Consider the following 57,671-nt stretch of genomic DNA (forward strand, 5'->3'; position numbering starts at 1 on the left):
TGTCGGCGATCTGGCGGAAGCGTGGGAAGTCGAGGGTCTTGGAGTAGGCCGAGAAGCCGGCGACGATCATCTTCGGCTTGCATTCGACGGCCAGGCGCTCGACTTCGTCGTAGTCGATCAGACCGGTTTTGGTGTCGATCCCGTACTGCACGGCGTTGTACAGCTTGCCCGAGGACGACACCTTGGCTCCGTGGGTCAGGTGACCGCCATGGGCCAGGCTCATGCCCAGAATGGTGTCGCCGGCTTGCAGCAGGGCCAGGTACACGGCGCTGTTGGCCGAGGAACCGGAGTGCGGCTGCACGTTGGCGTAATCGGCGCCGAACAACTGCTTGGCGCGTTCGATGGCCAGGGCTTCAACCTTGTCCACGTGCTCGCAGCCACCGTAGTAGCGCTTGCCCGGATAGCCTTCGGCGTATTTGTTGGTCAGGCCACTGCCTTGCGCTTCCATGACGCGTTTGCTGGTGTAGTTCTCTGACGCGATCAGCTCGATGTGATCTTCCTGGCGTTGCTCTTCGGCATTCATCGCCGCCAGCAGTGCATCGTCGTAACCCTGGATCTGGTCTTGCTTGCTGAACATCGCGTCTCTCCCAGCGGCGGCGGTGCGCCATTCGTCTCGGTGAGGCACGTACCTGTCGGCAGTGCCCTTTGATGCGATGGTATGACCGGCGCAGACAGGTCAAATGCCTACGGACGCCACGCAAAGGTGCGTTTACGACATGGGCTGCAAAGGATGGCCGGCAAAGGCTCTTGTGGCGAGGGAGCTTGCTTCCGCTCGGCTGCAAAGCAGTCGTAAAACCGACAAACTCGATCTAACTGCAGAATCGCATTTGCTGGGTGTCGGGCTGCCGCGCAGCCCAGCGGGAGCAAGCTCCCTCGCCACAGGGCTGGAGTCAGGACAGGAGTTGGCGCAAGGCCAGAAGAACGAGAAAATGTACGGGATAGAGCGCATACGCCCAACGCCGCATCGGCGGCGGTTTGAAATGCCTGGCCTGTCGCAACAAGAGCAGCCCTGGCAATGGCGCGATCAGGCAAGTGGCGATGCCGAGGATGGCTGCACCATTTCCAAACCTGGCGGAGTGATACAGCACCTCCCATTGGTTGGCGGCCAGGCAGACCAGTCCGGGTAACAGGCTGAAGTACCAGGGCCGCTTGATCACCAGCAACATGGCCAGCGGCAGCAGAACGCCGAAGAAACCGAACATCAGTCGCTCCGAGAACAGTGCTGCCACGGTCAGAGCACCCACCGCGAGCAGTCGCGAGTGCAGCGTTTCGTGCCGCCAGCCGCGCGCGACCAGCAGCCCAAGCGCCAGCGTAGGCAACACGTTCAAGGTGTCCGGATCAGGAATGTACATCCGGTAGGGAATTTCACTGATGGCGCTGAACAGCAGCAACCAACCCAGATAACGCCACTGGCCGTCGGTCGTCGCTGCACCGGCGCGCGACAGATTGGCCGCTATCGCTAAACAAAACCAAGGAAACGCTAGCCTCCCCGGTACATACAGAATATCGACGGAATAACCGACATATCGCAGGTGATCGAGCACCATGCTCAATAGCGCCAGCCACTTGAGCAGATCGAGTGCCCCGTCGCGTTGAGTCATGTGCATAATTGCCCGGTGTCCTTGTAATGTTCTGACAGTGACATCCCGTGTGCTCCCCGGACGATCTTCGGTAAAGTGCGCACCATCATTGACCACGAAGCTCTTCACCATAGGAGCCTCGACCACGGAAGCCGGCCATGACCGACAAGAGCCAACAATTCGCCAGCGACAACTATTCCGGTATCTGCCCTGAAGCCTGGGCCGCCATGGAACAGGCCAACCACGGCCACCAACGCGCCTATGGCGACGATGAGTGGACCGCTCGCGCGTCCGATCAATTCCGCAAACTGTTCGAAACCGACTGCGAAGTGTTCTTCGCCTTCAACGGCACCGCCGCCAACTCCCTGGCCCTGTCGTCGCTGTGCCAGAGTTACCACAGCGTGATCTGCTCGGAAACCGCCCACGTCGAAACCGACGAATGCGGCGCGCCGGAATTCTTTTCCAACGGCTCCAAGCTGCTGGTCGCCCGCACCGAAAACGGCAAGCTGACCCCGGAATCGATCCGCGAAGTGGCCCTCAAGCGCCAGGACATCCACTACCCGAAACCGCGCGTCGTGACCCTGACCCAGGCCACCGAAGTCGGCAGCATCTACACCCCGGAAGAAATCCGCGCCATCAGCGCCACCTGCAAAGAGCTGGGCCTGAACCTGCACATGGACGGCGCGCGCTTCTCCAATGCTTGTGCATTCCTTGGCTGCTCGCCAGCGGACCTGACCTGGAAGGCCGGGGTCGATGTCTTGTGCTTCGGCGGCACGAAAAACGGCATGGCCGTGGGTGAAGCGATTCTGTTCTTCAACCACAAACTGGCCGAAGACTTCGACTACCGCTGCAAACAGGCAGGTCAGCTGGCATCCAAGATGCGTTTCCTCTCGGCGCCGTGGGTCGGGATTCTGGAAAACGACGCCTGGCTCAAATACGCCCGCCACGCCAACCACTGCGCGCAGTTGCTGGCCGAACTGGTCAGCGACATTCAGGGCGTTGAGTTGATGTTCCCGGTGCAGGCCAACGGCGTGTTCCTGCAACTCTCGGAACCGGCCATTGCCGCGCTGACCGCCAAGGGCTGGCGCTTCTACACCTTCATCGGCAACGGCGGCGCACGCTTCATGTGCTCGTGGGACACCGAAGAAGAACGCGTTCGTGAACTGGCGGCGGACATCCGGGAAGTCATGTCCCGCTAACCAGCACCCCGATCCCCCCTGTGGCGAGGGAGCTTGCTCCCGCCCGGCGGCGAAGCCGTCGCAAAAACCGCCATCGCGGTCTGCCTGACAGACCGCATCCTCCATATTTGGGGCTGCTGCGCAGCCCAGCGGGAGCAAGCGCCCTCGTCACAAAAGCTCACTCGCCACTCACCACAGCCTCTTGGTCTACATTGTCCTGCGAGCCACTCGATTCGCTCAGACAATAACAATCAGGAGCGCACGCATGTCCTTACAAGGCAAAACCCTGTTCATTACCGGCGCCAGTCGCGGGATTGGTCGTGAGATCGCACTGCGGGCGGCGCGGGACGGGGCCAACATTGTGATTGCGGCCAAAAGTGCCGAGCCTCACCCCAAACTGCCGGGTACGATTTTCAGTGTGGCGAAGGAAGTCGAGGACGCAGGCGGCAAGGCGCTGGCCTTGCAGGTGGATGTGCGTGATGAAGTCGCGGTGCGTGAAGCACTGGCCCAGGCCAACGAACATTTCGGCGGCATTGATGCGCTGATCAACAACGCCGGCGCAATCAAGCTGACGGGCGTTCAGCACATCGAACTCAAGCGCTTTGACCTGATGCACCAGATCAACACCCGCGCGGTGTTGCTGTGCAGTCAGGCTGCCCTGCCCTATCTGAAAAAAAGCAGCGGGCATATCCTCAACCTGTCACCACCGCTCAACCTGGCCACCAAATGGTTCGCCCAATACAGCCCGTACACCGTGACCAAATACGGCATGAGCATGCTCACGGTGGGCATGAGCGAGGAATTCAGGAACTACGGCATCAGCGTCAATTCGCTGTGGCCGCAGACCATGATCGCCACCGCCGCCATCGAGTTTCAGCTGGGGTCACGGGAGTCGTTCAAGCATGCGCGTACGCCGGCGATCATGGCCGATGCGGCCCATGTGATCCTGGACAGCAGCGGTCGCCGCATTACCGGGCGGTTGCTGATTGATGAGGAGATTTTGCGAGAGAATGGCGCGACCGAATTTGATCACTACCGCTTTGAGCCCGGCACCAACGACAAGCTGATGACCGACTTGTTTGTGGACTGAAGCACCAATCCTTGTGGGAGCGAGCCTGCTCGCGATGAGGCCGTCATATCCAACAGAGATGTTGACTGACAGACCGCTATCGCGAGCAGGCTCGCTCCCACAGGTTTAAAACTCGATGCGCACGTCGCCCTTCGGCACGCTGCAGCACGACAAAATATACCCTTCGGCTTCGTCTTCCTCGGTGATCCCGCCGTTGTGGTCCATCTCGACTTCGCCTCCCAGCTTCATCACCTTGCACGTGCCGCAGATCCCCATCCCGCAGGCCTTCGGAATCAATAGCCCCAGCTTGGCAGCAGCGGCGTGGACCGTTTCTCCCGGCGCAACGCGAATGCTCTTGCCGGACGCGGTGAATTCCACTTGATGCAGATCCGCCACATCGATGTCCGGTGCTTCGGCTGCAATTTCGGCTTGCTCCACCGCATCGGCGCGGGCTTCCGGTGGCGTGGCACCGAAGGACTCCTCGTGATACCGCTTCATGTCGAAACCAGCGGCCTCGAGCATGCGTTTCACAGCGTTCATGTACGGCGTCGGCCCGCAGCAGAACACTTCGCGCTCAAGGAAGTCCGGTGCCATCAGTTCCAGCATCTTGTGATTCAGGTAACCGCGATAACCGGCCCACGGTTCACCCAGACCATGCTTCTCGCAGATCAGGTGCAGGCTGAAGTTGTCGATCCGCGACGCCATGTGTTCCAGCTCGCGGTGGTAAATGATGTCCTTGGGCGAACGGGCGCTGTGGATAAACACCATGTCGACGTTGCCGTTGGTGTCGTAGAACCAGCGCGCCATCGACATCACCGGCGTGATGCCGACACCGCCGCTGAGGTAGAGCACTTTCGGCGCGGTGAAATCCATGGCGTTGAACAGCCCGACCGGCCCGTGTACCGCCAGTTCCTGACCTTCGTGCAAGGTGTCGTGCAACCAGTTCGATACCTTGCCGCCCGGTACGCGCTTGATGGTCACCGAAAAGCTGTATGGCACCGATGGCGAGCTGGAAATGGTGTAGGAGCGCATGATCGGCACGCCTTCGATTTCCAGCTCCAGGGTGACAAACTGGCCCGGCTTGAAGAAGAACAGGATCGGCTGGTCGGCCATAAAGCAGAAGGTGCGCACATCCCAGGTTTCCTGGATGACTTTGACGCAACGGACAATGTGTCGGCCATTGGCCCAGGTCTGGGTAGTTACCGGATTCAGGAAGCTGTTGGACATGCTGTTCTCCACCGCCGATGGTCGGCCTTATGTTGGCGATTCTGCGTATAGCGGGAACCACCCATTTACCTATCTGCGACATTCACATACTTATCGCGACCAGCCCCCAACTACCGAGGGTTGCGCGTCGGGAACAGATTGGGCCATGTCGCCCATGGATAAGGTTCTGGGTAGCGCCGGCCCCACACTCGCCCCATACCAAGACACACTCTTTACACCCTTGCGTAGCAAACCTGATTAGCCACTTTCGCCGGCCACACAGAATGGCCTTGAGGATTAAATGATGGACGTCACCACTACCCTGAGCCTGGGCGATCCACTGGAACCCGCACGCAAGGCCACTGCGCAGATGCTGCAAGAGCGCGAGCGTACTTTCTCGCTGCCGCAGCCGTTTTACTCTGACGAGCGGCTGTTTGATATCGACATGCAGGAAATCTTCCAGAAAGAGTGGTTGATTGCCGGCATGACCTGCGAAATCCCGACCAAGGGCAACTACCTGACCCTGCAGGTCGGCAAGAACCCGATCATCGTGATTCGCGGCGCCGAAGGCGTGGTGCATGCGTTCCACAACGTCTGCCGTCACCGCGGTTCGCGGCTGTGCACCAGTGAAAAGGGCAAGGTCGCCAAGCTGGTCTGCCACTACCACCAGTGGACGTACGAGCTGGACGGCCGCCTGCTGTTCGCCGGCACCGAAATGGGCGCCGATTTCGACATGAAGCAGTACGGCCTCAAACCGGTGAACGTGAAGACCGCCGGCGGCTACATTTTCATCAGCCTGTCGGAGAACCCGCCGGCCATCGATGACTTCCTGTCGACGCTGAACCATTACATGGAACCGTACGACATGGAGAACACCAAGGTGGCGGTGCAAACCACCTTGATGGAAAAGGCCAACTGGAAACTGGTCCTGGAAAACAACCGCGAGTGCTACCACTGCAACGCGTCGCACCCGGAACTGCTGAAAACCCTGCTGGAATGGGACGACGTCACCGACCCGCGCGCCGACCAGGCGTTCAAGGACCACGTCGCTGCCTCCGCCGCTGCCTGGGAAGCCGAGAAGATTCCTTACGCCCACGCCAGCTTCGGCCTGCGTAACCGCATCGTGCGCATGCCGCTGCTCAAGGGCACCGTGTCGATGACCATGGATGGCAAACAGGGCTGTGCCAAACTCATGGGCCGCATCAAGAACCCGGACCTGGGCTCGATGCGCATCCTGCACCTGCCGCACTCGTGGAACCACTGCATGGGCGACCACATCATTGTCTTCACGGTGTGGCCGATCAGCGCGCAGGAAACCATGGTCACCACCAAGTGGATCGTCCACAAGGATGCCGTTGAAGGCGTGGACTACGACGTGGAGCGCATGCGCCAGGTCTGGGATGCGACCAACGACCAGGACCGTCGCCTGGCTGAAGAGAACCAGCGCGGGATCAACTCCACCGCGTACCAGCCTGGGCCTTACTCGAAGACTTATGAGTTTGGCGTGGTGAACTTTGTGGACTGGTACAGCGAGCGGTTGCTGAACAACCTGGGCGCGGAACCTGCGCCTTACCTCAAAGGGGTTCCGGTTCAGGGCTGACCGATCCCCGGGACAAAAAAACCGCGAACATGTTTCGCGGTTTTTTATTGTTCAAATTTCGACCAATTGCTTTAGAGCTGCTGCGGATAGGGGGCTGTAGCGGTTAGCCAACAAGTTATCCACACGTCCACCCACAGCAAATGGGGACAACTCGGTTTATCGCCCCCATATTCGTCACGGAAACTGAAGAAAATCCGTGACTTATCCAGAAGCAGGGTTTTCAGCAACGATTGGTTGTTTTTTGATCTGATTCTTGCAGGCCACGGTTTTAAAGGCTCACAGAGGATGGCGAACACCTTATCCACAGAAGCGCCAACAGACTTTGGGGGCAACTTTGGCGAGTCTGTGGAAAACCTTCGAAAGCCGCGATAAATCGGGGTTTGCGAAAGGTTTATCCGCGTAAATCGGCTATTCGGTTGTTTTTTAATCAGACGCCTGACAGGCCCGTTTTATATGGCCTGTAGCGGACAGCGAACATCTTATCCACAGAAGCGCCAACAGAGATTGGGGGCAAGTATTGCCGCCCGCATAAACTTATCCTCGGGAAAAAGCCCGAAAAAACCGAAAGTTAGACTGGTTGTTTTTTGTACGAAGGCTTGCAGGGCTTTGTTTTCATGGCGTGCAGCGATGGGCGAACATGTTATCCACAGAACCGCTAACAGGGATTGTGGGTAACGTCATCTCAACCTGTTGAAACAGGACAGGATCGCCAGCGTCGCTTGGCGGTCCAGTCCCACTAGGGCCACTGCATGAGGTAGGCCTCACCGGTCACCCGAATCATCGGGTGAGGGGTGATCTGGCAGGTATCGACGATTCGAAAGCCATGGCGCTCGTAGAACCGACGGGCGCCGGTGTTGACGGCGTAGTCGATCAGGCTCAACCCCTTGAGGCCCAACTGGCGGGCGCGCTCGTGAGCATGGGCGAGAAACTGCTTGCCCAGCCCCTGATTGCGCCAGCCTTCGTGCAGCGCCAGGCTGGAGATGTAGAGCGTATCGGGGATTTCCATGTCGGCATACGGCGCCAGCACCGGGTCGGTGGTGGGTTCGGCCAGGGGATCGTGGCGCATCGTGTAGCTGTGCATCATGCCGATGACCTGCCCGTCCGCTTCGGCAATGAGGCAGTTCTGATAAGAAAAATCGACATCGTCGCGGGCATAACGACTGGCGCCCACGTCCAATAGATCCTGGTCGGGCTCTGCCAGCTGGCTCCAGATGTAATCCGCAGCACCCTCTGACGAAATCTGGAACAGACGAGCAATCTCTCGCGCATCAGTGCGCTGAGCCGAGCGGAATTCAACGGTCATTGTTGTTCCTTGTGGGAGCGGGCTTGCTCGCTCCCACATTTGATGTGTGGTGGTTGTGAGTCAGCGAACCACGCCTTCTTCGATCAATAACTTGAGAATCGCCTCGGCACCCGCTTGCGCAGTCACGCCTTTAAGCACTTGTCCGCCGCCGCCACTGGCCTTGGCCGTCGCGGCTTTCATCCGGTCTGCGCCGCTTTTGGCCTTGATCACTTTCAAGCGTTTAGGCCGCGGTTTGGCAGGTTGCAACGTGGCGACCGCCAGCAGGTCATCGTCGATCACTTCGACTTCATCCGCCTGCAACACCCCGCGCCGAGCCGGGCCGTAGGCGCTCTGCCGAGGCTTCGGCGCGGCGTTATCCACTGTCGCGAGAAACGGCAGACGGACCTTCAAACGACGACGCTGACCACGGGGCAAGGCTTGCAGCACCAGCGCCGTACTGCCATCGATGGATTCCACCTGAGCCAGCCCGACCACCAGCGGCCAGCCGAGGCTCTCCGCCAGCAGGAACGGCAGCATGCCCGAGCCTTCACCGGTTTCTGCCTGGCTGCCGGTCAGCACGACTTGCGCACCGGCATCGCGCAGATAGGCGGTCAACGCCGGCAATGCATCGGCGCCCTGAGGTTGTTCCAGTACATGCAACTGCTCCAGGCCCATGCCCAGATAAGCGCGCAACGCCGGTTCCGCGACGTCGCCGGCATGCAGCACTTGCAGGTTATCCCCAGCCAGTTGCAGACCCAGTTCCACGGCCCGCGCATCCTGCTCCGCGCGACGTGGCCGGCCGGAAGTCGGGTGGGCGCCGATGGACACCAGGCTGATGATTTTCGTGCTCATAACCCTTTCCTTCCCTTAAGCCGCATCGCGCTTGGCTTCGTTGCGGTAAGCCTCTACCGCCGCGATCAAGGCTTGAAGAATCTCGGCGCTTTCGCCGATCACCGACAGGTCGGCCCGTTTGATCATGTCGCAGCCAGGGTCGAGATTGATCGCCACCACCTTGTCGCAGGCACCGATGCCTTGCAGGTGCTGGATCGCCCCGGAGATCCCTACCGCCACGTACACCCGAGCCGTGACCCAGGTGCCCGACGCCCCGACCTGCCGGTCACGGGCCATAAAGCCGTCGTCCACTGCCACCCGGGACGCGCCTTCGGTGGCGCCGAGCGCTTCGGCGGTCCTGTGGAAAAGTCCCCAGTCCTTGACGCCGTTGCCGCCGGAGAAGATGAACTCGGCTTCGGCCATCGGAATCGCCGCCGGGTCCACTGCCACTGCGCCCAGATCCTCGATCCGCGACAGACTGCGCGCCACGGTTGTGGATAACTCCACCGGCAAGGCTTCGTGTCGGGTTTCGCTCACGGGTTCGGCACATTCGACGGCAGCTAGAATCAAGCGTGCAATCGGACGTGCAAGGTCTTGCAGACCCGCACCGGCGCGACCGATGCATTCCTGATCCTTGACCTGCCAGACCCTTGTGGCCGGGCGTTCGCCCAATGCAGCGGCAAAGCGCCGACCCAGTTCGCCGCCACCGCTGCGGCTGTCCGGCAGCAGCCAGTGACGCGGGCTGAACTGGTTATCCACAGCCCGCAGGCCCTGGATTCGTTGTTCCGGTGCATAACCGCTGAATTCGTCGCCTTCGAGAACCAGCAGGCGATCGACGCCGGCAGTGGTGAAAGCGCTTTCCTTGTGTTCGCCGAAGACCACGGCCAATACCGCGCCGTCCTTGCCGGCCAATTGATGGGCCAGACCGAGCAAGTCGCGGTCGTGGCTGCTCAAGCGGCCGCCGACCATGTCCGGCACCACGCTGATGTAGAACGCCGGGGCAGGGACCTGATGCAGCGGCAATTGCACTTCAACGGCGGCCGAGCGTTTGGTCGCCCCGCCCTGCTGAGCGCCGCTGCGGTCGATCCGTTTAATGCCGTTCGGGCCGATGAAACCCATGCCATGGGGATTTTTGCGGATGACGCCATTCGGCCCCATCCAGCTGTGTTGCGCCGGTTGCATGGCCGCGTGCAGCGGGTGCAGGCGGTTACGGGCAATCCATTCGGCGCGGGGGTCACGGCGGATAATGTCGCTCATCAGTGGGCCTCCGCAGGTTCACGTTGGGCCGGTGTGGACGGTTTGCTTGGGGCTGCGTCTTCGAGCAGCGCGTCCGCCACCAGTTCGGCGATGTCCTTGATCAACGGACGCGGTTCGACCACGCCCTCGAGCATCGCGGTGCACTGTGGACAACCCACGGCCACCAGTTCGGCGCCGGTTTCGCGGATGTCTTCCATGCGCATGTCGGGGATCCGTTGCTTGCCCGGAATGTCGGTGATCGGCGCGCCGCCACCACCGCCACAGCAGCGCGAGCGGAAACCGGAGCGTTGCATCTCTTTGACTTCGATCCCGAGGGCGCGCAGCACTTCACGCGGCGCCTCGTATTCGCCGTTGTAGCGACCGAGGTAGCACGGGTCGTGATAGGTCACGCTGCTGCCTTTGTGCTGGCCAAGACTCAGGGCGCCAGCGCCGATGATCTCGGCCATGTAGGTGCTGTGATGCTGAACGAGGTAGTTGCCGTCGAAAGCGCCGTATTCGTTTTTCAGCACATGGAAGCTGTGCGGGTCGCAGGTGACGATGCGGTTGAAGCTGTACTTGGCCAGGGTCTGGATGTTGCGCTTGGCCAACAACTGGAAGGTTGCTTCGTCGCCCAGTCGGCGGGCCACGTCACCGCTGTCGCGCTCTTCAAGACCGAGCACGGCGAAGTCGACTTTGGCCGCTTTCAGCACTTTGACAAAAGCGCGCAGAGTGCGCTGGTTGCGCATGTCGAAAGCGCCGTCGCCGACCCAGAACAGCACGTCGACGAATTTCTTCTCGCTCATCAGAGTGAGGTTCAGGTCCGCTGCCCAGTTCATCCGCCCGCCCGGTGCGAAACCGCCGGGGTTGTCGGTGGCGATCAGGTTTTCCAGGACTTCGGCGCCCTTGTTCGGGGTCGCGCCTTTTTCCAGTGTCAGATGGCGGCGCATGTCGACGATGGCATCGACGTGCTCGATCATCATCGGGCATTCCTCGACGCAGGCACGGCAGGTGGTGCAGGACCACAGGGTTTCGGCGTCCACCAGACCGTTGACGATCGGTTGATGCGGATTGCCGGCGTGCTCACCAATCGCCTTGCCCGGATAAGGGCTGCCGGCGAACTTGGCATCGGTGCCACCGGCGAGGCCGACTACCATATCTTGAATCAGCTTTTTCGGGTTCAACGGCTGGCCGGCGGCGAACGCCGGGCAGGCGGCTTCGCACTTGCCGCATTGCACGCAGGCGTCGAAACCGAGCAGTTGGTTCCAGGTGAAATCCTTGGGTTTTTCCACACCCAGCGGTGCACTTGGATCGCTGAGGTCCAGCGGCTTCAGACCGGTGGAACGACCACCGCCAAAACGTTCGGCGCGACGGTGCCAGGCCAGGTGCAAAGCACCGGCGAAGGCGTGCTTCATCGGCCCGCCCCAGGTCATGCCGAAGAACAATTCCGAGACACCCCAGAGCACGCCGATCCCGAGGATCACGGCCAGGATCCAGCCACCAAAGTTTTCCGGCAGGATGCCTGCCACCGGCAGGGTCACCAGAAAGAACGACGCCGAAAACGCCAGCAAGCTTTTCGGCAAACGCATCCACGGGCCTTTTGACAGGCGGGCCGGTGGGTTGCGCCGACGCAGGTACACAAAGATCGCGCCGACGAACATCACCGCCGTCATCAGCAACAGCGCATAACCGAGGAAGCGGTTATGCAGGCCGAAACCGTGCACCAGAATCGCGAGTACAGCGGACGCCACCGCACCGCCGGCCGTAGCGACATGGGTGTTGGCGATGTATTTGTCCCGCGCGACGACGTGGTGCAAGTCGACCATGTAGCGCTTGGGCATGGCGAACAGGCCGCCGATCAGGTCGACTTTCGAAGCCCGGCCCCGGCGCCACATAGCCACCCGCCGCAACGCGCCCAGAACCGCAAGGCCCAGGGCAGCGAACAACAGGATTGGAAGAAGGGTGTTCAACATGGTGGAGCTCCCAAAGACCGCAGGGTCGTGTGCGTGCCGGTAAGAGCGACGCACTACTTGTGGCGAGGGAGCTTGCTCCCGCTGGAGCGCGAAGCGCTCCCAAAACAGCCGCAGGTATCCATCTGATACACCTCGACTGCCGGTTTTGGGGCCGCTTCGCAGCCCAGCGGGAGCAAGCTCCCTCGCCACAGGTGATGGTGGTTATCCGTTAGAAATCCTTGCACAACCGCAGCGCGTCGTAGATCGCCGCGTGGGTGTTGCGCTGCGCCACGCAGTCACCGATGCGGAACAGCAAGTAGCCGTCGCCCGCCTGGCTCAGCGAAGGTTGCGGCTTGATCGCGAACAGGGCTTCGATGTCCATCTGGCCTTTGTTGCGCGAGCCTTCCTTCATGGCGTAGTAGATTTCTTCGTCCGGACGCACGCCGTTTTCGACGACCACCTGGTCCACCACCCGCTCCTCTTTGGCGCCGGTGTATTCGTTTTCCAGCACCGCCACCAGCTTGTCGCCTTCGCGGTAGACCTTCTCCAGCATCATGTCCCCGGTCATGATCACTTCTTTCGGGTACATGCTGCGGTAGTACGTCGGGAACGAGGTACCGCCAATCGCTACGCCCGGCTTGATGTCGTCGGTGACGATCTCGACCTGGCAGCCCTTGTCGGCGAGGAAGTCGGCGGTCGACATCCCGGTGAACTCGCAAATGGTGTCGTAGACCAGCACGTTCTTGCCCGGCGCCACTTTGCCGTCAAGGATGTCCCAACTGCTGACCACCAGGCCTTCGGCCGCGCCCCAGTGTTCGTTCTGCTCCAGGAATGGATGACCGCCAACGGCGAGCACCACTACATCCGGGCGCAGGTCGAGAATGGTTGCCGCATCGGCGGCCACGCCCAGGCGCAGGTCGACTTTCAGACGCGCCAGCTCCAGTTGGAACCAGCGCGTGATACCGGCGATCTGGTCCCGTTGCGGGGCTTTCGAGGCGGTGGTGATCTGCCCGCCGATAAATTCTTTCTTCTCGAACAGGGTCACGTCGTGGCCACGTTCGGCAGACACGCGAGCCGCTTCCATCCCGGCAGGGCCGGCACCGACCACCACGACTTTGCGCTTCACACCGGTCGATTTCTCGATGATGTGTGGCACGCCCATGTATTCACGGGAGGTCGCGGCGTTCTGGATGCACAACACGTCCAGGCCCTGGTACTGACGGTCGATGCAGTAGTTGGCGCCGACGCATTGCTTGATCTGGTCAACCTGGCCCATCTTGATCTTGGCGATCAGGTGCGGGTCGGCGATGTGGGCGCGGGTCATGCCGACCATGTCCACGTAGCCGCCTTCCAGAATACGGGTCGCCTGGTTCGGGTCCTTGATGTTCTGCGCATGCAGAACCGGGGCCTTCACCACTTCCTTGATACCGGCGGCCAGGTGCAGGAATGGCTCCGGTGGATAACTCATGTTCGGAATAACGTTGGCCAGGGTGTTGTGGGTGTCACAACCCGAACCCACCACGCCGATGAAGTCGATCATGCCGGTGTCGTCGTAGTACTTGGCGATCTGCTTCATGTCCTCGTGGGACAAGCCGTCCGGGTGGAATTCATCACCGCACAGACGGATGCCGACACAGAAATCCGGGCCGACTTCAGCCCGCACAGCCTTGATCACTTCCAGGCCGAAACGCATGCGGTTCTCGAAGCTGCCGCCCCATTCGTCGGTGCGTTTGTTGACCCGCGGGCTCCAGAACTGGTCGATCATGTGCTGGTGCACGGCGGACAGCTCGACGCCATCCAGGCCACCGGCCTTGGCCCGCGCGGCGGCGCTGGCATAGTTGCCGATCACCCGCCAGATTTCTTCCGGCTCGATGGTTTTGCAGGTCGCGCGGTGCACCGGTTCACGGATACCCGACGGCGACAGCAGGGTTGGCCAGTGCTCGCCGTCCCAGCGCGAGCGACGGCCCATGTGGGTAATCTGGATCATGATCTTGGCGCCATGCTTGTGCATGGCATCGGCCAGGTTCTGGAAGTGCGGGATGATCCGGTCGTCGGCCAGGTTGACCGACTTCCACCAGCCTTGCGGGCTGTCGATGGCCACGCTGGAGGAACCGCCGCAAATCGCCAGGCCGATCCCGCCCTTGGCTTTCTCTTCGTAATACTTGACGTACCGGTCGGTGGTCATGCCGCCGTCGGTCGCGTAGACCTCGGCGTGCGCAGTGCTGAGCACGCGGTTGCGGATGGTCAGTTTGCCGATCTGGATCGGCTGGAACATTGCTTCGAAAGCCATGGCGGGGTCCTCGACTTACAACGGCTTGACGGTGAACAAACCGTCGTCGTGGCCTTCTTCGGAGCCACCGTAGACTTGCTCGGCAACCGTACGAATCTTGCTGCCGCGGGCCTGCAGAATCTGGTCCATGGCACCGGCAAACCAGCCGGTGAACATGTAGTCGACCTTGCGCCCGACCTTGCCGTACACGTAGACGAATGCCGAGTGTTCAAGCTTGACGCTGGCGGTGCCTTTGTCGAGGTCGATGTCCTGGATCTTGAACAGGCCCCAGCCGCGTTGCGACAGACGCTTCATGTAGTGCTCGAACACCGCGACGCCTTCCAGGCCGTGGCATTCAGCTTCTTTTTCACACCAGTGCCAGGCGGATTTGTAGCCGGCCTTGTACAGAATCTCGGCATAGGCTTCGGCGCCCAGCACTTCCTCGATGCCCATGTGGTTATTCACGAAGAAGTGACGCGGTACGTACAGCATTGGCAGGGCGTCGGAAGTCCAGACACCGGTTTCGCTGTCGACTTCGATTGGCAATTGCGGGGCGATCTTGGCCATGGAAACTTAACTCCAGAAAAATTTGGGTGTTGCCCCCGGCACGGGCGGCCGGGGGAAAGGATTCAGAGGTGCTGTGGCTTACTCGCCCCAGACGTCCTTGAGGACGTTGACCCAGTTCTCGCCCATGATCTTGCGGACCACGCGCTCGGAGTGGCCGCGCTTGAGCAGGGTTTCGGTCAGGTTCGGGAACTCGCCCACGGTGCGGATGCCCAGCGGGTTGATGATCTTGCCGAAGCTGGTCAGACGGCGGGCGTAGCCCTTGTCATGGGTCAGGTATTCGAAGAAGTCCTGGCCATGGCCCTGGGTAAAGTCGGTGCCGATACCGATGGCGTCTTCGCCAACGATGTTCATGGTGTATTCGATGGCTTCGGCATAATCGTCGATGGTCGAATCGATGCCCTTGGCCAGGAACGGCGCGAACATGGTCACACCGACGAAACCGCCGTGATCGGCGATGAACTTCAGCTCTTCATCGGATTTGTTGCGCGGGTGAATTTTCAGGCCCGACGGCAGGCAATGGGAGTAGCAGACCGGCTTCTTGGATTCGAGGATCACTTCTTCGGAAGTCTTCGAACCGACGTGGGACAGGTCGCACATGACGCCAACGCGGTTCATCTCGGCAACGATTTCACGACCGAAGCCCGACAGGCCGCCATCGCGCTCGTAGCAACCGGTGCCGACCAGGTTCTGGGTGTTGTAGCACATCTGCACGATACCGACGCCCAGCTGCTTGAACACCTCGACGTAGCCGATCTGGTCTTCAAACGCGTGAGCATTCTGGAAACCGAACAGGATGCCGGTCTTGCCCTGCTCCTTGGCCTTGCGGATGTCGGCGGTGGTGCGCACCGGAATCACCAGGTCGCTGTTCTCGCGGATCAGCTTCTGACTGGCGGCGATGTTGTTGACGGTGGCCTGAAAGCCCTCCCACACCGACACGGTGCAGTTGGCCGCGGTCAGACCGCCCTTGCGCATGTCTTCAAACAGCTCGCGGTTCCACTTGGCAATAATCAGCCCGTCGATAACGATGCTGTCGGCGTGCAATTCGGCTGGGCTCATCAGGCTGTCCCCTATTAGCGATTCGTGCGCCGAATCGTGTGCCGGCGCTTTGGGGCCAGCATATGCCTGAGGACCGGTGCAGCCGGGTGCAAAAACGACAGGGGGTTTGCCGAAAGCGTCAATCTGCGACAAAGGGTCGATATCGGCGCTTATCACCTGGCTGTTCAATGCCGTCCGCTTGGGCCAGAATTCGGCGTATTACTGGATGCTTACTGGATTTAGGGCGACGCAATGAAATCGATCTTCCTGGCTTTGGCACTGATAGCGACCGGCGTACAGGCGGCTGAAGAGTCCGACACCAACCCCTGCGATGCAGTCGAAAACGACGTCCAGACCCTGGAATGCTCGGTCTACAGCCGAACCACCGCCGAAGACCTGCTCAAGGACAACTACCAAAGCCTGACCGAGCGCATGCAAACGCTCTATGGCAAGAGCCCGACGCAACTGGCCGACATCACCGCCAAAATCAAGGCTGCCCAGCAACAATGGCTGAAGACCCGGGACGCGGATTGCGCGGTTGAAGCGTTTCCGGCGACCAGTGGCAGCAAGGCGTTTACGATTGCGCAGAATGACTGCGTGGCGCGGATGAGTGATGAGCGGTCGGAGTTTTTGGAGTCGATTGGGCAGGAGTGATGCAAACTCCGGCCAACCAGAGCGGTAAAGCTGCTTACTTCAGCCAGTAAAGGGATCGAAATGAACATCTGCGGCATCGAAATCAAAGGCAGCGAAGCAATCATCGCCGTGGCCTCTCTCGACGATCAGGTGCTAAGCCACGTCGCGCTCAACACCAAGAAAATCGCCCTCGACGATGACGACGAGGCCGCCAACGTCAAGGTCTTTGCCGCTCAAGTGGCGTCGTTTGTTCGCGAGAACGCCATTGACCGGATCGCGATCAAGAAGCGCAGCAAGAAAGGTGAATTCGCCGGTGGGCCGACCACGTTCAAGATCGAGGGCATTTTTCAGTTGCTGGAGAACTGCGAGGTGACGCTCTTGTCACCGCAGACGATCAATGCGCAGAACAAGAAGTTTGATTTTGAGCTGCCGGGGACGTTGAACAAGTATCAGCATGAGGCTTATAAGGCGGCGTGTTCGGCGCTGCTGAAGAAGTAAGCGTTTTTTCTGGCCACACAAATCACCTGTGGGAGCCAGCCTGCTGGCGATGAGGGAGTAGCAGTCAACAACATTGTTGCCTGACACACCGCCATCGTTAGCAGGCTGGCTCCCACATTGGTTCTGTGTACCTGCATCAGGCGTTGGCAGTACGCCGGTCTTCCCGGGGGCAACGCGCAAACCGCGCCCGATAACTGCGGGTGAAATACGACGGTGATTCAAACCCGCACGCGATACTCACCTCCAGCACGCTCATGTCCGTCTGCCGCAACAACTGCCGCGCCTTCTCCAGTCGCAACCGCAGGTAGAAATTGCTCGGTGTGTCGTTCAGGTGCAGTCGAAACAACCGCTCCAGCTGCCGCCGCGTCACTTTGATAGATTCCGCAAGCTCCAGCGTGGTCAGCGGCGGCTCACTGTGCTGTTCCATCTCGCCAATAACGTGAACGAGCTTCTTGTTGCTGATGCCATACCGCGTGGCGACTTCCATGCGTTGGTGGTCTTTGCGCGGGCGGATACGGCCGAGTACGAATTGTTCGCTGACCTGGATCGCCAGTTCCGGGCCGTGGGCCTGGGCGATGAGGTCGAGCATCAGGTCGATGGACGCGGTGCCACCGGCGGAGGTGATGCGCCGACGGTCAATCTCGAACAGCTCCTGGGTGACGCTGAGCTGTGGATAAGACTCCTTGAAGGCGTCGATGGCTTCCCAGTGCAGGGTCAGGCGATGACCGTCGAGCAGGCCGGCTTCGGCAAGGACGAAACTGCCGGTGTCGATGGCGCCGAGGGTCACGCCTTCGTTGTCCAGTCGGCGCAGCCAGTGCTCCAGTGCCGGGGTGGCGAATTTCAGCGGTTCGAAGCCGGCGACCACCAACAGCGTCGCACCTTTCTTCAGCGGCTCTAGTGCCGCATCGGCGTTGACCGACATGCCGTTACTGGCCAGCACCGCCCCGCCGTCTGCGCTCAGCACATGCCAGCGATACAGCTCGCCGCGAAAGCGATTGGCGACCCGCAGCGGCTCGATGGCCGAGATAAAGCCGATGGCCGAGAAACCCGGCATCAACAAGAAGTAGAAATCCTGGGACATGGAGCGCACTCGGTTGGCGGCTGGCGTGTGATGTTGATACGCCACTTGCGCGCGGCATTCAAGAGCACAGGTCGCCGCAGTGCAAGAGCTGGTCGCCGCAGTGCGCTTTGACGGGCCTCAAGCTGCGTAACTTGGCATCACCGGCGCACAAAGACGACCGGACCCACAATAACGAACTGCCGAGGAAACCTGAGATGAAACGACTGATCAGCAGCTGTGTTCTTGCACTCAGCGGTACCGCTTTCCTGAGCGCCAGCGTCATGGCCGCCGAACCCGCTTCTTGCCAGAACGTCCGCATGGGCGTGGTGAACTGGACCGACGTGATCGCCACCAGTGCCATGACTCAGGTCCTGCTCGATGGCCTCGGCTACAACACCAAACAAACCAGCGCGTCCCAGCAAATCATTTTCGCCGGGATCCGCGACCAGCGCTTGGACCTGTTCCTGGGCTACTGGAACCCGCTGATGACCCAGACCATCACGCCGTTCGTCGACGCCAATCAGGTCAAGGTGCTTGAAGCGCCAAGCCTGAAAGACGCCCGCGCCACTCTCGCCGTACCGACTTATCTCGCCGACAAGGGCCTGAAGACTTTTGCCGACATCGCCAAGTTCGTAAAAGAACTGGGCGGCAAAATCTACGGCATCGAGCCCGGTTCGGGCGCCAACACCCAGATCAAGGCGATGATCGCCAAGAACCAGTTTGGCCTCGGCAAGTTCCAGTTGGTCGAGTCCAGCGAGGCCGGCATGCTCGCCGCGGTGGACCGCGCCGTACGCCGCAAAGAAGCCGTGGTGTTCTTCGGCTGGGCGCCGCACCCGATGAACGTCAACGTGCAGATGACTTACCTCACCGGCAGCGACGACGCGCTGGGCCCGAACGAGGGCATGGCCACGGTCTGGACCGTCACCTCGCCGAACTACGCGCAGCAGTGCCCGAACATCGGCAAGTTGCTCAGCAACCTGACCTACACCGCCGAAGACGAGAGCCGGATGATGCAGCCGCTGCTGGATCACAAGGACGCCTTCGAATCAGCGAAGCAATGGCTGAAAGATCACCCGCAAGACAAACAACGCTGGCTGGAAGGTGTGACCACCTTCGATGGCAAACCGGCGGCTGACAATTTGAAACTGACCAGCAAATAAACCCCGATTGAACCACCGACTCGCAGCCCTACGGGGCTGCGAACGGAATCATCACGCCTGCAAGGAATCCGCCTCATGAACCACGACGTCATCATCACCTGCGCACTCACCGGTGCTGGCGACACGACCAGCAAAAGCCCACACGTGCCGGTCACCCCGAAACAAATCGCCGCCGCCGCCGTAGAAGCAGCAAAAGCGGGCGCCACGGTCGTCCACTGCCACGTGCGCAACCCGGAAACCGGCAAGTTCAGCCGTGACGTGGCGCTGTACCGCGAAGTGATGGAGCGCATCCGCGAGGCCGACGTCGACATCATCGTCAACCTCACCGCCGGCATGGGCGGCGACCTGGAAATCGGCGCCGGCGAGAACCCGATGGAGTTCGGTCCGAACACCGACCTGGTCGGCCCGCTGACCCGTCTGGCCCACGTCGAAGAACTGCTGCCGGAAATCTGCACCCTCGATTGCGGCACCCTGAACTTCGGCGACGGCGACACCATTTACGTGTCCACCCCGGCGCAGCTGCGTGCTGGCGCCAAACGCATTCAAGAGCTGGGCGTGAAGGCCGAGCTGGAAATTTTCGACACCGGTCACCTGTGGTTCGCCAAACAGTTGATCAAGGAAGGCCTGCTCGACGACCCGCTGTTCCAGCTCTGCCTGGGCATCCCGTGGGGCGCGCCGGCGGATACCACCACCATGAAAGCCATGGTCGACAACCTGCCGGCAAATGCCGTGTGGGCCGGTTTCGGCATCGGTCGCATGCAGATGCCGATGGCGGCGCAAGCGGTGCTGCTGGGCGGCAACGTGCGGGTCGGTCTGGAAGACAACATCTGGCTGGACAAGGGTGTGCTGGCAACCAACGGCCAACTGGTCGAACGCGCCTCGGAAATCCTCAGTCGCCTCGGCGCCCGGGTTCTGACGCCGGCGGAAGGCCGGGCAAAAATGGGCCTGACCAAGCGCGGTTGATCCCGACACCTTTCCCCCTGTGTGAGCGAACCTGCTCGCGATGACGTCGGTAAAACCGAAACATCATCTGCGACAGGAATACCGCCATCGCGAGCAGGCTCGCTCACACAGTTTTTTCCGAGCCAAATTCAGGTAATCGCCATGACTTTTATCACCGAAATCAAAACCTTCGCCGCCCTGGGCAGCGGTGTCATCGGCAGCGGCTGGGTCTCCCGCGCTCTCGCCCACGGCCTCGACGTGGTGGCCTGGGACCCGGCGCCCGGTGCCGAAGCCGCCCTGCGCAAACGCGTCGCCAATGCCTGGGGCGCGCTGGAGAAACAAGGCCTGGCACCCGGTGCTTCGCAAGATCGCCTGCGCTTTGTCGCGACCATCGAAGAGTGTGTTCGCGATGCCGATTTCATTCAGGAAAGCGCCCCGGAACGCCTCGATCTGAAACTGGAACTGCACAGCAAAATCAGCGCGGCGGCCAAGCCCGATGCCTTGATCGGCTCCAGCACTTCGGGCCTGTTGCCGAGCGAGTTCTACGAGAGCTCGACCCACCCCGAACGCTGCGTGGTCGGCCACCCGTTCAACCCGGTTTATCTGTTGCCCCTGGTGGAAGTGGTCGGCGGCAGGAACACTGCCCCGGAAGCCGTTCAAGCCGCCATGAAAGTCTACGAATCCTTGGGCATGCGTCCGCTCCATGTGCGCAAGGAAGTGCCAGGATTCATCGCCGACCGTTTGCTCGAAGCACTGTGGCGCGAGGCGCTGCACCTGGTCAACGACGGTGTGGCGACCACCGGTGAAATCGACGACGCGATCCGTTTTGGCGCGGGTCTGCGCTGGTCGTTCATGGGCACCTTTTTGACTTACACCCTGGCCGGAGGCGATGCCGGCATGCGGCACTTCATGGCGCAGTTCGGGCCGGCGTTGCAATTGCCGTGGACGTACCTGCCAGCACCGGAACTGACCGACAAGTTGATCGACGATGTGGTGGACGGCACCAGTGATCAGTTGGGCAAGCACAGCATTTCCGCGCTGGAGCGCTATCGTGATGATTGCTTGCTGGCGGTGCTGGAAGCAGTGAAAACCACCAAAGAGAAGCATGGGATGGCCTTCGCCGACTAACCACCGCTCTCTGTAGGAGCCGGCTTGCTGGCTCCTACAGGTTCTTATTACTTCAGGACCTGATCCCATGCCCGCGCTTACGACTTACAGCACCACAATCATCCCCGACTGGGTCGACTACAACGGCCACCTGCGCGACGCCTTCTACCTGCTGATTTTCAGCTACGCCACCGACGCACTGATGGACCGTCTGGGCATGGACAGCGACAACCGCGAAGCCAGCGGCAGCTCGCTGTTTACCCTCGAACTGCACCTCAACTACCTGCACGAAGTGAAGCTCGGCGCCAACGTTGAAGTGCACACCCAGATCATTGCTCACGACAGCAAACGCCTGCACCTCTATCACAGCCTGCATCTGGTCGGCGATGACAAGGAACTGGCGGGCAACGAACAAATGCTGCTGCACGTCGACCTCGCAGGACCGCGTTCCGCGCCGTTCAGCGAAGCAACGCTGGACAAGCTGCAAGCCATCGTTGCCGAACAAACCGACCTGCCTGCCCCTGCCTGCATTGGCCGAGTGATCGCTCTACCTACAAAAAAATAACAAGGAGATCACCATGAACACCGCCGCTGCGTTTGCCGACTTTCGTACTTATCCGTTGATCAGCGCGCTGAGTGGCGTGCAGGCCTTGGCGGATCGCATTCTTGTGACATGGGCGGATACCCGTGTCAGCCCCTTTCATCATCAATGGCTGCGGGACAACTGCCCGTGTCCGCAATGCGTCTACACCGTGACCCGCGAGCAGGTACTGGAAATCGTCGATGTGGCTGAAGACCTGACGGCGGCAAATGCGCGTGTCGATGCTGAAGGTTGCCTGCGTGTCGATTGGCAGGACGGCCACCAGAGTCGCTTTGATCCAGGCTGGTTGCGGGCCCACGCCTATGACGACGAATCCCGCGCCGAACGCCGGGCCGGCAAGCCGAAATCCAGGCTGTGGAAAAGCGACTTTCAACTGCCAGTGTTCGACTACCAGGCGTTGATGAACGATAACGATGCGCTGTTGCAGTGGCTTTTAGCGGTGCGCGATACCGGACTGACTCAAGTGCGCGGCGTGCCCACCGAACCGGGCTCGCTGAAGCTGATTGCCCAGCGGATTTCCTTCATCCGGGAGAGCAATTTCGGCGTGCTGTTCAACGTGCAATCCAAGGCCGATGCCGACAGCAATGCCTACACCGCTTTCAATCTGCCGTTGCACAGCGACCTGCCGACCCGGGAGTTGCAACCGGGCCTGCAATTCCTGCATTGCCTGGTCAATGACGCGGACGGGGGCGAGAGTATTTTTGTCGACGGTTTTGCAATTGCCCACGCGTTGCGCGAGGAAGATCCCGAGTCGTTCAAGGCCTTGTGTGAAATCCCTGTGGAGTTTCGCAACAAGGACCGTCATAGCGACTACCGCTGCCTCGCGCCGATCATCGCGCTGGATGCGTTGGGGCAGGTGTCGGAAATCCGTATGGCGAACTTTTTGCGTGGGCCGTTTGATGCATCGGTGGATGAGATGCCCAGGTTGTATCGCGCTTACCGGCGCTTCATTGCGATGACTCGCGAGGCGCGATTCCGGGTGATGACACGGCTTAATCCGGGGGAGATGTGGTGCTTTGATAACCGCCGCACCCTTCACGCACGCAACGCCTTCGACCCCGCCAGCGGCGCCCGGCATTTTCAGGGGTGCTATGTCGATCGGGATGAGTTGCTCTCGCGAATCCTCGTGTTACAGCGTTAAACCGCGTCATCGTTCATCGCGGGCACGCCACGCTCCCAGAGGTTGCGCGGCGTTCGCCAAACCGGTGGTGCCCCCCCGATTCTGTGGGAGCGTGGCTTGCCCGCGATGGCGTCCGCCCATACAACACAAAAACCCCGTATTCACAGACAAAAAAAACCCCGATCAAGCCGTGACAGGATCGGGGTAGAAGGTACTGTTGAGGAGCCGTTGCGCGAGGGTGACCAAACCGTCGTGAAGCCAGCTGAATCCAGTGTGCCCACTCTCCCCTCTCGCAAGTTAGCCGAAAACGACCTGTTCATAGGTATAGCGGCCATTGCGACAAATCGTCCTTGCCGCCACCCCGTACCCCTACGAGAATCGAACCACGACACCGTTCCCTGAAGAAGGATTGCGTCATGATGCACGCCGATTTGATTGACCAGGAAGACCTGTTGGGCCAACTGAAATCGTTGGGTTTTCAAGTACCGAACGGCTCCACGGCCGAGCAGGCTTGCGAGTGTGCGGTGCGGGGCTTGAATGATGAGCGGGCGATGACACTGCGGACTATGGTCAAGCAGATGTATACCAGCAGCGCGACCATCCTGCCGGCGGTGCGCCAGGCCATCGACAAGCAATTGTTGCCGGCATTGGCGGAGTACCAGCAAAGCCGTAGCGCCTGATAAAAGATCAAACGATCGCAGCCTTCGGCAGCTCCTACACCGATCTTTGCAGGAGCTGCCGAAGGCTGCGATCTTTTTCCAAAGGCGCCTCGGTTTAGAGCCTTACGCTGGCAAACGTCGACTCATTGCGCGCCTGACTCAGCGCCGACAACGGCCCGGACAAAGGCGACAGCACCAATGCTTGCGGCAGCGGCATCATCGCCACTTGTTGCGTGGTGTTGGAGCCTACGCGTTCGTCACGCGGCGGAATGCCGAAGTATTCGCGGTAGCACTTGGAGAAGTGCGGCGTGGACACGAAGCCGCATACTGACGCCACTTCGATGATCGACATCGGCGTTTGCTTGAGCAATTGCCGGGCGCGGATCAATCGCAGTTTCAGGTAGTAACGCGACGGCGAGCAATGCAGGTATTTCTGGAACAACCGCTCGAGTTGTCGACGGGACACGGCGACGTACACCGCCAGTTCGTCGAGGTCGATCGGCTCTTCAAGGTTGGCTTCCATCAGCGCAACGATTTCCTGCAACTTCGGCTGGTTGGTACCGAGCATGTGCTTGAGTGGCACGCGCTGGTGATCCTGTTCGTTACGGATGCGCTCGTAGACGAACATTTCCGAGATCGCAGCCGACAGTTCACGACCGTGATCGCGACTGATCAGGTGCAGCATCATGTCCAGCGGCGCGGTGCCGCCGGAGCTGGTGAAACGGTTACGGTCGAGGGTGAACAAACGGGTGCTCATGGCCACGCGCGGGAAGGCTTCCTGCATAGCGGCCAGGCATTCCCAGTGCACGCTGCAATCAAAACCGTCCAGCAGGCCGGCACAGGCCAGGGCCCAGCTGCCGGTACAAACCGCACCGAGGCGCTTGGACTGACGCGCCTGGCTTTGCAGCCACGACACGTGCTCGCGGGTTACGGTGCGCTGAATGCCGATACCGCCGCAGACAATGATGGTGTCCATGGAGGGTGCTTTGTGCATCGAGGCGTCGGGGGTGATCTGCAGACCGTCACTGGCCCAGACCTGACCGCCGTCGACGGTGAGCGTGGTCCAGCGATACAGCTCGCGACCGGACAATTGGTTGGCCATACGCAGGGGCTCTACGGCGGAGGCCAGAGAAATCAGCGTGAAATTGTCCAGCAGCAGAAAGCCGATGGATTGAGGCGCACGGTTCTGGGGTTGAGCCCCGGAGTTGAACGTCGTCATCGCGGTATCTCCTCACACAAAGCGGGTGATGGCCTCAGGCGGAGGCTCTTGTTATTGCCATCGTTCTCGCATGGGAGACGGGCTTTGTAATGACAGAGCAATTGCCATGCCTAAAATTGAATGCGCGTTCAATAACTCCTGAAAACGACGTCGCGGCGTGTCTATATAAGCCGCGTCGCGAGTAGGGGTTATACGTATCAGGAAGGGCAGCAAGCGCTCTGCTCCGTTGCGTGTGAGCAGATCGGTAGCACTTGTGGGAACAGGGCTGCGGCGCCCCTGGAAAGAGTGTCACCGCAAGCACGAGAGACGAACGGTCAGGGCCGGTTTGGATCCCTGGCTTGATACACGTGGCTTATCTGTAAGCGACGCGCCAAAACGTGGCGCGTTTCAATTCCTGTGTTCACTTAGCGCGCAGTTTTGACTGGTCTGCTGTGGCAGAAACCGTCCTGTGGCGAGGGAGCTTGCTCCCGATGGGCTGCGTCAGCAGCCCCAAACCCTGCGACCGCATTCTTTCAGGTACACCGCAGTCGCCGGTCTTGCGACTGCTGCGCAGCCGAGCGGGAGCAAGCTCCCTCGCCACAGGGTCGACGCGGTTTCAGCACTCCACCGCACTCACCGCCAACCCACCCCGCGATGTCTCTTTATATTTGTCATGCATATCCGCCCCGGTATCACGCATGGTGCGGATCACCCGGTCCAGCGAAATAAAGTGCTGACCATCGCCGCGTAACGCCATCTGTGCCGCGTTGATCGCTTTCACCGCAGCAATCGCATTGCGCTCGATGCACGGCACCTGCACCAGTCCGCCGACCGGATCGCAGGTCAGGCCGAGGTTATGCTCCAGGCCGATTTCCGCCGCATTGCACAACTGCTCCGGCGTGGCGCCAAGGATCTCCGCCAGCCCCGCAGCCGCCATGGCGCAAGCCGAACCGACTTCGCCCTGGCAACCGACTTCCGCACCGGAAATCGAAGCGTTCTTCTTGCACAGAATCCCTACCGCGGCGGCACTGAGGAAATAGTCGACCACGTTGGCGTCGGTCACCGCCTCGCTGAACTTCATAAAGTAGTGCAACACCGCCGGAATGATCCCCGCCGCGCCGTTGGTCGGCGCCGTGACCATGCGCCCGCCGGCGGCGTTTTCTTCGTTGACCGCCAGGGCGAACAGGTTGACCCACTCCATAGCGCTCAAGGTCGAGCCGATCACGTTGGGCTTGTTCAACTCCTGCAGGCTACGGTGCAATTTGGCTGCACGGCGGCGCACGTTCAGGCCACCGGGCAGGATGCCTTCGTGCTTGAGGCCCTGCTCGACGCAATCCTGCATCGCCCGCCAGAGTTTCATCAGCCCGGCGCGGATTTCTTCTTCGCTGCGCCAGACCTTCTCGTTGGCCATCATCAATTCGGCAACACGCAAGTTGTGCTGCTTGCAGAGGCTGAGCAGTTCGACGGCGCTGGAGAAATCGTACGGCAACTCGGTGCGATCCAGATCCACCACACCGCTGGATGCCTGGGCTTCATCAACGACAAATCCGCCGCCGATGGAATAGTAGGTGTCGCGGTGCAGCTCGCCGTCATCGCCTTCGACGATCAGGGTCATGGCGTTGGGGTGGAACGGCAGGTTTTCGTCGATCAGGCGCATGTCCCGGCCCCAGATGAACGGCACCGACAAACGGCCATCGAGTAGCAGCGTGTGGGTTTCGCGCAGGGTTTCAATGCGAATGCCGATTTGCGACGGATCGATCGCGTCCGGCCACTCGCCCATCAGGCCCATGATCACCGCGTTGTCGCTGCCGTGGCCGATACCGGTGGCGGACAACGAGCCATAAAGCTGAACTTCGACGCGCCGCACTTGTTCCAAAAGACCCTGTTCACGCAAACCTTGCACGAACAGCGCCGCGGCGCGCATCGGCCCCACGGTGTGCGAACTGGAAGGACCGATGCCGATTTTGAACAGGTCGAAAACGCTGATAGCCATTACTGCCGAACTCCTGGATGTGCCTACTCCAGACGCAGAAGCGCCCGGTGACGGAGCTGCTACGCTCAAGCTGCAATCCGCCGAGATGGCCGCATCATCAGGCTTTTGCGGTGTCGTTCGACGTCTCACACCGACGCACTCATGCCCACCAACGCCGTGTGCGTTTTACGCCATGTTTTCGCCATTTTTTGGCGATGCAGAGGGGGAAAAGGGGCTGAAAAAATCTGTAAACGACGTCACCGACACTGGATGCGACCATCCCTGTACTGGTTACGACGCACCCTGTAGGCGTCAGATTTTCACTGGTACATGATCGTATCGACTCGATTGCAAGGCGCCCTGGTAGAGCTGTCTCCAAAACGCCATCCAACCGCAACCTATAAGTGCGGTGGTCCAGTCGGAACACTGCCAAAAAAAACACCAAGGAGTCCATCCATGAAAGGTTCCCCGTCGTTGTTGTTGGCCGCCATGCTGAGTCTGCCGTTACTGGCTCAAGCCGCAGAACCCGCTCAGTGCAGTACCGTAAACTTCTCCGATGTCGGCTGGACCGACATTACCGCGACAACCGCCACCACCAGCGTCGTGCTCGATGCCCTGGGCTACAAGACCAAAACCACCATGATTTCCGTTCCGGTGACCTACAAGTCCCTGGCCGATGGCAAGAACATGGACATTTTCCTCGGTAACTGGATGCCGACCATGGAAAACGACATCAAGGCCTACCGCGATGCCGGCACCGTGGATGTCGTGCGCACCAACCTCACCGGCGCCAAGTACACCCTCGCCGTGCCGCAGGCGCTGTACGACAAAGGGCTGCATGACTTCGCCGACATCGCCAAATTCAAGAAAGAACTCGACGGCAAGATCTACGGCATCGAACCGGGTAACGACGGCAACCGTCTGATCCAGAGTATGATCGACAAGAACGCCTTCGGCTTGAAGGACGCCGGATTCAAGATGGTCGAATCCAGCGAAGCGGGCATGTTGTCGCAAGTCGACCGCGCGCAGAAACGCGACACCGCCGTCGTATTCCTCGGCTGGGCGCCGCATCCGATGAACAAGCGTTTCAAGATTCAGTACCTGACCGGTGGTGACGACTTCTTCGGCCCTGACTTCGGTGCAGCCACCGTGGCAACCAATACCCGCAAGGGGTACGTCCAGGAGTGCAGCAACGTGGGCCAGTTGCTGAAAAACCTGGAATTCACCGTCGACATGGAAAGCTCACTGATGGGCAACATCCTGGACGACAAAATGAAGCCTGAAGCGGCCGCCAAGGCCTGGCTGAAAAAGAACCCACAGGTCCTCGATACCTGGCTCGCTGGCGTGACCACCATTGACGGTAAACCAGGCCTGGAGGCCGTGAAAGCCAAGCTCGCGCAGTAATCGCTTACGCCGGGCGGGTTCGCTCGCCCGGGCTGTTTATTTCCTTGCATGCGGACGTTCACTACCATGCTGATTGATCAGAAAATACCTCTAGGCCAGTACATTGCGGGCTTCGTTGAATGGTTGACGCAACACGGCGCCAACACCTTCGACGCAATCGCCGTGTCACTGGAAACGATGATCCACGGCGTGACTTTTGCGCTGACCTGGTTCAACCCGCTGGCATTGATCGGCCTCATCGCGCTACTGGCACATTTCATTCAACGAAAGTGGGGGCTGACCGTTTTCGTCATTGCCTCCTTTCTGCTGATCCTCAATCTGGGGTACTGGCAGGAAACCATGGAAACCCTCGCCCAGGTGTTGTTCGCCACCCTGGTCTGCGTGGTCATCGGCGTGCCGCTGGGCATCGTCGCCGCGCACAAGCCGATGTTCTACACCGTGATGCGTCCGGTACTCGATCTGATGCAGACCGTACCGACCTTCGTTTACCTCATTCCTACCCTGACCCTCTTCGGTCTGGGTGTGGTCCCGGGTCTGATTTCAACGGTAGTGTTCGCGATTGCCGCGCCTATCCGCCTGACTTACCTGGGCATTCGCGATGTTCCTCAGGAACTGATGGACGCTGGCAAAGCCTTCGGCTGCTCGCGTCGTCAATTGCTCTCACGGATTGAATTGCCCCACGCCATGCCAAGCATCGCGGCCGGTATCACCCAGTGCATCATGCTGTCGTTGTCGATGGTGGTGATCGCGGCACTGGTGGGCGCCGACGGCCTGGGCAAACCCGTGGTCAACGCACTGAACACTGCTGATATCGCCCTGGGCTTCGAAGCCGGCCTGGCGATCGTATTGCTGGCGATCATGCTCGACCGTATCTGCAAACAACCCGACGCTAAAGCAGGGGGTGACGCATGAGCATTATTCGCTTCGAAGACGTCGACGTAATCTTCTCCAAAGATCCGCGCGAGGCGCTCAAGCTCCTCGACCAAGGCATGACCCGCGACCAGATCCTGAAAAAGACCGGCCAGATCGTCGGTGTTGAAAAGGCCAGCCTGGATATCGATAAAGGTGAAATCTGCGTGCTGATGGGCCTGTCCGGCTCCGGCAAATCGAGCCTGCTGCGCTGCATCAACGGCCTCAACACCGTCAGCCGTGGCAAGTTGTTTGTCGAGCACGAAGGCAAGCAGATCGACATCGCGTCCTGTACTCCGGCAGAACTGAAAATGATGCGCACCAAGCGTATCGCGATGGTGTTCCAGAAGTTCGCCCTGATGCCTTGGCTGACGGTGCGCGAGAACATCAGCTTCGGTCTGGAAATGCAGGGCCGCCCCGAGAAAGAACGGCGCAAACTGGTGGACGAAAAGCTTGAGCTGGTGGGTCTGACCCAGTGGCGCAACAAGAAGCCGGACGAGCTCTCCGGCGGCATGCAGCAGCGTGTTGGTTTGGCCCGCGCGCTGGCGATGGACGCCGACATTCTGTTGATGGACGAACCCTTCTCGGCCCTCGACCCGCTGATCCGCCAGGGCCTGCAAGACGAACTGCTGGAACTGCAACGCAAGCTCAGCAAAACCATCGTGTTCGTGAGCCACGACCTCGATGAAGCCCTGAAGCTTGGCAGCCGCATCGCGATCATGAAAGACGGTCGGATCATTCAGTACAGCAAGCCAGAAGAAATCGTGTTGAACCCGGCGGACGATTACGTGCGGACCTTTGTCGCGCACACCAACCCGCTGAACGTGTTGTGCGGTCGCAGCCTGATGCGCACCCTCGACAACTGCAAACGCATCAACGGTTCGGTCTGCCTCGATCCGGGCGGCGATTCGTGGCTGGACCTGGCCGAAGGCAACACCATCAAGGGCGCACGCCAGAATGGTTCAGCGCTGGATCTGCAGAACTGGGTGCCGGGTCAGGCGGTAGAAGGGCTGGGTCGTCGACCCACCCTGGTGGATTCGAACATCGGCATGCGCGATGCGCTGCAGATTCGTTATCAGACCGGCAACAAGCTGGTACTGCACGACAACAACAAGGTGGTCGGGATTCTCGGCGACAGCGAGCTGTATCACGCGCTGCTCGGCAAGAACCTGGGCTAAGGCAGCACACACAAAAACGCCGCGAGAGGATCGCGGCGTTTTTGTTAGTGCAGATATTTGGCTTGGAATGCTGATAACTGTGGCGAGGGAGCTTGCTCCCGCTGGGTTGCGTAGCAACCCCAAAACCAGACACCACGGTCATTCAGAAAGACCGCGTTATCGTTAAATGCGACTGCTACGCAGTCGAGCGGGAGCAAGCTCCCTCGCCACAATGGATCTGCGGTGCAGCAACTTGCACCGCATGACCTCAAGTTTCAGCTATAGACCCGGCCAAGGAGCTGCCGATGGCTTTCGAACTGATCGAGCACGTCACGGGTGATCTGATCCTGAGTGAAGCCCATCAAGTCGTAATCCTGGCTGCCGTTGTGCAGGTACACCTCGGCGCGGTAGTAACGTGCGCGCGGTTCATCGGCACTTTCGGCCAACACCGTGTCGCTCGCCGCCGCCAGATAGCCGTCCAGGCTCACTTCGTAGACAAAAGGGTTGCCCTCTTCCATCTCGATCCGCAGGCCCATGCAGCGCTTGGCCTTGCCCAGCAACGTTTGCACGTCCAGACCTTTGCCACGCAGCTGAACCACGGCCTCTTCCAGCGCCGGGCTGACTTGCTTGTCCATGAAGCGCTGAACGATCGACTGGTTCGGTTGCAGGTCCAGCTGGGTCAGACGCTCGCTGAAACCACGACGACCGCGTGCAGCCAGTTCCGCTTGCTCCTGTTCGATCTGCACGTCCTGGCGCATGGCCTTGTGCAAGCCGAACATGAAGAACACCAGCACCACCGAGAACGGCAGGCCGGCCAGCACCACCATGGTTTGCATGGCTTCGAAGTTACCGGCGAACAGCAGGCCGATGGTCACCAGGGTGATCACCACGGACCAGAAGATCCGCAGCCAGTGCGGTGCATCTTCGTCGACATTGCCGCCCTTGCACGAAAGGTTGGCCATCATCACCGCACCGGAATCCGCCGGGGTCAGGAACAGCACGAAACCCACGAAGATCGACACGCCGATAACCACTTTCGACGCCGGGTAATGCTCCAGCAACTGGTAGATCGCCATGGACGGCTGTTCCAGCGCCGTCTTCCCGAGCTCCACCGCCCCATGGTTCATCACCAGGTCCAGGGCCGAGTTACCGAAGATCGACAGCCACGCCAGGGTGAACCCCAGCGGAATAAGCAGCACGCCGGCCACCAGTTCACGCACCGTGCGACCACGGGAAATACGCGCGATGAACATGCCTACGAATGGCGCCCAGGAAATCCACCAGGCCCAGTAGAACAGGGTCCACAGGCCCAACCAGCGGTCGGACTTCTCACTGTTGCCTTCGTAAACGTAGAGATCGAAGGTCTTCAGTACCACGCCGTTCAGGTAGTCACCGATGTTCTGCACAAAGCCGTTGAGCAGGTGCAAAGTCGGGCCGAACAGCAGCACGAAAATCAGCAGCCCGCTGAACAACACGATGTTCAGGTTGGACAGACGGCGAATGCCGTTTTCCACGCCGGACACGGCAGCGATAGTCGCCACGGTGCTCATCACGATGATCACGATCAGCAAGTTGGTGTTGCTGTGTTCCATGCCGAACAGGTTTTCAAGGCCCGACGACACTTGCAGCGAACCGATCCCCAGGTTCGTCACCAGCCCCAGCAGGGTCACGAACATGCCGAAGCCGTCCACCGCGTGACCGGCCGCGCCTTTGACCCAACGTTCGCCCACCAGCGGATACAGCGCCGAACGCAACGCCAGCGGCTGATTATGACGGTAGGCAAAGTAAGCAACGGCCAGGCCGACCAGTGCGTAGATCGCCCAGCCGTGCAGGCCCCAGTGCAGGAAAGTCAGCTGCACCGCCTGACGTGCGGCCATGTTGCTGGCCGAAACGCCTTCCGGCGGGTTGAAGTAGTGGTCCAGCGGCTCGGAAGCACCGAAGTAAAGCAGCGAGATGCCGATACCCGAGGAGAACAGCATCCCCGCCCAGGCGCCATAGCTGAAGTCCGGGGTGTCGTCCTTGCTGCCCAGTTTGAGTTTGCCGTAGGACGAAAACGCCAGGCCGACCACGAAAACCAGGTACGCGGCGATCACCACCATGTAGTACCAGCCGAAGCTGCGGGACAACCAGGCCTGAGCCACTCCGAGCATTCTGCCGGCCTCTTGCGGGGCGATGATCAGAATGGCGGTCAACAGCAGGATCAGCGCGGTAGAGGTGTAGAACACCCAACCGTTGACCGTCACCTTCTCGGGCGGGGTCTTTATAAGAGAGGCAGAACTCATGGCACAGAGGCTCCGGCAGTGCGAGAGAAGAACACAAGGCAACGCGATACCCGACCAATCGATGAGTTGGCAGCCGACCGGCGGGTGATATAAAGACACCCCGAAAAAAGCCCGAAGCCTGTAGACGCGGTTGCGTATAGGTTTCGAGCCGTTTTGGATGTCGGTTTATCGCCATTTACACGTAGAAAAAATCTGTAAGCAGCGACGATTTGTCGCAGATCTTATTCTTTGTTGATTGAACGTTCAATCAAAACAAAATAGACTGGCCCTCAACCCGATAGACGTTTTGCGTCTGCCGGAAGGCCTAAGGAGATGTGCAAGATGCCCAAGGTCGGTATGCAACCCATCCGCCGCCAGCAATTGATCGAAGCCACATTGCAGGCCGTCGATCAGGTCGGGATGGGGGACGCCAGCATTGCGCTGATCGCCCGTTTGGCCGGTGTCTCGAATGGCATCATCAGTCATTACTTTCAGGACAAGAACGGCCTGATAGCTGCCACGGCGCAGTACCTGATGAGTGTCCTCAGCGAGAACGTCACCGCGCGCCGTCAGGCGCTGGAAGATGACAGCCCGCGGGCGCATCTGCAGGTGATCATCGAAGGCAACTTCGACGCCAGCCAGGTCAATGGCCCGGCAATGAAAACCTGGCTGGCCTTCTGGGCCACCAGCATGCACCACCCGTCTTTGCACAGGTTGCAGCGGATCAACGATCACCGTCTGTATTCCAACCTGTGCTGCCAGTTCCGCCGCGTATTGCCGCTCGATGATGCGCGCAGTGCAGCCCGGGGCCTGGCGGCGTTGATTGACGGTTTGTGGTTGCGGGGGGCGCTGTCGGGAGATGCTTTCGACACGGAGCAGGCGCACCGGATCGCTTACGAATACATGGATTTCCAATTGGCCAAGCAGGTGAGTTAGAGCACACATAACGCTCAGCCCCTGAACTGCTGCCGATCGGTGTTGCCACACTTGTATGGCTTCACCGCGGTGGCCTACGCCAACCACTTATGCACTTGCGAGGACACTATGGCCCGTTTCGAACTGCAAAAACTCTACATCGATGGCGGTTACTCCGACGCCAGCAGCGACGCCACTTTCGAAGCCATCAACCCGGCTAACGGTGAAGTCCTCGCAAACGTACAGCGTGCGACCAAGGAAGACGTCGAGCGCGCTGTCGTCAGCGCCGAAAAGGGCCAGAAAATCTGGGCCGCGATGACCGCCATGGAGCGTTCGCGCATCCTGCGCCGTGCCGTGGACATCCTGCGCGAGCGCAACGATGAACTGGCCGCCCTGGAAACCCTGGACACCGGCAAGTCGTTCTCCGAAACCAAGTATGTCGACATCGTCACCGGTGCTGACGTGCTGGAGTACTACGCTGGCCTGGTTCCGGCCATCGAAGGCGAGCAGATTCCGCTGCGTACCACCTCGTTCGTCTACACCCGTCGCGAGCCGCTGGGCGTTGTCGCCGGTATCGGTGCGTGGAACTACCCGATCCAGATCGCCCTGTGGAAATCCGCACCAGCCCTGGCGGCGGGTAACGCGATGATCTTCAAGCCAAGCGAAGTCACGTCCCTGACCACGCTGAAACTGGCCGAGATCTACACCGAAGCGGGCGTTCCAGCGGGTGTGTTCAACGTCCTGACCGGCAGCGGCCGTGAAGTCGGCACCTGGCTGACCGAGCACCCACGCATCGAGAAAGTCTCCTTCACCGGCGGCACCGACACCGGCAAGAAGGTGATGGCCAGTGCTTCCAGTTCCTCGCTGAAAGACGTGACCATGGAACTGGGCGGCAAGTCCCCGCTGATCATTTTCGATGACGCCGACCTCGATCGCGCTGCCGACACCGCGATGATGGCCAACTTCTACAGCTCCGGTCAGGTCTGCACCAACGGTACCCGAGTGTTCGTTCCGAGCCATCTGAAAGCGGCGTTCGAAGCCAAGATCGCTGAGCGCGTTGCCCGTATCCGTATCGGCAACCCGGAAGACGAAAACACCAACTTCGGCCCGCTGGTCAGCTTTGCCCACATGGAAAGCGTGCTGGGTTACATCGCCAAAGGTAAGGAAGAAGGCGCTCGCGTGCTGTGCGGCGGTAGCCGTCTGACCGAAGGCGACTTCGCCAAAGGCGCCTTCGTGGCACCGACCGTGTTCACCGACTGCACCGACGAGATGACCATTGTGCGCGAAGAAATCTTCGGCCCGGTCATGGCGATCCTGACCTACGACACCGAAGAAGAAGTGATCCGTCGTGCCAACGACACCGACTTCGGCCTGGCCGCTGGCATCGTCACCAAGGACCTGAACCGCGCTCACCGCGTGATTCATCAACTGGAAGCCGGTATCTGCTGGATCAACGCCTGGGGCGAGTCCGACGCGAAGATGCCGGTCGGCGGCTACAAGCAGTCGGGTGTTGGCCGTGAGAACGGCATCAGCTCGCTGAACAACTTCACACGCATCAAATCGGTACAGGTTGAGCTGGGCGATTACGCCTCGGTGTTCTAAGGCGGCATCTGCTTCGCCTGCGAGGCCGTCATCGCCAGGAGGCTGGCTCCCACAGAGTACGTATTCCAATGTGGGGCCAGCCTGTCGGATCGCCGCACCGTGGCGATCGAGTGCGCAGCACTCCCAACGGTCTGACCTGACCACTTTCAAAGAGGGTGCATTTCAATGTCCCAAGAATTCGATTACATCATCATCGGTGCCGGCTCGGCCGGTAACACCCTGGCGACCCGTCTGACTGAAGACGAAGGCGTCACCGTCCTGCTGCTCGAAGCCGGCGGTCCGGACTACCGCCTGGACTTCCGCACGCAAATGCCGGCTGCCCTGGCGTTTCCGCTGCAAGGTCGTCGCTACAACTGGGCCTACGAAACCGATCCGGAGCCACACATGGACGGTCGCCGGATGGAATGCGGTCGCGGCAAGGGCCTCGGTGGTTCTTCGCTGATCAACGGCATGTGCTACATCCGCGGCAACGCGATGGACTACGACAACTGGGCCAAGCTTCCAGGTCTTGAAGACTGGGACTACCTGAACTGCCTCCCGTACTTCCGCAAGGCTGAAACCCGTGACATCGGCCCGAACGACTACCACGGTGGCGACGGTCCGGTCAGCGTGACTACGCCGAAAGCCGGCAACAACCCGCTGTTCCACGCGATGGTTGAAGCAGGCGTGCAAGCCGGCTACCCGCGCACCGAAGACTTGAACGGTTACCAGCAAGAAGGCTTCGGCCCGATGGACCGCACCGTGACGCCGAACGGCCGTCGCGCCAGCACCGCACGCGGCTACCTGGACATCGCCAAGAAGCGCTCGACCCTGACCATCGTCACCCACGCCCTGACCGACAAGATCCTGTTCGAAGGCAAGCGTGCGGTCGGCGTGCGTTACCTGATCGGCGCCGCTGAAGAGCGCGTTGAAGCCCGCGCCCGCAAAGAAGTGCTGTTGTGCTCCGGCGCCATCGCTTCGCCGCAGATTCTGCAACGCTCGGGCGTCGGCCCGGCCGAACTGCTGAAAAAGCTCGACATCCCGGTGGTCCATGACCTGCCAGGCGTCGGCGAAAACCTGCAGGATCACCTCGAGTTGTACCTGCAATACGCCTGCACCCAGCCGGTCTCGTTGTACCCGTCGCTGCTCTGGTACAACCAGCCGGCCATCGGTGCCGAGTGGCTGTTCAACGGCACCGGCATCGGCGCCAGCAACCAGTTCGAAGCCGGCGGTTTTATCCGCACCCGCGAAGAATTCGATTGGCCGAACATCCAGTACCACTTCCTGCCTGTTGCCATTAACTACAACGGCAGCAACGGGGTGAAAGAGCACGGCTTCCAGGCGCACATGGGTTCCATGCGTTCGCCGAGCCGCGGTCGCATCCAGGCCAAGTCGAAGGACCCGCGCGAGTACCCGAGCATCCTGTTCAACTACATGGCCACCGAGCAGGACTGGCAGGAATTCCGCGACGGCATCCGCCTGACCCGCGAAATCATGCAACAGCCGGCACTGGACGCCTTCCGTGGCCGCGAAATCAGCCCGGGCATTGACGTGCAAACCGATGAGCAGCTCGACAAGTTCATCCGCGAGCACGCCGAAACGGCGTTCCACCCGTCCTGCTCGTGCAAGATGGGCACCGATGAAATGGCCGTGGTCGATGCCGAAGGTCGCGTGCATGGCATGCAAGCCCTGCGTGTGGTCGATGCCTCGATCATGCCGATCATCACCACCGGCAACCTGAATGCGCCAACGATCATGATCGCCGAGAAAATCGCCGACAAGATCCGTGGCCGCAAGCCGTTGCCGCGCAGCACGGCCGACTACTACGTGGCCGGTGATGCACCGGTGCGTGGCAAGCCGCTGCGGGATGTGAGCCTGACTGCTCAGTAAGACCGTTACGCCTCGGCGTGGCTCATCGCGGGCAAGCCCGCTCCCCCAGGTTCAGGGTTGGATTACACATTTGTGATTCACCCAGGCCCCCTGTGGGAGCGGGCTTGCCCGCGATGGGGTCCGACCAGACAACGCCTCCCTGCCTGACACACCCCGGCACTTCCTGCACCGCCCCGCCCTTGATATCGATCCCCGCCCAGGCCTAATCTAGCGCCACGCAAACGTTTCACCCCCCCTCGCAACACCGATACATCGCAACCCCATACCAAGGAGGTTCCCGAATGTTCGATTTCCACCCCCAGCTCAAGCAGCGCTTCGCTGCCTTGCGCACGGGCGCTGAATTCTTTTCGCTGCGTTATGTGCGCGAGTCCGGCCAGTACCTGTCGGTGCGCAAGAACGTCGCCGAACCTCCGAGCCTGAGTCGTGACGAAGGCGCGATGTTGACCGTGCGCGTCAACGGCGTCGAAGCCTACGCCGCGACCAACGACCTGTCGCAATCCGGCCTGCAGGCCGCGCTGGAAAAAGCCGAGCAACACGCCCGCCGGCTCAAGCCCCACGCCCTGCTCGACTTGCGTGATCAAGCCGTCTCCAGCGACCGCGCCGATTACTTCTCGCCGAACTTCGACCTGCCCTTCCCGTCCCTGAGCGATTGCTATCAACTGCTCGGCGCCGAATCAGCGTCCGTGCCCAAGGACGAGCGACTGGTGAACTGGCAGGTGAGCATCGGCATCACCAACGTCGAACAGATCTACCTCAGCAGCGCCGGCGCTGAACTGCGCCAGGCCCAGCGTTTCATCTACCCGAGCCTGGAAGTCACCGCCTACGACGGCAGCGACAGCCAGACCCGCACCCTCGGCCGCGAAAACTTCGGCCAACAGGGCGGCTTTGATGTGATCAGTCGCTGCGGCCTGGTGGGTGCAGGCCCGAAAATCGCCGATCAGGCGCTGCAATTGTTGCTGGCACCGAACGCCCCGCAAGGCCCGCGCGACCTGCTGTTGATGCCCGACCAGATGATGCTGCAGATCCACGAATCCATCGGTCATCCGCTGGAACTGGACCGCATCCTCGGTGACGAGCGCAATTACGCCGGCACCAGTTTCGTCAAGGCAGAAGACTTCGGCCATCTGCAATACGGTTCGACACTGCTCAACGTGACCTTCGACCCGGACATCCCCGAGCAGCTCGCCAGCTGCGGCCATGACGACGACGGCACCGCCGCCAGCAAGCAATTTCTGATCAAAGAAGGCTTGCTCCTGCGTCCATTGGGCGGTGCGCTGTCGCAATTCCGTGCCGGCATGGACGGCGTCGCCAACAGCCGCGCCTGCGGCTGGAATCGCCCGCCGATCGACCGCATGGCCAACCTGAACATCGAGCCTGGCGACCAACCGCTTGAGCAAATGATCGGCAACATCGAACACGGCATTTTGATGAGCACCAACCGCTCCTGGTCGATCGACGATGCGCGCAACAAATTCCAGTTCGGTTGCGAATGGGCACAGTTGATTGAAAACGGCGAGCTCAAAGGCGTGGTGAAAAACCCGAACTACCGGGCGATTTCCGCGCAGTTCTGGAAAAGCCTCAGCGCCGTCGGCGATGCCAGCACCTTCAAGGTTCTTGGCACCCCGAACTGCGGCAAGGGTGAGCCGAACCAGGTGATCCGTGTCGGCCATGCGTCGCCGGCCTGTGTGTTCAGCAATGTGGATGTGTTTGGGGGAGACGCCTGATGACTACGTCAAACAATCAGGCCGACGGGTTCAAGGCCTTGGTCAACTGGCTGCGCGACGCCATTCGCGAACCGGAGCAATTTACCCTCAGCTACGCCGCCGAGTCATCGGCCTTTGTTCGTTTCAACCACGCCAGGGTGCGTCAGGCCGGTCAGGTTCAGCAAGCGAGTGTCGGCTTCAAACTGATCAACGAGGGTCGGCATGCCGACCTCGACATCACGCTGTCGGGCAATGCCGAAGTCGACCTCCAGCGTTTGGCCGAAGGGCTGCAACAGTTGCGCGAGACCTTGCCGTTGCTGCCGAAAGATCCGTATCTGCTGCTCAACCACAACGGCTGGCAAAGCAAGAACGTGCAGGCGCATCCGCTGCCGGACACCGAGCAAGTGGTCGGCGAAATCGCCCAGGCTGCCGAAGGCCTGGACCTGGTGGGCTTCTATGCGGCCGGTCCGATCAGTCGCGGATTCGCCAGCTCTTCAGGCGCGTTCGGCTGGCACCAGGCCAACAGCTTCAACTTTGACTTCAGCCTGTTTCATGACAACGGGCAGGCAGTGAAAGCCAGCTACGCCGGGCACGACTGGAACAGCGAAGGGTTTGCCAAACGCTTTGCCCAGGCACGGGAGCAGTTGGCGTTTCTCGGCAGGCCGCAGCGCACTCTGCCGCCAGGTCAGTACCGCGCCTTTCTGGCACCGGCAGCCATGGGCGAAATCATGGATATGCTCGGCTGGGGCGGTTTTTCGGCGCAGTCGATTGCCAGCAAAAACAGTCCGCTGCAGAAGCTTTTCGCAGGCAACAGCTCGTTCAGCCCGCTCGTGTCCGTCGATGAAAAAGTCAGCGGTTCGTTGAGCCCGGAGTTCTCCGGCGAGGGGTATCCGCGCAGCGATCTCAAGTTGATCGTCGACGGCAAGGCCGGCGCGCAAATGGTCAGCTCGCGCAGTGCAGCCGAGTACGGCCTGACCGCCAACGGTGCCAGTGGCGGTGAAATGCCGAGCGCCTTGAACATGGCGGCCGGGACGTTGCCTGATGCAGAGATTCTCAAGCAACTGGGCACGGGGCTGTACATCAGCAATCTGTGGTACTTGAACTACTCGGACCAGCCGGGGGCGCGCATGACCGGCATGACAAGGTTCGCGACGTTCTGGGTCGAGAATGGCGAGATACAGGCGCCGGTGAGCACCATGCGTTTTGATGACAGTGCTTACAGCTTGCTGGGTTCACAGCTGGAGGCGTTGACCGAAGAGCGCGAGTTGTTGCTGTCGGCGAGCACGTACAGTCAGCGAGCAACGGCTTCGGCGCTGTTACCGGGGGCGCTGATCAGCAAACTGACGTTGACGCTGTAAACACAAAACCCTTTACACAGGGGTTCCTGTGGCGAGGGGATTTATCCCCGTTGGGTCGCGAAGCGACCCCATGACCTCGAATCGCGGAGTTTCAGGCACACCGCATTCGTCGGATTTGCGGCTGCTTCGCAGCCGAACGGGGATAAATCCCCTCGCCACAAGGGTTCCTGGCTATCCCACAAGAGGTCCCATGCCCAACCGCCCGCCTCTCGACGCTGTCACCGCCCGCTGGGTGCCGTGGGTCGTCGCCATTGCCTTCTTCATGCAGTCCCTCGACGGGACCATCCTCAACACCGCCCTGCCGGCCATGGCCCGCGACCTGGCGGAAGATCCGCTGCGCATGCAGGGTGTGATCATTGCCTACATGCTCACCGTCGCCTTGCTCATCCCCGCCTCGGGTTGGATCGCCGATCGCTTCGGCACCAAGAAAATCTTCTTCGGCGCGATCCTGCTGTTCAGCCTCGGCTCACTGCTCTGCGCCCTGTCGAGCACCTTGAGCATGCTGATCGGCGCCCGGGTGATTCAGGGCCTGGGCGGTGCGCTGATGCTCCCGGTCGGGCGGCTCGTGGTGCTGCGCGCCTACCCGCGCTCGGAGCTGGTGCGGATCATGGGGTTCATCACCATTCCCGGCCTGCTCGGGCCGCTGATCGGCCCAACCATGGGCGGCTGGATGGTGGAATACCTGACCTGGCACTGGATCTTCCTGATCAACCTGCCGGTCGGCGCCGTCGGTTGCTACGCCGTGTGGAGATTCATCCCCGACCTGCGCGGCACTGAGCGCACGCGTTTCGACAGCCTCGGTTTCCTGCTGTTTGGCGCGGCGATGGTGCTGATCACCGTCGCCATGGAGGGTCTCGGCGAACTGCACCTGCCGCATTTGCGCGTGATGTTGCTGCTGTTCGGCGGCATGGCCTGTCTGGCGGCTTACTGGCTGCGGGCCGGGCACATCGACAATCCGCTGTTCGCGCCGTCGCTGTTCAAGACCCGGACCTTTGCCGTGGGCATCCTCGGCAACCTGTTCGCCCGCCTGGGCAGCGGCGCACTGCCATTTCTCGTACCGTTGCTGCTGCAAGTGGCGCTGGGTTACTCGCCGTCCCAGGCCGGGATGAGCATGTTGCCGCTGGCCGCTGCGGCGATGGTTGCCAAGTCGGTGGCACGGCCACTGATCGAACGCCTGGGCTATCGCATCGTGCTGACCGGCAACACGTTGGCGCTGGGTCTGATGCTGGCGAGCATGGGCCTGGTCAGCGAGCAGACGCCGTACTGGCTGCTGCTGGGCATGCTGGCGGTTCTCGGCGCAATCAACTCCTTGCAGTTCACCGCGATGAACACCGTGACCCTGATCGACCTCGACGACGCCAGCGCCAGCAGCGGCAACAGCCTGCTGTCGGTGGTCGCGCAGTTGTCTCTGAGCCTGGGCGTTGCGTGCGCCGGTGCGCTGCTTGGCGGGTTCACGGCCGAGGTCGGAAACGATGGCGTGGACACGGTATTGGGCGCCTTCCAACTGACCTTCGTGACCGTCGGCGTCATGGCCATGCTGGCCGCGACGATCTTCTCGCAGCTGTCAAAGGAAGACGGACGGCGTGTCAAACGTCCGGAAGAACACATCGAACCTTAGGGCCAATGGCCACGGGACTGATACACTGCGCGACATTTTGTTTTGCAGGCCAGTCCCGTGACCACCATCGCCACCGCTTTTAATACTTTGCCGCTGTCCGCTGCCATGCTGGCTAACCTCGACTCTTTGGGTTATGCCGAGATGACGCCGATCCAGGCGCAAAGCTTGCCGGTGATCCTGAAAGGGATGGACCTGATCGCCCAGGCCAAGACCGGCAGCGGCAAGACCGCGGCCTTCGGTATCGGCCTGCTCAACCCGATCAATCCGCGCTTCTTCGGCTGCCAGGCGCTGGTCATTTGCCCGACACGCGAGCTGGCCGACCAGGTCGCCAAGGAAATCCGTCGTCTGGCCCGTTCCGAAGACAACATCAAGGTCCTGACCCTGTGCGGCGGCGTATCGTTCGGCCCGCAGATCGGTTCGCTGGAGCACGGCGCGCATATCATCGTCGGCACGCCGGGTCGCATCCAGCAGCACCTGCGCAAGGGCTCGCTGATCCTTCATGGCCTGAACACGCTGATCCTGGACGAAGCCGATCGCATGCTCGACATGGGTTTCTACGACTCCATCGAAGAAATCATTGCCCAGTGCCCCGAGCGTCGCCAGACCCTGCTGTTCTCCGCCACGTATCCGGTGGGCATCAAGCAGCTGGCGTCCAAGTTCATGCGCAATCCGCAACAAGTGAAGGCCGAGGCGTTCCACGACGACACGCAGATCGAGCAGCGCTTCTACGAGATTTCCTCGGAAGAGCGCATGGACGCCGTGGTCAAAATCCTCGCGCATCATCGTCCGGCGTCCTGCGTGGCCTTCTGCTTCACCAAGCAGCAGGTTCAGGAAACCGTTGACCACCTGACGGCCAAAGGCATCTCCGCCGTCGGTTTGCATGGCGATCTGGAACAGCGTGACCGTGACCAGGTGTTGGCGATGTTCGCCAACCGCAGCACTTCGGTGCTGGTTGCCACTGACGTCGCCGCGCGCGGTCTGGACATCGATGCGCTGGACATGGTGATCAACGTCGAACTGGCCCGTGACTCGGAAATCCACATTCACCGTGTCGGCCGTACCGGTCGTGCAGGCGAGAAAGGCATCGCAATCAGCCTGGTCGCACCGTCCGAAGCGCATCGCGCCCAGGCCATCGAACAGCTGCAGAAGTCGCCATTGAGCTGGGATCAGCTCGACAACCTCAAATCCCAGGGCGGCGGTCCGTTGCTGCCGCAAATGAGCACGCTGGTCATCGGCGCCGGCCGTAAAGACAAGGTGCGTCCAGGTGACATCCTCGGCGCACTGACCGGCGATGCCGGGATTCCGGGTGCGCAGGTTGGCAAGATTGCAATTTTTGACTTCCAGGCCTACGTGGCCGTGGAACGCGGGATCGCCAAGCAAGCCTTGCAGCGCCTGAATGACGGCAAGATCAAAGGCCGTTCGCTGCGCGTGCGCATCCTCTAAAAACGCCGCGCCCCCTGTGGGAGCTGGCCTGCCAGCGCCCACATTTGATTGCATTTCAGATCAGTTCCTGTGTGAGGACACCGTTTTGCGCTCTACCGAAGTCGTGATCATTGGCGCTGGCGCCGCAGGGTTGATGTGTGCGCTGACCGCCGCCGGGCGCGGGCGCAACGTGATGTTGCTCGACCATGCGAACAAGGCCGGCAAGAAAATCCTGATGTCGGGCGGTGGCCGCTGCAATTTCACCAACATGTACACCGAACCGGGCAATTTCCTCTCGCATAACGAACACTTCTGCAAATCCGCCCTGGCGCGCTACACCCAGTGGGATTTCATCGGGATGGTCGCCAAACATGGCGTGCCGTACCACGAGAAAAAACTCGGCCAGTTGTTCTGCGATAACAAATCCAGCGACATCCTCGAGATGCTCCTCAGCGAGTGCGATCAGGTCGGCGTCAGCCTGCACCTGGACACCTCGATCCAGACCATCGAGAAGCTGGAAAATGGTTATTTGCTGGACACCACGCTGGGGCAGATCACCTGTGAATCCTTGGTAATCGCCACCGGCGGCCTGTCGATTCCGACCCTGGGCGCCACCGGTTTCGGATATCAGGTCGCGAAGCAGTTTGGCCACGAACTGTTGCCAACCCGTGCCGGCCTGGTGCCGTTCACCATCACCGATCAGCTCAAGGAGCTTTGCACCGAGCTGTCCGGTACGTCGGTGGATTGCCTGGTGAGCTGCAACGACCAGAGCTTCCGCGAGAACATCCTGTTCACCCACCGCGGTCTCAGCGGTCCGGCGATTTTGCAGATTTCCTCGTTCTGGGAATCCGGCGATACGGTAGAGATCAACCTGATGCCGGATCACGACGTACCGGGCTGGCTGCAACAGCAGCAAGCCGAACGCCCGAACAGCGAACTGAAAACCCTGCTGGGCGAGATCTTCACCAAGAAGATGGCCAACCTGCTGGCGGACAACTGGTTCGTCTCCAAACCGATGAAGCAGTACACCCACGCGGAAATCGCCGACATCGCCGAAAAACTGGCGAGCTGGAAAGTCGTTCCCGCAGGCACCGAAGGCTACCGCACCGCCGAAGTGACACTGGGCGGCGTCGATACCAACGAGGTGTCGTCCAAGACCATGGAATCGCTGAAAAGCCCTGGTTTGTATTTCATCGGCGAAGTACTGGACGTAACCGGGCATCTGGGCGGCTTCAACTTCCAGTGGGCCTGGGCCTCGGGTTACGCGGCGGCGCAATTCGTCTGATCCACACGAATCAAAAAGTGTACGAGCTTTTGTGGCGAGGGAGCTTGCTCCCGCTGGCCTGCGCAGCAGGCCCCGACATCTGACGCCACAGTATTTACGACGGCTGCGCCGCCGAACGGCAGCAAGCTCCCTCGCCACAGGCTCAATACTGACCTGACATCGTCGCCAGGGAAGGAACAGATTTTGCTGTCAGATGTGATCGGCGCCATTGCGTCGACGTCATTACTGGCTCAATTTAGCGTCATTGCCTCGGAAGGCCCTCGCACTTCATGCCATCGACCCCATTTCGTCAGTCTCTGCGCCGTCTCTGGGCGCTGGATAAATTCAGTTACAGCGTGCGGGTGTTCATCGCCCTGACGGGCAGCATGGCGCTGTGTTGGTATCAGGATGAAATGGGGCTGCTGATCCCGCTGTTCCTGGGGATCATCGCCAGCGCCCTGGCCGAGACCGACGACAGTTGGCAGGGCCGCCTCAACGCTCTGGCCGTGACGCTGGTGTGCTTCAGCATCGCGGCCCTCTCCGTCGAACTGCTCTTCCCCTACCCCATCGTCTTCGTCATCGCCCTCGCGCTGGCCAGTTTCGGCCTGACCATGCTCGGTGCGCTGGGCGAACGCTATGGCGCGATTGCCTCGGCAACGTTGATTCTGTCGGTCTACACCATGATCGGCGTGGACCAGCGCGGCGGCGAGGTGACCGATTTCTGGCACGAGCCGTTGCTGCTGGTCGCCGGCGCGGCGTGGTACGGCGTGCTCTCGGTGTTGTGGCAAGCGATGTTTTCCAACCAGCCGGTGCAGCAGAGCCTCGCGCGATTGTTCCGTGAGCTGGGGTTTTACCTGAAGCTGAAGTCGTCGCTGTTCGAGCCGATCCGGCAGATGGACGTGGAAGCGCGTCGACTGGAACTGGCCCAGCAGAACGGCCGGGTCGTCGCGGCACTGAACGCCGCCAAGGAAATCATTCTGCACCGGGTCGGAGACGGTCGACCGGGCTCGAAAGTCAGCCGCTACCTGAAACTCTACTTCCTCGCCCAGGACATCCACGAGCGCGCCAGCTCCTCCCACTATCCGTATAACGCGCTGGCTGACGCCTTTTTCCACAGTGACGTGCTGTTCCGCTGTCAGCGCCTGCTGCGCCAGCAGGGCAAGGCGTGCCGAGCGCTGGCGGAATCGATCCAGATGCGCCAACCCTTCATTTATGACGCCAGCTTCGCCGAAGCCCTGAGCGACCTGCACGCTTCCCTCGAACACCTGCGCATCCAGAGCAACCCGGCCTGGCGCGGACTGCTGCGATCCCTGCGCGCGCTGGCCGCCAACCTCGGCACTCTCGACCGCTTGCTCAGCGATGCTAGCAACCCCGACGCCCTCGCCGACGCCACCGACAGCAGCCTGCTCGACCGCTCGCCCCGCAGCCTCAAGGATGTGTGGATGCGCTTGCGCACTCAGCTGACACCGACCTCGCTGCTGTTCCGCCACGCCCTGCGATTGCCCCTCGCGCTGAGCATCGGCTACGGCATGGTGCATCTGATTCACCCGTCGCAAGGTTACTGGATCATCCTCACCACGCTCTTCGTCTGCCAACCGAACTACGGCGCCACACGCCGCAAGCTGGGTCAGCGAATCATCGGCACCGCCATAGGCCTGACCCTGGCCTGGGCGCTGTTTGATCTGTTCCCGAACCCGCTGATCCAGTCGTGCTTCGCAATTGCCGCCGGGGTGGTGTTCTTCACCAACCGCACCACGCGCTACACCCTGGCGACGGCGGCGATCACCTTGATGGTGCTGTTCTGCTTCAACCAGGTCGGCGACGGTTATGGTCTGTTTCTGCCGCGACTGTTCGATACCCTGCTCGGCAGCCTGATCGCCGGGCTCGCGGTGTTCCTGTTCCTGCCGGACTGGCAGGGTCGACGCCTGAACAAGGTGCTGGCCAACACCCTGACCTGCAACAGCATTTACCTGCGCCAGATCATGCAGCAATACGCCGCCGGCAAGAGCGACGACCTGGCTTATCGCCTGGCCCGGCGCAACGCGCACAACGCCGATGCGGCATTGTCGACGACGCTGGCCAACATGCTGATGGAGCCTGGGCATTTCCGTAAGGAAGCGGATGTCGGGTTCCGCTTCCTGGTGTTGTCGCACACGTTGCTCAGCTATTTGTCAGGACTGGGCGCACACCGTGAAACCCTGCTGCCGGCGGACGTGCGCGAGCATTTGATCGAAGGTGCCGGCGTGAAACTGGCGGCGAGCATTGACGAGATCGCTCAAGGCCTGGCGAGCAAACAGCCGATTGCGATTCAAAGTGATGAGGAAGAGGCACTGGCCAATGAGCTGGAACAGATGCCTGACGAGATCGATGAAGGCCAGCGCCTGGTGCAGACGCAGTTGGCGCTGATCTGTCGCCAGTTGGGGCCGTTGCGGACGTTGGCGGCGCATCTCATCAAGGACACCAGCGAGGATTGAAATCGGTGGTGGCTGGGCGGGTCTCATCGCAGGCAAGCCCACCACTGGGGGACATGTGCGGTGTCCGGAATTGCATGCACGCCATGAATCCATTGTGGCAGCGAGCTTGCCCGCGATGAGGCCATCAGCGACAGCGCAAAATCCGGATCAGCCCACTCACATCCCATGCGCCTTCATCAATCGCTCATAACTCCCATCCGCCTTCATCTCGGCGATCTCCCGATCAAAACCCGCCACAATCTGTTCATGCTGCGGATTTTTCAGGCTGACCAGAATATGCAGGCTGTTCTCGCTCAAAGGCTTGGGCAGGAATTCCACGGAATTGCGCACCTTGGCTGACTCCCGTGCCAGGTAGTAACGCGCGACGTATTCATCCTCCAGGGTCAGCTTGACCCGGTCGGCGGCGACCATGCGCACGGCCATGGCGAAGCTGTGCACCGGGATCTTCTGCAGCGAAGCGTCTTCATCGAACGCGGGTGAATAGGCATAACCGCGCACCACCGCAATCGGGTACATGTGCAATTGCTGCAGATTATTGAATTCGATCGGCGCGTCCTTGCGCTTGAGAAAGCGCACGCGGTTGAGCAGGTACTCACCGGAGAATTGGCCAAGTCTGGTGCGCTCATCGGTGTACCAGGCGTTCACCAGCACGTCGTAACGCCCCTCGCCTATACCCAGCAACGCACGCGCCCACGGCACCTGCTCAAAATCGCTGGCATAGCCGGCGCGGGCCAGCGCGGTGCTGACAATGTCGGTGGCCAACCCGCCGTTGACCAACGTGGCGTCGGTAAAGGGCGGCCATGAATCGGCGACCAACCGCAGCTTTTCCGCTGCAGCACTCTGAGTCAGCAACAGCAATCCGATCAAGGCCAAAGCTCGATGCAATCGCGGCATGCTCGAAAATCCTTAGCGGGCGGTTGCCCGACGTTTTCAGCCAAAACTCCAAGGCCCCGTACCGGCAAAACCCAGGTACTAACATTAGCTCATCGAAGCCACTGCACAGCGCTTCATCCCAGATTACACAAAGAAGACAACGCCGCGCGAAATGAATGATGGCATTTTGGCCTTTGTCACAGATTTCTTCGCCATCGAGACATCTTTCGTGCAGACGCTTAGTATCGGAGGGACGATGCTCAAGGAATGTGAAGATGACAATCGATTGGATCTGCAAACACCACAGTGATCTGGGCAAGGAGCAGCTTTACGCCGTTCTGCAGCTACGCGCCGAGGTGTTCGTTGTGGAGCAGAAATGTATTTATCAAGACGTCGATGGCCAGGATCTGGAAGGTGACACCTGCCATCTGATGGCCTGGGACGGGGATCGACTGGTGGCGTACCTGCGTTTGCTCGATCCTGAATTACAGGGCGGAGACGTGGTGATCGGGCGGGTGCTTACCGCGCCGGATTATCGCGGCAAGGGCCTGGGTCATGAGCTGATCGCCCAGGCGTTGAAGCAGGCGCAAAAGCGCTGGCCTGAAGTGCCGGTTTATCTGTCGGCCCAGGCGCATTTGCAGGGGTATTACGGGCGGTACGGGTTTGTCGTGGCGGGTGAGGAATACCTGGAGGATGGCATTCCGCATATCGGGATGCGTCGTTCTTGAGGGCCCTATCGCGGGCTTGCCCGCGATGGCGTCATAACTGACGCCGCAGAATTCAGGGATACTCCAACACCGCCTTGATCTGCCGCAGATTACGCTCGATCCACCCCCGGTCAATCGCTCCCCACTCGCGAATCCGATAACGCCCGGCATGATTGCGCGCGCCCTCTTCCTGCTCGAATTCACAAACGATGTCCAGATCCGCCAACGCCGCAATGGTGTCCTGGGCCGTGCGCCGGGGCATGCCGGTCACCTCGGTCAGTGCCGGGACGCTGCTGGCCAGCCCGCTGTCGATCAGGTACGCCACGTACAAGCGGCGATAGAAGCTGCTCTTGGTCTTGCTCACGTCCATCCACACACTCCTTGGCTACTGCATTTCCCGCCACGTCAGGTACACCCGCAAATCGAACTCGATCTGGTGGTACCCCGGCAACATGTGTTCGCACAGCTTGTAGAACGCTTTGTTGTGATCCGACTCCTTGAAGTGCGCCAGCTCATGCACCACGATCATCTTCAGAAATTCGGCGGGGGCTTCCTTGAACAGCGAGGCCACGCGGATTTCTTTCTTGGCCTTGAGCTTGCCGCCCTGCACTCGGGAGATCGTGGTGTGCAGGCCGAGGGCGCGGTGGGTCAGGTCCAGACGGTTGTCGAACAACACCTTGTCGATGGCCGGGGCATTGCGCAGGTATTCCTGCTTCAGGTCCAGCGCATAGGCGTACAACGCCTTGTCGCTCTGCACGTCGTGCGTTTGCGGATAACGCTGGCTCAGGTAATCGCCCAGCCGGCCTTCGATGATCAACCGACGCACCTGGTCCTGCAAAGCAGCGGGATAGGCCTGGAGGAATTTCAAGGCAGTCATCGGGGCGGCAACATCGATTACGGAAAGGTCGCCAGTGTAGCGAATTCAGTCCGTCAGCGCGCTCCAGTCGAATGGCTGTGCGAAGTCGCTGACCTCTTCGGCCACCATCGGGCGGGCAACCAGGAAGCCTTGTACGTACTCGCAACCATTGGCTTGCAACCACTCATATTGCGCAACGGTTTCCACCCCTTCGGCGATCACCAGCATTCCGTATTGTTTGCACAGGTCGATCACATTGCGCACCAGCGCCGCATCCCGTGACGACGCTGGCAAGCGAGCGATCAGATGTCGGTCGAGCTTGAGCGTGTCCAGATCCAGGTCACGCAGATGGGACAGCGAGCACGGCCCCGAACCGAAGTCATCCAGCGCCACCCGCACGCCCAGGTTACGCAGCAGACGCAGCTGTTTGCGGGTTTCCTCGGGGTTGTGCATCAAGGCCTCTTCAGTGACCTCGACTTCCAGATGACGCGCCTGCAACCCATGACGTTCCAGCACCTGGCGCAACTCGGTGGCCAGGTTGGGCATGCAGAACTGCGTGCTGCTCAAACTGACGCTCAGCACCAGGTCCTCGGCAAACAGGGTTTCCCAGGCTTTACGTTGGCCAGCGCCGCGTTGATAAATCCAGCTGCCCAGGCGACTGATCAGCCGCGCTTCTTCCAGCAACGGCAAAAACAGCCCGGGGGGCACGTCGCCGACACTCGGGTGCTGCCAGCGCAACAGCGCTTCGAACCCGCGAATCTGTCCACCGGCGATGGCCACCTGCGGCTGGTACACCAGATTGAAATCACGGTTTTCAATGGCGGTGCGCACACTTTCTTCGAGCATCAGCCGTGAGCGCGCCCGACCATTCATGTCATGGTCATAGAAGCGATACTGCTGACGGCCGGCGCGCTTGGCCTCGTACATGGCAATGTCCGACGCCCTCAGCAAACCATCGAGATTGGCCCCGCAATCCGGGTACGTAGCAATGCCGATGCTGGCGCCCAGCGCGATATCCAGACCATCGATCTGCTGACAGATCGACACCCGCTCGATGAGTTTTTCGGCAATCTTCGCCGCCTGTTCGGGGAACTCCAGATCCAGCAGCGCCGTGAACTCATCGCCGCCCATGCGCGCCAGAATGTCGAACGGCCGCAAGCACGCCTTCAACTGCTCGGAGACCCAGCGCAACACGCGGTCGCCGGCATCGTGGCCGAGGGAATCGTTGACCCGCTTGAACCCGTCGAGATCGAGGTAAAGCAACACCCACGCGCTGTCAGAGCGCTCGCCGCGCAGCAACAGGTTTTCCACCGTCTGATAAAACCCCCGGCGGTTGAGCAGCCCGGTCAACGGATCGGTCACAGCCTGGAATTCCAATTGCTGATGCAGGTGGCGCACCACCGACATGTCCAGCACCGTCACCACCATCGCATGTTGTTCGGTGGGCAGCGGCGCGCAAGACAGCGCCACGGGCACCTGCTGGCCGGGGGCCGTACGCAACAGCGCGTCATGCAGGCGCAAGGTTTCGCCGCGCTTGTAACCGGCCAGCAACTCGGAATCGGCCCAGATCGGTATATGCGGCTTTTGCAGGTAATCCAGAAACTCTTTGCCCTGCAGGTCTTGCAGCGTGGCATTGAGCAGACGCGACATCGCCGGGTTGGCAAAGCGAATCAGACCGTCCTCGCCGACCACCAGGATGCCTTCGGCGGCGTTGTCCAGCACCGACGCATTAAAAGCGCGCGCGACCTCCAGATCGTGGCTCAGGCGCTGCAACGCCCGGCGATTGCGCTGATGCTCGAGCAGGGCCTGGACTTTGGGCTTGAGAATTTGCGGATCGAACGGTTTGAACAGGTAATCCACTGCACCGCTGGCATAGCCCTTGATCACGGCGTCCTGGGACTGTTCATTGGCGGTGAGGAAGATGATCGGTGTCAGGCGGGTGCGTTGGCTGCCCCGCATCAGGCGCGCGACTTCAAAGCCGTCCATGCCCGGCATCTGCACATCCAGCAGTACCAGGTCGATATCGTGCTCGAGTAAAAGACTGAGGGCTTCAAAACCGGACGCAGCCGTCAAGACCTGCCAATCCTGACGCTGCAGCAACGCGCGCATGCTGATCAGGTTTTCAGGGTAATCATCGACGATTAAAAGTGTTGAGCTGCCTTCGGCTGGCGTGGGTTGCGCGCATTCCATGCTGCTTCTCTTGTTGGGGCGTCAGGCTGGTTTCTCGTGAAAACCGGACAAATAACAAGCCTTCACTCTAGACCGGGATTCGCTAAAGCAGAAGATATCAGTACGCCATCATTTAACTAAAGGGTTCATTTACCGACTAACGGTCACCGCTACAGGCCGCTAAAACCGGGAAAGATGGCCTTTTAACAGGATTTTGACGTCATCCATCTGTCAGACAGGCGTTAACAAAAGGGCCTTCTACGCTTATAAAGACCGCCCTCCAAGGCGCGTGCTAGAGCTTCTGGTACGTCCGTGCTGCAAAATTTCTGGAAGCTTTTCCTATGATCGATCTCGCATCCTGGAACCTCAGCGTTCCTGTCGGCAACCCGCCGTACACCGTTGAAACAGCCAAACTGGTGAAGGGTTTCAAGGATCAATACTTCCATTCCGACACCGGCACCCTGTTTTTCTGGTCCCCGGTGACTGGCACGAAAACCGAAAACGCGAAATATCCGCGCACCGAACTGCGGGAAACCTACAGTAACGGCACGCTGAAAAACTGGTACTACCCGGACGCCGACAATTCCCTGCGTGCCACCCTGGCGGTCAACCAGGTGCCGAGCTCGGGCAAAATCGTCATTGGCCAGATCCACGCCTATGAAAGCCAGAAGCCCATGGTCAAGGTCGAGTATCAGTACAAGACCAGCAGCAAGAGCGGCAACATCGTCGCCAAAGTGCGCATGCACCCTGATGATGGCGAAGGCCGGGTGATCACCGTCGCTACCGGCGTGAAGCTGGATCAGGAGTTTTCCTACCTCATCCACCTCAGTCCTGGCGGGGCGCTGGGCATCAGCGCCGCGGGCTATCAATGGGACACCAACATCAGCGCGACGTGGCGCGTCAAACCGCTGTACTTCAAGGCCGGGGTGTATGTGCAGGACAACACCGGGTACACCAGTGAAGGCGGGAAAGTGACATTCAGCAAGCTGGATATTGATCACGATAAGTAACGAGAACCCAGGCACACACCCGCAACGATGACACTCCCTGTGACGAGGGAGCTTGCTCCCGCTGGGCTGCGAAGCAGCCCCACCCCTGCCACCACTTCTCCCTGACACCCTCGCCGCAATGACCGCGCCCCTGCATCTGGCGGCCTGCACCAGCTTCCCCCCAGTTGGTGGTTTCGACTACCTGGACAACTCTATCCAGATGACAAGGCTAAACCACCTGTAACAATTGACAGTTTTTAATACTTTTTCGCGATAACGTTTAGTTCAGCAAAAGTACGGGCTCGATTGACGAGCGCTCATAAAAAAACCCGCATTTCTGCGGGTTTTTTGTGCAAACAAAACGCTGAAGTTTTAGTTAACCTTGGCGTTCAACTCACCTTTCAGGTAACGCTGATACATTGCTTCCAACGAGATCGGCTTGATCTTCGAAGCGTTGCCCGCAGTACCGAAAGCTTCGTAACGAGCGATACACACGTCACGCATCGCAGTAACCGTCGCGCCAAAGAACTTGCGAGGGTCAAACTCGCTCGGGTTGGTGGCCATCAGGCGACGCATTGCGCCAGTGGACGCCAAGCGCAGGTCGGTGTCGATGTTGACCTTGCGCACGCCGTGCTTGATGCCTTCAACAATCTCTTCAACCGGCACGCCGTAGGTTTCTTTGATGTCGCCGCCGTACTGGTTGATGATCGCCAGCCACTCTTGCGGAACCGAAGACGAACCGTGCATCACCAGGTGGGTGTTCGGAATGCGCTTGTGGATTTCCTTGATGCGGTCGATGGCCAGCACGTCACCGGTAGGCGGCTTGGTGAACTTGTAGGCGCCGTGGCTGGTGCCGATGGCGATGGCCAAGGCATCGACCTGGGTGCGCTTGACGAAGTCAGCGGCTTCTTCCGGGTCGGTCAGCATCTGGCTGTGATCCAGAACGCCTTCGGCGCCGATGCCGTCTTCTTCACCGGCCATGCCGGTTTCCAGCGAACCCAGGCAACCCAGCTCGCCTTCTACCGATACGCCACAGGCGTGAGCCATGGCCACGGTTTGTTGGGTGACGCGCACATTGTAGTCGTAGTCGGTCGGGGTCTTGCCGTCTTCGCCGAGGGAACCGTCCATCATCACCGAGCTGAAGCCCAGTTGGATCGAGCGCTGGCAGACGTCAGGGCTGGTGCCGTGGTCCTGGTGCATGCACACCGGGATGTGCGGGAATTCTTCGATTGCCGCCAGGATCAGGTGACGCAGGAACGGTGCGCCAGCGTATTTGCGAGCACCGGCCGAAGCCTGGACGATCACCGGGGAGTCAGTCTTGTCAGCGGCTTCCATGATGGCGCGCATCTGCTCAAGGTTGTTGACGTTGAAGGCTGGAACGCCGTAGCCGAACTCGGCTGCGTGGTCCAGCATCTGGCGCATGCTGATAAGTGCCATTGTGTATGTCTCTCCCGGTTTGGGTCGTTAATCGTGCCAGCCTGCCGGAGCGGCGGCGGCTATTCAAGTTTTTGCAGATCGGGGGTTGGCCCGGGCTGCGAATTCGGTGTTGCTCAAATCTTGAGAACCTGCACAGATCCACTGTGGGAGCGAGCCTGCTCGCGAATGCGGTTTCACATTCAATCTTGATGCAAGCTGATCCACCGCTTTCGCGAGCAGGCTCGCTCCCACATTTGGATCTGCTCCCACATTGGATCTGTGGTGTGTCAATTACTGCGCTTTACAACCGCGGCCAATCAAATCATTGGTGGCGACCCAGTACACCAGGCCTTCCTCACCTTTTACGTGAAACGCCAGCATGTCGTTGCTGTACAGCGAACCTTCGGCGCCCGGTTCAAGCTTCAAGCGGTAGACCTGATCGGCCCCGCCGAGGCGCACGTCGACTTCCTTGCGACTGTCGTCGGTATAGCGCCAGAGCACTTTGGCCTGGCTATCGCAGGTCCAGGTGGTCCAGGTGTCCGTCGATTCGGCAGGCTTGAACAGGTTGAAATTCGAGCAACCTGCCAGCAGTGCGAGCGCCGTAATGGCGATAAAACCTTTCATCCGTGTTCCTCGACTGACGGCGCACGCCGCCAGCCCTGAGTAAGGAGTCAGACCCGTCAAGGGCAACCATGTTCCTTGGCGGGTGTCTGCGTTTCGTATTTTTCCAGGCCATCAGGCCCGGAACGCTTGTTGATCACCGGGTTTGTTTCCGCTTGCCAGTCAGCCTGGTAGCAGCCCTTTTCCACCGATTGCGGAGCAGGTTCCGGCTTGGCTTTCGGGTTACTCCCGCAAGCCGCCAGCGAACCCGCAACGATCAACAACGCTAGCGTCTTGACCATCTGAACACTCCCTTTCCTGGTCAAATCAGCGACCTCAGCCCTTGGCCCGACTTTCCAGGACTTCAACCGCCGGCAACACCTTACCTTCGACGAATTCGAGGAATGCGCCACCACCGGTAGAAATGTAGGAGATCTGATCCGCGACGCCATATTTGTCGATGGCCGCCAGGGTGTCGCCGCCGCCCGCGATGGAGAACGCCGAGCTTTCCGCGATGGCCTGGGCCAGCACTTTGGTGCCGTTACCGAACTGGTCGAATTCGAACACGCCGACCGGGCCGTTCCACAGAATGGTCTTGGACGACTTCAACAGCTCGGCGAAATTCGCCGCGGTCTGTGGGCCGATGTCCAGGATCATGTCGTCTGCCGCAACGTCGTCGATCAGCTTGACGGTCGCGGTGGCGCTTTCAGCGAACTCCTTGGCGACGACAACGTCCACCGGCAGCGGCACGCTGACCTTGGCGGCGATTTCGCGGGCAGTGTCCAGCAGGTCCGGCTCGTACAGGGATTTGCCGACCGGATGACCGGCAGCGGCCAGGAACGTGTTGGCAATGCCACCGCCGACGATCAGCTGGTTGCAGATCTGGCTCAGGCTGTTCAGCACGTCGAGTTTGGTCGAGACCTTGGAACCGGCAACGATGGCCGCCATTGGCTGGGCCGGGGCGCCGAGGGCTTTACCCAGTGCGTCTAGTTCAGCGGCCAGCAGCGGGCCAGCGGCAGCGACTTTGGCGAACTTGGCCACGCCATGGGTCGAACCCTCGGCGCGGTGAGCGGTGCCGAAGGCGTCCATCACGAACACGTCGCACAGGGCGGCATATTGCTGGGCCAGTTCGTCAGCGTTCTTTTTCTCGCCTTTGTTGAAGCGCACGTTTTCGAACAGGACGATGTCGCCGGCCTTCACGTCAACGCCGCCCAGGTAATCGGCAACCAGCGGCACTTCGCGGCCCAAGGCCTTGCTCAGGTAGTCGGCGACTGGCTTGAGGCTGTTCTCGGCCGAGAATTCGCCTTCGGTCGGACGGCCAAGGTGCGAGCAGACCATGACGGCCGCGCCTTTTTCCAGGGCCAGCTTGATGGTCGGCAGCGAAGCCAGGATACGCGCATCGCTGGTGACTACACCGTCCTTGACTGGGACGTTGAGGTCTTCGCGGATCAATACGCGCTTACCTTGCAGATCGAGGTCGGACATCTTCAACACGGTCATGGGTCGCACTTCCTACGGTTTTTTTGAAGTCGCTGTTTGCAGATAGTGTTCTGCAACGTCCAGCATTCGGTTGGCAAAACCCCATTCGTTGTCGAACCAGGCCAGGATGTTCACCAGCCGCGGGCCGGAAACTCGGGTCTGACTGGCATCGACGATCGCCGAATGTGGGTCATGGTTGAAATCACAGCTTGCGTGGGGCAGCTCGGTGTAGGCCAGCAGGCCTTTGAGCGGGCCGCTGCTGGCAGCCTCGCGCAGAATCCGGTTGACCTCGGTAGCGTCGGTGTCGCTCACGGTCTGCATCGTAATGTCGAGGCAAGACACGTTCACCGTCGGCACACGCACGGCTTTGGCCTGAATTCGCCCGGCAAGTTCCGGCAACAGGCGTTCGATGCCGCGCGCCAGACCAGTGGACACCGGAATCACCGACTGAAACGCCGAACGGGTGCGGCGCAGGTCTTCGTGATGATAGGCGTCAATGACGGGCTGATCGTTCATCGCCGAGTGGATGGTGGTGATCGACACGTATTCCAGACCAATGGCCTGATCCAGCAGGCGCAACAGCGGCACGCCGCAGTTGGTGGTGCAGGACGCGTTGGACACCAGCAGCTCATCGCCGGTGAGGCAATCCTGGTTCACGCCGTAGACGATGGTGGCGTCGACATCCGCCTCGCTGGCCATCGGCTGGGAAAACAACACGCGCGGGGCGCCGGCGTCGAGGAAACGCTGACCGTCTTCGCGAGTGTGGTAAGCGCCGGAGCACTCCAGCACCAGATCGACGCCGAGCGATGCCCAATCGATGCCTTCGGGGGTGGCACTGCGCAGGACCTTCACGCAGTCGCCATTAATATGCAGACAATCGCCCTCGACCTTCACCTCGCCGGGAAAACGCCCGTGCGTGGAGTCGAAGCGTGTCAGGTATTCGATGCTGGCCATGTCCGCCAGATCGTTGATCGCGACAATCTCAAACCCGGCCTTCTCGCCTCGCTCGAACAACGCACGCAAGACGCAACGACCAATCCGGCCGTAGCCGTTGAGTGCAACTTTGTAGGGACGCGGTTGAGGCATGGGGTTCTCGATTACCGTGGTGAATCCGTTATTGCAACGTGGACCGAACCACCGTCTTCGCGAGCAAGCCCGCTCCCACAGGGGAATGCATTCCAATGTGGGAGCGGGTTTGCTCGCGAAGGCGGCAGTCCGGACGACGCAACTTCTGGATCAGTCTTCCAGCAGCTCTTCAGCCTGACCCAGGATGTTTTCCAGGGTGAAGCCGAACTCTTCGAACAAGGCAGGCGCAGGCGCCGACTCGCCGTAGGTGGTCATGCCGATGACGCGGCCTTCCAGGCCCACGTATTTGTACCAGTAGTCCGCATGAGCGGCTTCGATGGCGATACGGGCGCTGACCTGCAACGGCAGAACCGATTGCTTGTAGTCGGCGTCTTGCGCATCGAACACGCTGGTGCAAGGCATCGAGACAACGCGCACCTTGCGACCTTGCTCGGTCAGCTTGTCGTAAGCCTGAACCGCCAGACCCACTTCCGAACCGGTGGCGATCAGGATCAGCTCAGGCTCGCCTGCGCAGTCCTTCAGCACGTAACCGCCACGGGAGATCTCTTCGATCTGGATCGCGTTGCGGGTTTGGTGCTGCAGGTTCTGACGCGAGAAGATCAAGGCCGAAGGACCGTCGTTACGTTCCAGGGCGAACTTCCAGGCCACTGCCGATTCAACGGCATCGGCTGGACGCCAGGTGTCGAGGTTCGGCGTGCTGCGCAGGCTGGTCAGTTGCTCGATCGGCTGGTGAGTCGGGCCGTCTTCGCCCAGACCGATGGAGTCGTGGGTGTAGACGAACAGCACGC

Annotated in this window: 49 protein-coding genes (2 of these 49 cut by a window edge); 25 read left to right on the forward strand and 24 right to left on the reverse strand. The window is 60.5% G+C overall.

Going from position 1 to position 57,671, the window contains the following annotated elements; genetic code table 11:
• A protein-coding gene (gene glyA / locus ACM1ZW_RS06465) for a serine hydroxymethyltransferase (protein ID WP_416740330.1) crosses the window boundary here: on the reverse strand, nt 1-577 show its start. The gene continues 677 nt to the left of window position 1, outside the view; the window shows 577 of its 1,254 coding nt (coding positions 1-577); it begins with the start codon at nt 575-577; its stop codon lies beyond the left edge, outside the window.
• A gap of 313 nt (nt 578-890) precedes the next feature.
• The gene (locus ACM1ZW_RS06470) at nt 891-1,607 is read right to left on the reverse strand and encodes a TraX family protein (RefSeq protein WP_414880267.1); all 717 of its coding nucleotides are present in this window, start codon (nt 1,605-1,607) and stop codon (nt 891-893) included.
• Nucleotides 1,608-1,738: 131 nt separating this feature from the next.
• Between ACM1ZW_RS06470 and ACM1ZW_RS06475 the strand changes: the two genes are divergently transcribed.
• Both ACM1ZW_RS06475 and ACM1ZW_RS06480 read left to right on the forward strand, forming a co-directional pair.
• On the forward strand, nt 1,739-2,779 hold the full coding sequence (locus ACM1ZW_RS06475) for a low specificity L-threonine aldolase (protein WP_017341185.1): 1,041 nt from the start codon (nt 1,739-1,741) through the stop codon (nt 2,777-2,779).
• Between the two features lie 244 nt (nt 2,780-3,023).
• Nucleotides 3,024-3,848, forward strand: coding sequence for an SDR family oxidoreductase (locus ACM1ZW_RS06480; protein WP_416740331.1), 825 nt, complete (start codon nt 3,024-3,026; stop codon nt 3,846-3,848).
• 105 nt (nt 3,849-3,953) lie between these two features.
• Here the strand turns inward: ACM1ZW_RS06480 and gbcB are convergent, their stop codons facing one another.
• A complete protein-coding gene (gene gbcB / locus ACM1ZW_RS06485) occupies nt 3,954-5,054 on the reverse strand; it encodes a glycine-betaine demethylase subunit GbcB (protein ID WP_017341187.1) in 1,101 nt (366 codons plus the stop codon).
• A 283-nt stretch (nt 5,055-5,337) separates the two neighbouring features.
• Between gbcB and gbcA the strand changes: the two genes are divergently transcribed.
• Nucleotides 5,338-6,633 (forward strand): glycine-betaine demethylase subunit GbcA, encoded by a 1,296-nt coding sequence (gene gbcA, locus ACM1ZW_RS06490; protein WP_031319164.1) that lies wholly within the window; start codon nt 5,338-5,340, stop codon nt 6,631-6,633.
• A 736-nt stretch (nt 6,634-7,369) separates the two neighbouring features.
• On the opposite strand, the gene ACM1ZW_RS06495 is transcribed toward gbcA, so the two are convergent.
• The 7 genes from ACM1ZW_RS06495 to ACM1ZW_RS06525 form a co-directional block, all read right to left on the reverse strand.
• Nucleotides 7,370-7,936, reverse strand: a complete 567-nt coding sequence (locus tag ACM1ZW_RS06495) for a GNAT family N-acetyltransferase (RefSeq protein WP_414883092.1) — start codon at nt 7,934-7,936, stop codon at nt 7,370-7,372.
• 60 nt (nt 7,937-7,996) lie between these two features.
• On the reverse strand, nt 7,997-8,767 hold the full coding sequence (locus ACM1ZW_RS06500) for an electron transfer flavoprotein subunit beta (RefSeq protein ID WP_017341190.1): 771 nt from the start codon (nt 8,765-8,767) through the stop codon (nt 7,997-7,999).
• A 15-nt stretch (nt 8,768-8,782) separates the two neighbouring features.
• Nucleotides 8,783-10,003, reverse strand: coding sequence for an electron transfer flavoprotein subunit alpha/FixB family protein (locus ACM1ZW_RS06505; protein ID WP_416740332.1), 1,221 nt, complete (start codon nt 10,001-10,003; stop codon nt 8,783-8,785).
• Nucleotides 10,003-11,952: a dimethylglycine demethylation protein DgcB gene (dgcB, locus tag ACM1ZW_RS06510; RefSeq protein WP_416740333.1), complete on the reverse strand. Its 1,950-nt coding sequence runs from the start codon at nt 11,950-11,952 to the stop codon at nt 10,003-10,005. The genes ACM1ZW_RS06505 and dgcB overlap by 1 nt, the downstream gene beginning before the upstream one ends.
• 208 nt (nt 11,953-12,160) lie before the next feature.
• Nucleotides 12,161-14,221, reverse strand: coding sequence for a dimethylglycine demethylation protein DgcA (dgcA, locus tag ACM1ZW_RS06515; protein ID WP_017341193.1), 2,061 nt, complete (start codon nt 14,219-14,221; stop codon nt 12,161-12,163).
• A 15-nt stretch (nt 14,222-14,236) separates the two neighbouring features.
• A complete protein-coding gene (locus ACM1ZW_RS06520) occupies nt 14,237-14,767 on the reverse strand; it encodes a DUF5943 domain-containing protein (RefSeq protein WP_007947752.1) in 531 nt (176 codons plus the stop codon).
• 78 nt (nt 14,768-14,845) lie between these two features.
• The gene (locus tag ACM1ZW_RS06525; RefSeq protein WP_008033250.1) at nt 14,846-15,823 is read right to left on the reverse strand and encodes a dipeptidase; all 978 of its coding nucleotides are present in this window, start codon (nt 15,821-15,823) and stop codon (nt 14,846-14,848) included.
• A gap of 231 nt (nt 15,824-16,054) precedes the next feature.
• Between ACM1ZW_RS06525 and ACM1ZW_RS06530 the strand changes: the two genes are divergently transcribed.
• Nucleotides 16,055-16,456, forward strand: coding sequence for a lysozyme inhibitor LprI family protein (locus tag ACM1ZW_RS06530; RefSeq protein WP_017341195.1), 402 nt, complete (start codon nt 16,055-16,057; stop codon nt 16,454-16,456).
• A gap of 60 nt (nt 16,457-16,516) precedes the next feature.
• Complete coding sequence (locus ACM1ZW_RS06535) at nt 16,517-16,933, forward strand: DUF3010 family protein (protein WP_414883091.1); 417 nt, start codon at nt 16,517-16,519, stop codon at nt 16,931-16,933.
• A 136-nt stretch (nt 16,934-17,069) separates the two neighbouring features.
• Here the strand turns inward: ACM1ZW_RS06535 and ACM1ZW_RS06540 are convergent, their stop codons facing one another.
• Nucleotides 17,070-18,014 carry a GlxA family transcriptional regulator gene (locus ACM1ZW_RS06540; protein ID WP_416740334.1) on the reverse strand — a complete coding sequence of 315 codons (945 nt, stop codon included), beginning with the start codon at nt 18,012-18,014 and terminating at the stop codon, nt 17,070-17,072.
• Nucleotides 18,015-18,208: 194 nt separating this feature from the next.
• Here ACM1ZW_RS06540 and choX point away from each other — a divergent pair, with 194 nt between their 5' ends.
• The 6 genes from choX to ACM1ZW_RS06570 all read left to right on the forward strand — a co-directional run bounded on the left by choX (nt 18,209) and on the right by ACM1ZW_RS06570 (nt 23,603).
• A complete protein-coding gene (choX, locus tag ACM1ZW_RS06545) occupies nt 18,209-19,153 on the forward strand; it encodes a choline ABC transporter substrate-binding protein (protein ID WP_416740335.1) in 945 nt (314 codons plus the stop codon).
• A gap of 75 nt (nt 19,154-19,228) precedes the next feature.
• On the forward strand, nt 19,229-20,116 hold the full coding sequence (locus ACM1ZW_RS06550) for a 3-keto-5-aminohexanoate cleavage protein (RefSeq protein WP_017341199.1): 888 nt from the start codon (nt 19,229-19,231) through the stop codon (nt 20,114-20,116).
• A 141-nt stretch (nt 20,117-20,257) separates the two neighbouring features.
• Complete coding sequence (locus ACM1ZW_RS06555) at nt 20,258-21,223, forward strand: L-carnitine dehydrogenase (protein ID WP_017341200.1); 966 nt, start codon at nt 20,258-20,260, stop codon at nt 21,221-21,223.
• 67 nt (nt 21,224-21,290) lie between these two features.
• Nucleotides 21,291-21,767 carry a thioesterase family protein gene (locus ACM1ZW_RS06560; RefSeq protein WP_416740336.1) on the forward strand — a complete coding sequence of 159 codons (477 nt, stop codon included), beginning with the start codon at nt 21,291-21,293 and terminating at the stop codon, nt 21,765-21,767.
• Between the two features lie 13 nt (nt 21,768-21,780).
• On the forward strand, nt 21,781-22,944 hold the full coding sequence (locus tag ACM1ZW_RS06565) for a gamma-butyrobetaine dioxygenase (protein WP_414883087.1): 1,164 nt from the start codon (nt 21,781-21,783) through the stop codon (nt 22,942-22,944).
• 395 nt (nt 22,945-23,339) lie between these two features.
• Complete coding sequence (locus ACM1ZW_RS06570; RefSeq protein ID WP_017341203.1) at nt 23,340-23,603, forward strand: hypothetical protein; 264 nt, start codon at nt 23,340-23,342, stop codon at nt 23,601-23,603.
• A gap of 94 nt (nt 23,604-23,697) precedes the next feature.
• Here the strand turns inward: ACM1ZW_RS06570 and ACM1ZW_RS06575 are convergent, their stop codons facing one another.
• Nucleotides 23,698-24,801, reverse strand: a complete 1,104-nt coding sequence (locus ACM1ZW_RS06575) for a GlxA family transcriptional regulator (protein WP_017341204.1) — start codon at nt 24,799-24,801, stop codon at nt 23,698-23,700.
• Nucleotides 24,802-25,396: 595 nt separating this feature from the next.
• Nucleotides 25,397-26,773 (reverse strand): L-serine ammonia-lyase, encoded by a 1,377-nt coding sequence (locus ACM1ZW_RS06580; protein WP_017341205.1) that lies wholly within the window; start codon nt 26,771-26,773, stop codon nt 25,397-25,399.
• A gap of 435 nt (nt 26,774-27,208) precedes the next feature.
• Between ACM1ZW_RS06580 and ACM1ZW_RS06585 the strand changes: the two genes are divergently transcribed.
• The 3 genes from ACM1ZW_RS06585 (at nt 27,209) to choV (ending at nt 30,243) form a co-directional block, all read left to right on the forward strand.
• On the forward strand, nt 27,209-28,156 hold the full coding sequence (locus ACM1ZW_RS06585; RefSeq protein ID WP_017341206.1) for a choline ABC transporter substrate-binding protein: 948 nt from the start codon (nt 27,209-27,211) through the stop codon (nt 28,154-28,156).
• Between the two features lie 66 nt (nt 28,157-28,222).
• The gene (gene choW / locus ACM1ZW_RS06590) at nt 28,223-29,068 is read left to right on the forward strand and encodes a choline ABC transporter permease subunit (RefSeq protein ID WP_017341207.1); all 846 of its coding nucleotides are present in this window, start codon (nt 28,223-28,225) and stop codon (nt 29,066-29,068) included.
• A complete protein-coding gene (gene choV, locus ACM1ZW_RS06595) occupies nt 29,065-30,243 on the forward strand; it encodes a choline ABC transporter ATP-binding protein (RefSeq protein ID WP_017341208.1) in 1,179 nt (392 codons plus the stop codon). The genes choW and choV overlap by 4 nt, the downstream gene beginning before the upstream one ends.
• A gap of 254 nt (nt 30,244-30,497) precedes the next feature.
• On the opposite strand, the gene ACM1ZW_RS06600 is transcribed toward choV, so the two are convergent.
• Nucleotides 30,498-32,447, reverse strand: a complete 1,950-nt coding sequence (locus tag ACM1ZW_RS06600; RefSeq protein ID WP_416740803.1) for a BCCT family transporter — start codon at nt 32,445-32,447, stop codon at nt 30,498-30,500.
• Between the two features lie 378 nt (nt 32,448-32,825).
• Here ACM1ZW_RS06600 and betI point away from each other — a divergent pair, with 378 nt between their 5' ends.
• The 9 genes from betI to yccS all read left to right on the forward strand — a co-directional run bounded on the left by betI (nt 32,826) and on the right by yccS (nt 46,708).
• Nucleotides 32,826-33,419 carry a transcriptional regulator BetI gene (betI, locus tag ACM1ZW_RS06605; RefSeq protein ID WP_017341210.1) on the forward strand — a complete coding sequence of 198 codons (594 nt, stop codon included), beginning with the start codon at nt 32,826-32,828 and terminating at the stop codon, nt 33,417-33,419.
• A gap of 108 nt (nt 33,420-33,527) precedes the next feature.
• Entirely contained in the window at nt 33,528-35,000 is a 1,473-nt protein-coding gene (betB, locus tag ACM1ZW_RS06610; protein ID WP_414883086.1) for a betaine-aldehyde dehydrogenase, read from the forward strand.
• A gap of 165 nt (nt 35,001-35,165) precedes the next feature.
• Nucleotides 35,166-36,869 (forward strand): choline dehydrogenase, encoded by a 1,704-nt coding sequence (gene betA, locus ACM1ZW_RS06615; RefSeq protein WP_017341212.1) that lies wholly within the window; start codon nt 35,166-35,168, stop codon nt 36,867-36,869.
• Nucleotides 36,870-37,150: 281 nt separating this feature from the next.
• Nucleotides 37,151-38,593 (forward strand): TldD/PmbA family protein, encoded by a 1,443-nt coding sequence (locus tag ACM1ZW_RS06620; RefSeq protein ID WP_416740337.1) that lies wholly within the window; start codon nt 37,151-37,153, stop codon nt 38,591-38,593.
• Nucleotides 38,593-39,930, forward strand: a complete 1,338-nt coding sequence (locus tag ACM1ZW_RS06625) for a TldD/PmbA family protein (RefSeq protein WP_416740338.1) — start codon at nt 38,593-38,595, stop codon at nt 39,928-39,930. The genes ACM1ZW_RS06620 and ACM1ZW_RS06625 overlap by 1 nt, the downstream gene beginning before the upstream one ends.
• Nucleotides 39,931-40,120: 190 nt before the next feature.
• A complete protein-coding gene (mdtD, locus tag ACM1ZW_RS06630; protein WP_017341215.1) occupies nt 40,121-41,548 on the forward strand; it encodes a multidrug transporter subunit MdtD in 1,428 nt (475 codons plus the stop codon).
• 105 nt (nt 41,549-41,653) lie between these two features.
• On the forward strand, nt 41,654-42,991 hold the full coding sequence (gene dbpA, locus ACM1ZW_RS06635; protein ID WP_416740804.1) for an ATP-dependent RNA helicase DbpA: 1,338 nt from the start codon (nt 41,654-41,656) through the stop codon (nt 42,989-42,991).
• An 85-nt stretch (nt 42,992-43,076) separates the two neighbouring features.
• The gene (locus tag ACM1ZW_RS06640) at nt 43,077-44,255 is read left to right on the forward strand and encodes an NAD(P)/FAD-dependent oxidoreductase (protein ID WP_416740339.1); all 1,179 of its coding nucleotides are present in this window, start codon (nt 43,077-43,079) and stop codon (nt 44,253-44,255) included.
• A 269-nt stretch (nt 44,256-44,524) separates the two neighbouring features.
• The gene (yccS, locus tag ACM1ZW_RS06645; RefSeq protein ID WP_017341218.1) at nt 44,525-46,708 is read left to right on the forward strand and encodes a YccS family putative transporter; all 2,184 of its coding nucleotides are present in this window, start codon (nt 44,525-44,527) and stop codon (nt 46,706-46,708) included.
• Nucleotides 46,709-46,864: 156 nt separating this feature from the next.
• Here the strand turns inward: yccS and ACM1ZW_RS06650 are convergent, their stop codons facing one another.
• Nucleotides 46,865-47,602, reverse strand: coding sequence for a substrate-binding periplasmic protein (locus ACM1ZW_RS06650; RefSeq protein WP_017341219.1), 738 nt, complete (start codon nt 47,600-47,602; stop codon nt 46,865-46,867).
• Between the two features lie 254 nt (nt 47,603-47,856).
• Between ACM1ZW_RS06650 and ACM1ZW_RS06655 the strand changes: the two genes are divergently transcribed.
• Nucleotides 47,857-48,309: a GNAT family N-acetyltransferase gene (locus ACM1ZW_RS06655; protein WP_017341220.1), complete on the forward strand. Its 453-nt coding sequence runs from the start codon at nt 47,857-47,859 to the stop codon at nt 48,307-48,309.
• A 52-nt stretch (nt 48,310-48,361) separates the two neighbouring features.
• On the opposite strand, the gene ACM1ZW_RS06660 is transcribed toward ACM1ZW_RS06655, so the two are convergent.
• From ACM1ZW_RS06660 to ACM1ZW_RS06670, 3 genes are read right to left on the reverse strand one after another with little or no spacing between them, the layout of a single operon-like run.
• A complete protein-coding gene (locus ACM1ZW_RS06660; protein WP_007894945.1) occupies nt 48,362-48,658 on the reverse strand; it encodes a winged helix-turn-helix domain-containing protein in 297 nt (98 codons plus the stop codon).
• Between the two features lie 15 nt (nt 48,659-48,673).
• Nucleotides 48,674-49,165: a M48 family metallopeptidase gene (locus ACM1ZW_RS06665; protein WP_416740340.1), complete on the reverse strand. Its 492-nt coding sequence runs from the start codon at nt 49,163-49,165 to the stop codon at nt 48,674-48,676.
• Nucleotides 49,166-49,210: 45 nt separating this feature from the next.
• A complete protein-coding gene (locus tag ACM1ZW_RS06670; protein WP_017341222.1) occupies nt 49,211-51,334 on the reverse strand; it encodes a putative bifunctional diguanylate cyclase/phosphodiesterase in 2,124 nt (707 codons plus the stop codon).
• Between the two features lie 320 nt (nt 51,335-51,654).
• On the opposite strand from ACM1ZW_RS06670, the gene ACM1ZW_RS06675 reads away from it, so the two are divergent.
• Nucleotides 51,655-52,323, forward strand: coding sequence for a polysaccharide lyase family 7 protein (locus ACM1ZW_RS06675; RefSeq protein WP_017341223.1), 669 nt, complete (start codon nt 51,655-51,657; stop codon nt 52,321-52,323).
• 351 nt (nt 52,324-52,674) lie between these two features.
• Here the strand turns inward: ACM1ZW_RS06675 and fba are convergent, their stop codons facing one another.
• From fba to tkt, 6 genes are all read right to left on the reverse strand, one after another.
• On the reverse strand, nt 52,675-53,739 hold the full coding sequence (gene fba, locus ACM1ZW_RS06680; RefSeq protein ID WP_008081027.1) for a class II fructose-bisphosphate aldolase: 1,065 nt from the start codon (nt 53,737-53,739) through the stop codon (nt 52,675-52,677).
• A 270-nt stretch (nt 53,740-54,009) separates the two neighbouring features.
• Nucleotides 54,010-54,342 (reverse strand): MliC family protein, encoded by a 333-nt coding sequence (locus ACM1ZW_RS06685; protein WP_416740341.1) that lies wholly within the window; start codon nt 54,340-54,342, stop codon nt 54,010-54,012.
• Nucleotides 54,343-54,398: 56 nt separating this feature from the next.
• The gene (locus ACM1ZW_RS06690) at nt 54,399-54,620 is read right to left on the reverse strand and encodes a hypothetical protein (protein WP_017341225.1); all 222 of its coding nucleotides are present in this window, start codon (nt 54,618-54,620) and stop codon (nt 54,399-54,401) included.
• A 34-nt stretch (nt 54,621-54,654) separates the two neighbouring features.
• A complete protein-coding gene (locus tag ACM1ZW_RS06695; protein WP_017341226.1) occupies nt 54,655-55,818 on the reverse strand; it encodes a phosphoglycerate kinase in 1,164 nt (387 codons plus the stop codon).
• Between the two features lie 12 nt (nt 55,819-55,830).
• Nucleotides 55,831-56,883: an erythrose-4-phosphate dehydrogenase gene (epd, locus tag ACM1ZW_RS06700; RefSeq protein ID WP_017341227.1), complete on the reverse strand. Its 1,053-nt coding sequence runs from the start codon at nt 56,881-56,883 to the stop codon at nt 55,831-55,833.
• 150 nt (nt 56,884-57,033) lie between these two features.
• On the reverse strand, nt 57,034-57,671 hold the 3' end of the coding sequence (gene tkt, locus ACM1ZW_RS06705) for a transketolase (protein ID WP_017341228.1). The gene runs 1,360 nt beyond the window's last position; only the last 638 of its 1,998 coding nucleotides appear in the window; its start codon lies off the right edge, out of view; it ends in the stop codon at nt 57,034-57,036.

Source organism: Pseudomonas sp. NFX71, assembly GCF_048079215.1.
Classification (GTDB): Bacteria; Pseudomonadota; Gammaproteobacteria; order Pseudomonadales; family Pseudomonadaceae; genus Aquipseudomonas; species Aquipseudomonas fluorescens_B.

Bases quoted from the DNA above. Each gene is read 5' to 3' on its own strand.
- ACM1ZW_RS06470 (WP_414880267.1), bottom strand. From the start codon at position 1,607: ATGCACATGACTCAACGCGACGGGGCACTCGATCTGCTCAAGTGGCTG.
- ACM1ZW_RS06475 (WP_017341185.1), top strand. From the start codon at position 1,739: ATGACCGACAAGAGCCAACAATTCGCCAGCGACAACTATTCCGGTATC.
- ACM1ZW_RS06480 (WP_416740331.1), top strand. From the start codon at position 3,024: ATGTCCTTACAAGGCAAAACCCTGTTCATTACCGGCGCCAGTCGCGGG.
- gbcB (WP_017341187.1), bottom strand. From the start codon at position 5,054: ATGTCCAACAGCTTCCTGAATCCGGTAACTACCCAGACCTGGGCCAAT.
- gbcA (WP_031319164.1), top strand. From the start codon at position 5,338: ATGGACGTCACCACTACCCTGAGCCTGGGCGATCCACTGGAACCCGCA.
- ACM1ZW_RS06495 (WP_414883092.1), bottom strand. From the start codon at position 7,936: ATGACCGTTGAATTCCGCTCGGCTCAGCGCACTGATGCGCGAGAGATT.
- ACM1ZW_RS06500 (WP_017341190.1), bottom strand. From the start codon at position 8,767: ATGAGCACGAAAATCATCAGCCTGGTGTCCATCGGCGCCCACCCGACT.
- ACM1ZW_RS06505 (WP_416740332.1), bottom strand. From the start codon at position 10,003: ATGAGCGACATTATCCGCCGTGACCCCCGCGCCGAATGGATTGCCCGT.
- dgcB (WP_416740333.1), bottom strand. From the start codon at position 11,952: ATGTTGAACACCCTTCTTCCAATCCTGTTGTTCGCTGCCCTGGGCCTT.
- dgcA (WP_017341193.1), bottom strand. From the start codon at position 14,221: ATGGCTTTCGAAGCAATGTTCCAGCCGATCCAGATCGGCAAACTGACC.
- ACM1ZW_RS06520 (WP_007947752.1), bottom strand. From the start codon at position 14,767: ATGGCCAAGATCGCCCCGCAATTGCCAATCGAAGTCGACAGCGAAACC.
- ACM1ZW_RS06525 (WP_008033250.1), bottom strand. From the start codon at position 15,823: ATGAGCCCAGCCGAATTGCACGCCGACAGCATCGTTATCGACGGGCTG.
- ACM1ZW_RS06530 (WP_017341195.1), top strand. From the start codon at position 16,055: ATGAAATCGATCTTCCTGGCTTTGGCACTGATAGCGACCGGCGTACAG.
- ACM1ZW_RS06535 (WP_414883091.1), top strand. From the start codon at position 16,517: ATGAACATCTGCGGCATCGAAATCAAAGGCAGCGAAGCAATCATCGCC.
- ACM1ZW_RS06540 (WP_416740334.1), bottom strand. From the start codon at position 18,014: ATGTCCCAGGATTTCTACTTCTTGTTGATGCCGGGTTTCTCGGCCATC.
- choX (WP_416740335.1), top strand. From the start codon at position 18,209: ATGAAACGACTGATCAGCAGCTGTGTTCTTGCACTCAGCGGTACCGCT.
- ACM1ZW_RS06550 (WP_017341199.1), top strand. From the start codon at position 19,229: ATGAACCACGACGTCATCATCACCTGCGCACTCACCGGTGCTGGCGAC.
- ACM1ZW_RS06555 (WP_017341200.1), top strand. From the start codon at position 20,258: ATGACTTTTATCACCGAAATCAAAACCTTCGCCGCCCTGGGCAGCGGT.
- ACM1ZW_RS06560 (WP_416740336.1), top strand. From the start codon at position 21,291: ATGCCCGCGCTTACGACTTACAGCACCACAATCATCCCCGACTGGGTC.
- ACM1ZW_RS06565 (WP_414883087.1), top strand. From the start codon at position 21,781: ATGAACACCGCCGCTGCGTTTGCCGACTTTCGTACTTATCCGTTGATC.
- ACM1ZW_RS06570 (WP_017341203.1), top strand. From the start codon at position 23,340: ATGATGCACGCCGATTTGATTGACCAGGAAGACCTGTTGGGCCAACTG.
- ACM1ZW_RS06575 (WP_017341204.1), bottom strand. From the start codon at position 24,801: ATGACGACGTTCAACTCCGGGGCTCAACCCCAGAACCGTGCGCCTCAA.
- ACM1ZW_RS06580 (WP_017341205.1), bottom strand. From the start codon at position 26,773: ATGGCTATCAGCGTTTTCGACCTGTTCAAAATCGGCATCGGTCCTTCC.
- ACM1ZW_RS06585 (WP_017341206.1), top strand. From the start codon at position 27,209: ATGAAAGGTTCCCCGTCGTTGTTGTTGGCCGCCATGCTGAGTCTGCCG.
- choW (WP_017341207.1), top strand. From the start codon at position 28,223: ATGCTGATTGATCAGAAAATACCTCTAGGCCAGTACATTGCGGGCTTC.
- choV (WP_017341208.1), top strand. From the start codon at position 29,065: ATGAGCATTATTCGCTTCGAAGACGTCGACGTAATCTTCTCCAAAGAT.
- betI (WP_017341210.1), top strand. From the start codon at position 32,826: ATGCCCAAGGTCGGTATGCAACCCATCCGCCGCCAGCAATTGATCGAA.
- betB (WP_414883086.1), top strand. From the start codon at position 33,528: ATGGCCCGTTTCGAACTGCAAAAACTCTACATCGATGGCGGTTACTCC.
- betA (WP_017341212.1), top strand. From the start codon at position 35,166: ATGTCCCAAGAATTCGATTACATCATCATCGGTGCCGGCTCGGCCGGT.
- ACM1ZW_RS06620 (WP_416740337.1), top strand. From the start codon at position 37,151: ATGTTCGATTTCCACCCCCAGCTCAAGCAGCGCTTCGCTGCCTTGCGC.
- ACM1ZW_RS06625 (WP_416740338.1), top strand. From the start codon at position 38,593: ATGACTACGTCAAACAATCAGGCCGACGGGTTCAAGGCCTTGGTCAAC.
- mdtD (WP_017341215.1), top strand. From the start codon at position 40,121: ATGCCCAACCGCCCGCCTCTCGACGCTGTCACCGCCCGCTGGGTGCCG.
- dbpA (WP_416740804.1), top strand. From the start codon at position 41,654: ATGCTGGCTAACCTCGACTCTTTGGGTTATGCCGAGATGACGCCGATC.
- yccS (WP_017341218.1), top strand. From the start codon at position 44,525: ATGCCATCGACCCCATTTCGTCAGTCTCTGCGCCGTCTCTGGGCGCTG.
- ACM1ZW_RS06650 (WP_017341219.1), bottom strand. From the start codon at position 47,602: ATGCCGCGATTGCATCGAGCTTTGGCCTTGATCGGATTGCTGTTGCTG.
- ACM1ZW_RS06655 (WP_017341220.1), top strand. From the start codon at position 47,857: ATGACAATCGATTGGATCTGCAAACACCACAGTGATCTGGGCAAGGAG.
- ACM1ZW_RS06660 (WP_007894945.1), bottom strand. From the start codon at position 48,658: ATGGACGTGAGCAAGACCAAGAGCAGCTTCTATCGCCGCTTGTACGTG.
- ACM1ZW_RS06665 (WP_416740340.1), bottom strand. From the start codon at position 49,165: ATGACTGCCTTGAAATTCCTCCAGGCCTATCCCGCTGCTTTGCAGGAC.
- ACM1ZW_RS06670 (WP_017341222.1), bottom strand. From the start codon at position 51,334: ATGGAATGCGCGCAACCCACGCCAGCCGAAGGCAGCTCAACACTTTTA.
- ACM1ZW_RS06675 (WP_017341223.1), top strand. From the start codon at position 51,655: ATGATCGATCTCGCATCCTGGAACCTCAGCGTTCCTGTCGGCAACCCG.
- fba (WP_008081027.1), bottom strand. From the start codon at position 53,739: ATGGCACTTATCAGCATGCGCCAGATGCTGGACCACGCAGCCGAGTTC.
- ACM1ZW_RS06685 (WP_416740341.1), bottom strand. From the start codon at position 54,342: ATGAAAGGTTTTATCGCCATTACGGCGCTCGCACTGCTGGCAGGTTGC.
- ACM1ZW_RS06690 (WP_017341225.1), bottom strand. From the start codon at position 54,620: ATGGTCAAGACGCTAGCGTTGTTGATCGTTGCGGGTTCGCTGGCGGCT.
- ACM1ZW_RS06695 (WP_017341226.1), bottom strand. From the start codon at position 55,818: ATGACCGTGTTGAAGATGTCCGACCTCGATCTGCAAGGTAAGCGCGTA.
- epd (WP_017341227.1), bottom strand. From the start codon at position 56,883: ATGCCTCAACCGCGTCCCTACAAAGTTGCACTCAACGGCTACGGCCGG.